Source organism: Arthrobacter sp. FW306-1B-G06A (assembly GCF_058781765.1).
In genome coordinates, this window is the sequence record NZ_JBYSXB010000004.1 from 1 (window position 1) to 57671 (window position 57671).

Below are 57671 nucleotides of genomic sequence, written 5' to 3' on the forward strand. Positions count from 1 at the left end.
ACCGCCTCCCTAACCTCGCTTCGCTCGGCCAGGGAACCCTGGCGGCGTGGGCCCACGTTCCGACAACGTCGCCACTTGTTCTCCACATAGCGCGGTTGGGGAGTGTTGGCAGCCGTCGAGGAGCCGGATGCTTGGGGCATGGGTACTGAGGGCCGTTGCCGGGTGCGTGACCCTGACCGCACTGTGGTCCCGAGTGACGACGCACGCCATCGGGGAGTCCATCCTGCACGATTGGCGAGGCTCGCGCAGGGCGTCGGTGAGGCCTTCGTCGAGCTGCTGGCTGTTCTGGCCCCTGTGGAATGTGTGTGCTGCGGTTTCGAAGATTCGGCGCTCTGCGGCACCTGTGCACGGCGACTGCGGCTGCTATGCGCCCGTCCGTTCCGCGCCGAAGGACAGGCACCGGCTTTGCTCACGGCGGAAGGGGCCGTGATCCTGCCCGTCGTCGCGGCCGGACACTACCGGGACGAACTGGCCCAAGCCCTGCTTTCTTTCAAGCATCTGGGCCAGGGACGGCTCGCCTCCGTACTCGCGCCTGCACTGGGCAAGGCCATCCGGTCTGCCGTTGGAGACGCGGCAGGCGTCTGCCTTATACCTGTTCCCAGCAGCAACGCGGCTTTCCGGCGCCGCGGATTCAGTCCGGTCCATCTCTTGCTTGGCCGCTTGGGACAACGTAGCGCTTTGCCGGGTCTGCATATGACGGATGCCTTGAAGAAGGCGCCCGGACCGGGAAGCGGGCAAAAGGGCTTGGGCCGCGGAGAGCGTGCGCGCCGTGTCCGTGGTTCCATGACCGTTCGCCTGTCCCGCAAAAGGTCATTGGAGGGCAGGGCATGCGTCATCGTCGACGACGTCCTCACTACGGGTGCGACCCTCGCCGAAGCCGCCCGGGCCGTGTCGTCGGCGGGAGGCGTGGTGTGCGGAGCGGTGGTCCTTGCCGCCACGCGGCCGCCGGCCGGAAGCGACCTACCTGCGGACGGGCTGGACACCCAGCCCGCGCCGACTCAAACAAAAAATAAGTGACGAAAGGATGAATTACCAGTGGCGATGAACTAACGTCGGTTATGGGTACCAAGAACAGATGTACCTGTCGATAGCGGCTCGGAAAGGGGCTCGACTGTCCGTCAGATCAGCCCCTAGAAGCGCCCTTATCGTGTCACCTGAGTTGTTTGGAGGGCACCATGGAGTTCATGATCAGCGGCCGTAATCTGACCGTTTCGGATCGCTTCCGCGAGTATGCCGGCGAGAAGATATCAAAGATTGAATCGCTTGGGGACAAGGTCCAGAGGGTCGACGCGAAGGTTTCAAAGGAAACCAACCCGCGCCAGACACCGGGCCAGCTCACGGTCGAAGTGACAGTTCTGGGCCGGGGCCCTGTGATCCGGGCCGAAGCGAGCGCCGCTGACAAGTTTGCCGCCTTTGATCTCGCCTATAGCAAGCTGCTGGAGAGGCTCCGCAGGGCCAAGGACCGCAAGAAGGTCCACCACGGCCGCCACACCCCCAAAGCCGTTCGTGAGGCTACTGCGACGCTCGAGCCGGCCAGCGCGAGCGAACCCATTTACGTAGAGGCAAGCAACCACCAGGAGCCAACGACGCCACCGGTGGAGACCTCGCCCTACGACGTCGACAACGACATTCCGGCCGGTGATTCCCCGGTCCTGATTCGTCGCAAGGTTTTCCCCGCCGCTTCGCTCACCCTTGATGACGCGGTGGACAACATGGAATTGGTGGGCCACAATTTCTACCTGTTCGTGGACAAGGAAACAAACACGCCGTCGGTCGTCTACCGCCGCCGTGGCTGGACATATGGAGTAATCACTCTGGACTCCACATGCGAACCAGGAGACGAACCCGTGGAGGAAAAGATCCACGCTTACCGTTCGAATGACCAAGCCGCCACAGCCTAGCTTGCATTCGTAATTCCCATGAAAGGACTGGCATGGCCGCTTCGCTGAGCCTGTTGCAGGCACGGCGGATTGCATTGGCAGCCCAAGGACTGGACAAGGAACGGCCCACCGGCCCCGTGACTTCGCGGGCGGTGGGCCGCACCTTTGCCCGCCTCCACGTGGTGCAGATCGACTCCGTCAATGTCCTCTCGCGCAGCCACTACCTTCCTTTCTTCTCAAGGCTTGGCAACTACGACCGGAGCATCCTTCATGCGATGGCCGGGCGAAGTCCACGGCGCATGATGGAATACTGGGCGCACGAGGCGAGCTTCATCCGCCCGGAACACTTCCAGGATCTGCTGCTCTGGCAAAACCGCGCATGGGTGGGCGCAGCCCACTTGGAACATGGACTCCGGGAGGACATGGCCAACCGGATCCTCGATACGCTCGCAACCGGGCGCCCCATGACTGCCGCACAATTGACGGCCCACCTAGGGCACCAGGAAGACCGGCAGCACGATAACTGGGGGTGGAACTGGAACCTGGTCAAGAGGGTTTTGGAGCACTTGTTTGAAGAGGGGCTCGTGACGGCCGCGTCGAGGACAGAGCAGTTCGAGCGCCGGTACACGCTGACATCGCGGGTCCTGCCATCGGGATTGCCTGCGGTCATCCCCAGAGCAGGAGCCCTCCCGGACGGCGGCTCCGAGCTGTCGACGGCGGCAATGGACCGACTGATCGACGCGGCAGCCCAGGCCCATGGAATCGGATCAATCCGCTGCTTCGCCGATTACTTCCGGACTCCGGTGAAGGCAGCTGCAGCATCGATCGACAGGCTCGTTGCCGCCGACCGCCTGGAGCCCGTCACGGTGCGTGGTTGGGACCGGGCCTTGTACCGGCACGCGGAGGCCCGTCTTCCCAGGGCCGCCACGGGCCGTGCCCTGCTCAGCCCGTTTGATTCACTGGTCTTTGAGCGTAGAAGGCTCGAGGAGTTGTTCGGCTTCCATTACCGGATCGAGATCTACACGCCTGCGGAGAAACGCAAGTTCGGGTATTACGTGCTGCCCTTCCTCCTCCGGGACGCAGTGGTCGCGCGCGTAGACCTCAAGGCCGACCGCGCAGCCAAGCAGCTTCTGGTGCGTGCCGCCCACGGCGAGCCGGACGCACCGGCGGACACCGCCGTCGAGCTTGCCGCCGAGCTGCGGCTTATGGCGCAGTGGTTGGGACTCGACGACGTCGTCGTGTCACCGATGGGCGATCTCTCGTCGCCGCTTGCCTCGGCAGTGGCCCGCGGCTGAGGTCATGGGTCTCCGGCGGTGGCCTGCGGGCGCCTTGCGCTCCGCTCTCAGGGAAACGGGGCCGCGTGGCGTTGGTCTCTCCCGTAGACTGAAACCGCCAGAATTCGGCAGCTTGAGACTGGGAGCAACTTTACGTGGCATCACTTATCGAAAAACTTCTCCGCACGGGTGACAAAAAAACCCTGAGGCAACTGCGGACCTACGCCGATTCCATCAACGCCCTCGAAGACTCCTTCAAGACCTTCTCCGATGCCGAATTGCGCGAGGAGACGGACAGGCTGCGCGCCCGCCACGAGGACGGCGAGAAGCTGGACGATCTCTTGCCGGAGGCTTTCGCAGCGGTGCGTGAAGCTTCCTCCCGCACCTTGGGGATGCGCCACTTCGATGTCCAGCTCATGGGTGGGGCCGCCCTCCACCTGGGCAATATCGCCGAAATGAAGACCGGTGAAGGAAAGACCCTTGTGGCCACCGCTCCGGCCTTCCTCAATGCCCTGACAGGCAAGGGCGTGCACGTCGTTACAGTCAACGACTACCTCGCCGAATACCAGTCCGAACTCATGGGCCGTGTCTATCGCTTCCTTGGCCTCAGCAGCGGTTGCATCCTGTCGAACCAGGATCCCGAAGTGCGCCGTCAGATGTACGCGGCAGACATCACCTACGGCACCAACAACGAATTCGGCTTCGACTACTTGCGCGACAACATGGCGTGGGACAAATCCGAGCTTGTGCAGCGCGGCCACAACTACGCGATTGTCGACGAAGTGGACTCCATCCTCATCGACGAAGCCCGTACTCCGCTCATTATTTCCGGTCCTGCCCAGGGTGACACCAACCGCTGGTACAGCGAATTCGCCAAGGTCGTGCAGCGCCTCCAGGCTGAAGTCGACTACGAGGTCGACGAAAAGAAACGGACGGTCGGTGTTCTCGAAGCCGGCATCGAGAAGGTCGAAGACTACCTCGGCATCCAGAACCTGTACGAATCCGCCAACACCCCGCTTATCGGCTTCCTGAACAACGCCATCAAAGCCAAAGAGCTCTTTAAGCGGGACAAGGACTACGTCATCCTCGACGGCGAAGTCCTCATTGTTGACGAACACACCGGCCGTATCCTCGCCGGACGGCGTTACAACGAAGGCATGCACCAGGCGATCGAGGCCAAGGAAAACGTCGAGATCAAGGCTGAGAACCAGACTCTCGCCACTGTGACCTTGCAGAACTACTTCCGCATGTACTCCAAGCTCTCGGGCATGACCGGCACGGCTGAAACCGAAGCCGCCGAGTTCATGAGCACCTACAAGCTTGGCGTGGTACCCATTCCCACCAACCGGGACATGCAGCGCATCGACCAGTCGGACCTCGTGTACAAGAACGAAATCGTGAAGTTCGAAGCCGTCGTGAAGGACATCGCGGAACGGCACGAGAAGGGCCAACCCGTGCTCGTCGGCACTACCAGCGTTGAGAAGAGCGAATACCTTGCCAAGCTGCTGGCCAAAGAGGGCATCCGGCACGAGGTCCTGAACGCAAAGAACCACGCACGCGAGGCCGCGATTGTCGCGCAAGCGGGACGCAAGGGCGCCGTCACGGTCGCCACCAACATGGCTGGCCGCGGTACTGACATCATGCTGGGCGGAAACGCCGAGTTCACGGCCATCGCCGAACTGGCAAAGCGGGGCCTGGACCCTGAGGAAAACTCCGAGGAGTACGAGGCCGCATGGCCCGAAGCGCTCGAAGCGGCCAAGCAGGCAGTCAAGGACGAGCATGAGGAAGTGCTTGAACTTGGCGGGTTGTATGTGCTGGGCACGGAACGCCACGAATCCCGTCGAATCGACAACCAGCTGCGTGGCCGCTCGGGCCGCCAGGGCGACCCGGGGGAGTCCCGCTTCTACCTCTCGCTGACCGATGACCTCATGAGGCTCTTCAACTCCGGCGCTGCCGAGCGCCTCATGAACAGCTCGGTACCGGACGATGTTGCACTCGAATCCAAGCTCGTGTCCCGCGCGATCGCTTCGGCCCAGGGCCAGGTTGAAGGGCGGAACGCCGAGCAGCGCAAGAACGTCCTCAAGTACGACGACGTCCTGAACCGCCAGCGTGAAGCCATCTATGGCGACCGCCGGAGGATCCTTGAAGGCGACGACCTGCACGAAAAGGTCCAGTTCTTCCTGGAAGACACCATCAATGCCTTGATCGATGCCGCGACGGCAGAGGGAACCGGCGATGACTGGGACTTCCACCAGCTGTGGACCAACCTCAAGACCCTGTACCCGGTAACTGTTACGGCCCAGGACGTCATCGACGAAGCCGGCGGGAAGGCGCGGGTGTCCGTTGAATTCCTTAAAAACGAGATCCTTTCGGACGCCCAGCTCGTTTACAAGGAGCGGGAAGAAGCCATTGGCGCCGAGAACATGCGCGAGCTTGAGCGCAGGGTTGTCCTCTCGGTCCTTGGCCGCAAGTGGCAGGAACACCTCTATGAGATGGACTACCTCAAAGAAGGCATTGGCCTGCGCGCGATGGCCCAAAGGGATCCCCTGGTCGAGTACCAGCGTGAAGGATTCACGATGTTCCAGAGCATGATGGAAGCCATCCGCGAAGAGAGCGTGGGCTTCCTCTACAACCTGGAAGTGGAAGTAACGCCCGCCGAAGACGTGGTGGTAGTGGATGGCAGCCCTGAAGGCGGTCACGTGGAACATCACGATCCGCAGATCCGCGCGGCCGGCCTCGAAGCCCCGGAAAAGCCTGTTCAGCTGCAGTACACGGCGCCTGGTGAAGACGGCGCGAGCCAGACCCGCGTCGAGGGGAGGGCCTCGGGCCGCTCAGGCAACCCCGCCAAGGCTGCCGCTGATGACAAGCAACGCGGATCCAACAGGAAGAAGCGCCGCTGACACTGCGACTGCCTGACGCATGTAGCTGACGCCCGCAGCCTCCGGACGTTTCCAATAAGCCGATGCCTGCAGCGAAAACGGAGAGGGACCAGAACGCGCGTTCTGGTCCCTCTCCGTTTTCGCGTGCTTTGAACCGGGCCGTCAGCCGATTTCGAGGGCGGTAACCCGCCATGCGCCGTTGATCCCTTCAAGCCTCATGGCTACGGCGCGGGAGCGGAGTTCTTCCGAGACAACCAAGCTGGCCTCGTACACTCCGTCGTTCACCGCGCAGACACGCACGGAACGGACCATTGGACTTCGGTGAAGGCGCGACTGCCCACCCGGGGCGTTGGCAGCATGGGCTCGCGTCAATGCGGCACGGTGTTGAAGGGCGCTGAGGCATCCGGGATCCAGGGTCCGTGAGAGCTGTTGCGCCGGCCGGGTGCCTGCAAGGACCTCGAGCGCGGCTTGGGCGATGCTGCGGGCCAGTGCGCGGATTTCGCCGTCGAGACTGCGGATCTGGGCCGCTTTGCGGGCAGGAGATGGCCCCCCGCCCGACGGCCCGTCCGTTCGGGCTTTCGCACGAGGGGAAGCCATGATCGAACGGGAGGCAATGGGTGGCGAAGCCGCCTGAAGGACTTCATTCGGCACGCTGCGGACGGCTGGTGATGCGCTCATGGACTTCCTCGGTTACGGATCGCTGGTTGGTGGTGGTTGGGCTGGGTCACTGGTTCGGCGGTGGTTGGAGGACCTGACCCGGTAGGAGGAGCCCAGGGTCGTCTCCAATGACATGCCGGTTGGTGGAGTACCACCTCGGCCAGTGGTGGGAAATGTCGACGTCGCTGGCCATGGGGCCCAGCTGCCGGGCGGCAATCGACCACAGTGAATCGCCCTGTTTCACCACCACTTCGCGTTGATTTGGCGAAGCAGGCTGTTCGGCGCCACGCTGGGGCCCGTTACCCAGGAGCCCGGGCGCAGTGGCAGGTGCGCGGGGTTGCCAATGCGGGTTGATCTCCAACGAGCCGGACTCAAACGAGGGAATGGCCGGGAGATGGGGAGAAGGACTAGGGGAGGGTTTCCATTGGGCAGAGATGCCGCTCGACGAGTTTGAGCCGTTCGCCGGGCTCCACGCTGCTTCAAACTGTGCCGGTGCCGCATTCGCCACGGGGATTCCCGCGAGGTTCAGGCCCAGAATTGCAACGGCCAGTCTGCGCATGAACGCAGGGCTGAGTTTGGCGGTGGCGCTCGCGCAGCGGTTCTTTCCCATTTGCTGGAGGAGCGCGGCGGCCATTGCCAGGATGAACGTGGCGATCCACCAGGCGCCGATCCCCAGACCGGAGGCAGTTGCGACAAATCCCAGGAGGTCTTCGAACATGGGTGTCTGGAGTCGTCCTGCCGCGGAGTTCCATCGGTCAACCAAGATCAGTCCAGTGACAGCGAGCAAAAGGGCGAGCACCAGGATGGTCACCGCCATTGCAACATCGTTCCGAACGGGCCTGTTCGTCTGTTCCATGGGTTCCCCTTACCCAGTTGATGCAAGTATGTGCAATTTGATGCTATTTAATGATGTTTGAATTATTTTGGTCACAACGAGTGGCATTTGTCTAGGAATGGATTGTCGATGAAGAAAGATTGACCGTCGAGGGATGCCCGCTTACGCTGACGCAATGCGTTGGGATGCTCTGTTTGAAGACATGGAGGCACAGTTGGCCTCTGAACGATTGCTGGGACTTGAATCGGAAATTTCAGAGCGGGCACGTGTGGAGATCGCCGGAATCGACGTCTCCGACAGGCTGCGTGGCGCGATCGGCCGGAAGATTGATGTGAAGCTCCGATCCGGAACGCAGGTGTCAGGGACGCTTAGTCATGTCGGGAGCGAATCGGTGGTTTTGGACGAAGGTCGCCACCAGTGGTTGGTGCCCGTCGCGGCGGCTTTGGCGTATCAGGGCCTGGGCCGGCAGGTCCGGGCTGGCCAATCGAAGGCATCACAGCGGCTTGGCCTGGCCAGCGCACTGCGAATGCTGGCCCGTGACAGGGCGGAACTGGCGGTTCATCTGCTTGAGTTGGCGCAGGAGGAGCGGACGATGCGGGGCGTCATTGATCGCGTCGGCAAGGACCACTTTGATCTCGCGGTGATGTTGCCGGGCGAGGTCCGCCGGTCCGGGAACGTCGTATCTGTGGCAACAATTCCGTTCCAGTCACTTGCCGCGCTGCGTTCATTGCGGGGCCAGGACTTCTAGCCCGGCCGGCTCCCCGCCGTCGTTGTCCTGGGGCGCTGGACGGAGATCAGGACGACTTGGATTTGGCCTCTTGGATGATCCTGCTGGCCTCGGCGTAGCGTTCCTCGATGTACTGCTCCAGCATCTTTTCTTCGACGCGCCACTGGCCCCTGCCGCCCACTTGGATGGCCTTGAGCTCACCGCTTCGCACCAGAGCGTATGCCTGCGGCGAGTTGATCTGAAGCTGTTCGGCGACATCAGCGAGGGTGAGGAATCGGGGCATGCATCCATTTTGCCACTGTTCGATCCACTTGCCGCGGTTATCCACAGGTTGATGTAATTTGAGGCATGTGGCTTTCGGAAGGGACCCAGATGCGGTCAGAATAAAGGCCACTGAAGGTCGACGCCGACTAACAAAACAAACGGGGGAGCAGGATGGGTGTAACTACCGGGGCCGCTGCAGCGCGGCTCAGGAAACCGTCATGGAGGGATCCGCGGCTTTTGGTGGGGATTCTCCTGGTCTTGGCATCGCTGGCCGGCGTCATCGCCCTCGTTGGAACCGCTGACCGCACCATTCAGGTCTATGCGGCGCGCGAGTCGATTGCCGTGGGCCAGAAAGTCAGCAAGGACGATCTTGCGGTTGTCAAGGTCCGGCTCGACGACGTTGAGTCCAGCTATGTCACTCTGGCTGGCGGTCTGCCGGAGGGAAGAGTTGCCATCCAGCGAATTGCCAAGAACCAACTCGTCCCGCAGGAAAGCCTGGGCGCCGCCGACTCCTTGGACCGCAAGCCGGTGGCGATCGCGATCCAGGAATCGCTGCCTTCCCAGGCTGTGGCAGGATCCCGCGTCGACGTCTGGGTGGCCCACCCCGATGTGCGCAACGGTTTCGGCACGCCGCAGTTGCTGTTGCCCGGCGCGGAGATCGCCCAGGTCACGGAGGGTGCCTCCACCCTTGGAGCGTCCAAGGAGAAGGTGGTTCTGGTCCTGGTGACCGATGAGCAGATGCCGAACCTTCTTGGTGCGCAGGCAAACAAAGCGAAGATTGCCGTGGTGTGGAATCCGGGCGGTGCCAGCAAGTGAGTATCCCGGTTGTCACAGTCGGGCAATCCCGGGAAGATTTGGTCGGCGGACTCGAACGGCTCCACGGGCCGGTGACGGTGGTGCGTCGGTGTGGTGAACTCGCCGAACTCCTGGCCGCATGCCAAAGCGGTCTCGCCCGCGCCGCCGTCATCGCCGAAGGCGCTGGGGAATTGACGGCGTCGCTGGTCGACCGGCTGGCGGCTGTCGGAGTCTCCATCGTCGCCCTGAGCGACGATCCGGGAGAGGAGGGCCGCCTGCGCAGCATCGGCGTCGTGACGGCGTCGCTCGATGTGGATTCGGCAACGCTGGCGTCGAGGATCTCCGATGCCGTAGGCCAGTTGCCCGGACAAGGAAGACGACGCGCGGAGCCTCGGGATTCCGGGTTTGCGGATACCGCGGCAGAACTCCGTCCCACCGATGCGCCGGAAGAACCGGAACACGTGCCGGCCGGGGCTGGCCGGATCATCGCGGTCTGGGGGCCTACCGGGGCGCCTGGCAGGACTCTTGTGGCGGTCAACATTGCTGCAGAGTTGGCGGCGGAAGGCAAGTCAGTGATTCTCCTCGATGCAGACAGCTACGGGGCCAGCGTCGCGGCTTCGCTGGGCTTGCTGGACGAATCCGCCGGACTGGCGCAGTCTTGTCGACTGGCGGACCAAGGATTGCTGGATACCGAATCGCTCAAGCGGATCGCCGCGCCGGTCTTCGCCAAAACCACCAGCTTCCGGGTTCTTACCGGCATTACGCGCGCGGACCGGTGGACGGAGCTCCGGGCCGCCGCGCTCTCTTCGGTGCTTGAGCTCTCCAAGGAGATCGCGGACGTCGTCGTAGTCGACGCAGGTTTCTGCCTTGAAGCGGACGAAGAACTCAGCTTCGACACGATGGCCCCTCGACGCAATGCCGCGACCCTCCGCAGTATCGAACTGGCGGACACCGTTTACGCCGTCGGCGCGGCCGATGCCGTTGGCGTTCCGCGACTCGTGCGTGGCCTCGCGGAGCTCGAACAGGCTGTCCCGCACGCGGCTCCCCGAGTGGTTTTGAACAAGGTCCGGGCCGCATCCGCTGGCCGCTCACCCGAACGTGAACTCCGTGAAGCATGGGAGCGGTACGGACCCAATCAAGGCATCGAAGCGTTCCTGCCATCCGATCCTGAAGCCTGCGACGTGGCCCTGTTGTCCGGCTCTGTCCTCTTCGAGGCTGCGCCCGAATCTCCATTGCGGCTCGCCATCGCAAATATGGTATGTGCACCTGTCCAGCAAAATCGCAAATCCTCTGTCATTTATTCCAGAGCAAGGCGTCGTCTAAAGCGTTAGGCTCGCCATGTGGGCTGCAAGGACGCAGCAATTGAGATGTGATGGAGGCGTTTGTCGATGTCGTCAGGATCCAGCGTGGAGGATCGTTCTAAACCTGCAGTAGTCCGGGAGGGATTCTTCGGGGACTACTACGAGCATCTCGCTGAGGAGGACGCCCGCGGGTACGCTGCCGAGCAGTTGACCTCCAGGGCGGCGGCACACCGGGAAGCGGGGCAGAGCCGCAAGCCGGGCACTGCCAACGTCAGGATCGCCAATGAGGGTGACCGCAGCATTCTGTACATCGTCACGGATGACATGCCGTTCCTCGTGGACTCGGTGAACGCCGAACTCGTTCGCCAGAACTGCGCTATCCGGCTCGTCATGCACCCGCTCTTCGTGGTTTCGCGTGACCACCTCACCGGCGACCTGTCCGACATTGCCCGGGTGCCGTCGAACATCGGCATCTCGAGCGGTGACACCGCGGCGATGCCGAACATCGCCCATCTGATCGCCCAAGGTGACAACGTCTCCCACATGGAGTCGTGGATCGCCGTCGAGGTTGACAGGGTGGCCGACGACTTCCAGAAGGAACTCGTGGACGGAATCCACCGCGTCCTGAACGACGTCCGGGCCGCCGTCGAAGACTGGCCCAAAATGCGCACGAAGGCGCTCGAGCTGGCATCGTCCCTGGACAAAGTGGCCCACCCGGAAGACATCGCGGAACTCAGGCAAGCGCAGGACCTGCTGCGTTGGTTGGACAACGGCAACTTCACGTTCCTTGGTTACCGGGAATACGACCTCATCACCGAGAACGGTGAAGACGTACTCGAGTTGCGTGAAGCAAGCGGTCTGGGACTCTTGAGGGCGGGGGACCACCCGCACCAAATCCAGCACCTCACCGATGCCGGACGCCGGAAGGCGCGCGAGAAGCGTGCCTTGGTCATCACCAAAGCCAACTCGCGGTCCACCGTTCACCGCCCTGCGTACCTGGACTACATCGGTGTCAAGAGCTTCGACGTTGCCGGCAACGTCAACGGTGAGCGCCGCTTCATCGGCCTCTTCGCAACGAGCGCGTACACCGGTTCCGTAAGGAACATCCCGATCGTTCGGGAAAAGGTCGACGCCGTGCTCCGCTCGGCCGGTTTCCCCCAGGACTCACACTCTGGCAAAGACCTCGTCGGTATCCTCGAGACCTACCCCCGTGACGAACTCTTCCAGATAGAGACCGAGGACCTGGCAGCAACGGCTTTGGGCATTCAGCGTCTGCAGGAGCGGCGTCGTACGAAGCTCTTCCTGCGCCCGGACATCTATGGGCGATTCATGTCGGCATTGGTCTACCTGCCCCGTGACCGCTACACCACCAACGTCCGGCAGCGAATTGAACAGGAACTCCGCGAGACCTTCGAAGCCGAGAGCATCGACTACGAGGCCCGGATCACGGAGTCCGCACTCTCAAGGGTGTTCTTCCGTATCCGGCTCCCGCGGGAGGCTGAGCTTCGCGACGTCGACGCCGGTGAACTCGAAAAGCGGCTTGTCCGGGCTTCGCGGTCCTGGGCCGAAGGAATTGCGGAGGTGCTCCGCGAGAACACCAGCGGTTTGGATGCCGAGCGGTTGTCCGCCCTGTGGGCAGATGCGTTCCCCGCCGGCTACCGGGTCGACTACGAAGTCGAAGACGCCCTCAAGGACATTGAGCGTTTCGAGAAGTATGCCGCCACAACCGACCGCGACGCCGTCGCTGTCCAGGCGGTCCCCGGCGTGCATGTCTACCTGCCCAACGGCGCCGGCGAACTGCTCGAAGAGGATGCCCGCGTCAAGCTCTACCTTTTGGAACCGAAGAGCCTGAGCCAGATCCTGCCCTACTTCCACAATCTTGGCCTTGAGGTTCTCGATGAGCGGCCTTTCGAGATTGAGACTGCCGACCACCGGGACTTCTTCCTCTACGACCTTGGCCTGAAGTACCCCGCCGGTGTCGATCCCGTGGCTACCGGCCAGCTCTTGGCGGACTCCTTCAGCGCCGCCGTGACCGGTGCGGTGGAGTCCGACAGTTTCGACCGGCTCGTCCTCCGGGAAGGTATCCACTGGCGGCAGGTTGTCATGCTCCGCGCCTATGCGAAGTACATGCGCCAGATGGGGAACACCAACTCCTTCGAGTTCATAGCGGATACCCTCCTCGCCAACCCGGAGGTTGCCCGCGGCCTTATTGACCTCTTTGGGGCGCGCTTCGATCCGTCGTCGCCTGACGCCGCGCGTCCGGCCCGCCAGGAGGGCGCCCGCGCCGCACTGGCCGAAGCAATTGACCAGGTGGCAACGCTCGACGCCGACCGGGTCCTGCGGACTTTCGTCAACCTCATCGAGTCGACGCTGCGCACGAACTACTTCCAGGGCAAGTCGTACGTCAGCTTCAAGCTGGATCCGACCACGATCGACGGACTGCCGTTCCCGCGGCCAAAGTACGAGATCTGGGTGTACTCGCCTCGCGTTGAAGGCGTGCACTTGCGCTTCGGCAAGGTGGCCCGTGGCGGTTTGCGGTGGTCGGACCGCCGTGAAGACTTCCGGACCGAGATCCTCGGGCTGGTCAAGGCACAGACCGTCAAGAACGCCGTGATTGTGCCGACCGGTGCCAAGGGCGGATTCTTCGCGAAGCAACTTCCGGATCCGGCACTTGACCGTGCCGCATGGATGGCCGAGGGCATCGAAAGCTACAAGACCTTCATCCGCGGCCTGCTCGACCTCACCGACAACCTCGTGACCACAGCCGACGGCGAGAAGATTGTGCCGCCGTCGGACGTTGTCCGTCAGGATGACGACGATTCGTACCTGGTGGTGGCAGCTGACAAGGGCACCGCTACCTTCTCGGACACCGCGAACGGCCTGGCCGCCGAGTATGGATTCTGGCTGGGGGACGCATTCGCTTCCGGTGGTTCCGTGGGGTACGACCACAAGGCCATGGCCATTACGGCCCGCGGCGCATGGGAGTCGGTCAAGCGCCACTTCAGCGAGCTGGACCTTGACACCCAGAGCGAGGAATTCACCGTGGTTGGCGTCGGCGACATGTCCGGCGACGTGTTCGGCAACGGAATGCTGCTTTCCAAGCACATCCGCCTGCTGGCCGCCTTCGACCACCGCCACATCTTCCTGGACCCGACGCCGGACGCGGCTTCGTCCTTCGGCGAGCGGCAGCGTCTCTTCGAGCTTCCCCGCTCCTCCTGGGACGACTACGACCGCTCGCTCATCAGCGCAGGCGGCGGGGTCTACCCCCGCCAGGCCAAGGTCATCCCGATCTCGCCGGAAGTCCGCCGTGCCCTTGGCCTGCCGGACGGAACGGTTCAGCTGAGTCCGCCTGAACTTCTGCGTGCAATCCTCCTCGCTCCGGCCGATCTCCTCTACAACGGCGGAATCGGAACGTACATCAAGGCCAGCACCGAGTCCCACGCCGAGGTGGGAGACAAGGCAAACGACGTCATCCGCGTGAACGGGCGCGAACTCCGCGTCAAAGTCGTGGGCGAAGGCGGCAACCTCGGAATGACGCAGCGCGGACGTATCGAGGCCGCTCTGCAGGGTGTCATCCTCAACACCGACGCAATCGACAACTCTGCCGGCGTCGATTGCTCCGACCATGAAGTCAACATCAAGATCTTCGTCGACCGGATGGTTGCCGCAGGAAAACTGGATGCTTCCGAGCGCACCTCGTTCCTCGCCGACATGACCGACGAGGTCGGGCGCCTTGTGCTCGAAGACAATATCGATCAGAACATCCTCTTGCTCAACGACCGCACTCGCGTCGCCGAATGGAGCCCGAGCTACGAGCGCCTGATGGACTGGCTCGAGAAGTCCGCCGACCTCAAACGGGACGTCGAAGCGCTGCCGACCACCGAGACGCTTCGCGAACGGTTGGAACAGGGCCAGGGCCTGACGTCCCCGGAACTGTCCGTGCTCGCCGCCTACGCCAAGATCGAATTGGGCTCGGCATTGCGGGACAGTGATCTGGCGGATGACCCCTGGTTCCGTAAGACGATCCGCTCCTACTTCCCGAAGCAGCTCCGAGAGCGGTTCGACGCGGAACTGGACACCCATCCCTTGCGCCGCGAAATCATCGCCACCGTGGTGGCCAACGATATGATCAACCTGGGCGGGATCACCTTCGCCTTCCGCACCATGGAGGAGACCTCGGCTACCGAGGTCGCCGTCGCCAAGGCGTTCGTAGCCCTCCGTGAGATCTACGAACTCGAGTCGATGGTGCGGGAGCTCAATGCCCTGCCTGCCTCGTTCCCCACGGAACACTGGAGCACCGTCCACCTCGACATCCGGAGGCTTCTGGACCGTGCCGTTCGCTGGTTGCTGAGCCAGGGCAACGCCTCGAAGCCGATCTCGGAGATCGTCGCGGAATTCAAGCCGATGATGGATCCGATGCGGGCCCGGGTGCTCGACTACTTGCGCGGCAGCGACAAAGAGCGCGTTACCGGCTGGCTCGAAAAGGCGCGCTCGTGGGGCCTTCCCGACACGCTCGCCCATCGCTGGGCCGAGCTGTTCGAGAGCTTCGTGCTCCTGGACATCGCCAAGATCACGCACAGCCGCGACGCCCGTGTGGAAGAGGTCAGCCACGTCTACTACACGGTATTCGACCGCTTCCACGTCGATTCATTGCTGGAGCGAATTACCGCGCTCCCGCGCGATGACCGCTGGCAGGCTCTTGCCCGTGCAGCCCTGCGCGACGACCTCTACTCGACCGTAGCGGACATGACGACATCGGTGCTCGAATCGACCGACGCCGACCTCGACGCCGAGGCCCGTTTGCGGGCCTGGGAAGGCATCAATGCCGAGCAATTGGGCCGCGCGAAGAGCATGTTCGACGAGGTCAACGCGCTGGAGGCCGACGACATGGCTTCTCTGTCGGTAGCATTGAGGCTCTTGAGGTCAATCGTTCGACGCTAGGGACAAGCCCGGGCGTTATATGGAGGTGCAGTGGCAATCTTTACAGACCCCATCAGGGAGCACGCTGATTTCGGGCCTGGAGATGCCGAATGGCTGCACCTCCTGGTCGGCGACTGGCAGATGGTCGCCGACCTGGCGTTCGCGGACTTGGCCCTATGGTTTCCGCATCCTGAATTCGGTTACATCGCGCTTGCTCACGTGAGGCCGTCGACGAGCCACACGGTGTTTCATGCGGACTTCGTCGGGGAAGGCATCCGCTCGGATCTGCGACCGATAGTCGACAAAGCGTGGTCCAGCCGTTCCATCGAACGCTCCAGCGAAACGAGCTGGAGCAGCGAGATGGCCCTGCGCGTCGAGGCGGTTCCCATGGTCAGGAACGGACGGACCCTTGCCGTCGTCACGTCGCATATGGACCTTTCCAGTTCGCGGATGCCTTCCCGCCTGGAGCTCACCTATCGGCAATGCGCCTACGATCTGCTCCGGATGGGAACGCTGGGACTCTGGCCGGATTTCGCTTCACCGACGGGTTCCCGCCGTGGCGCTCCCCGCGTGGGTGACGGCCTGATAAGGCTCGACGCCGACGGGATCGTCCAGTATGCGAGTCCAAACGGTGTCTCCGCCTTCCGTCGCCTCGGCGAGGTGGAAACCTTGGAAGGACGGTCCCTTGCGGAAGTAACCGCAGGACTCCTCAAGGACCGGCGGATGGTGGACGAGACATTGCCGCTGGTCGTCACGGGTCGGATGCCCTGGAGGAGCGAGATCGAGTCCCGCGGTGTCAGCTTGTCGTTGCGCGCGATTCCGTTGCGTGACGAGAAGCATCGCTTCGGAGCCTTGGTGCTGTGCCGCGACGTGTCCGAACTGCGACGCCGTGAGCTCGAGCTGGTGACCAAGGACGCGACAATTCGTGAAATCCACCACCGCGTCAAAAACAACCTGCAGACCGTGGCGGCTTTGCTGCGCATGCAGTCGCGACGGATGGTCAGCGATGAGGCGAAGCAAGGCCTGGAGCAGGCAATGCGGCGAGTGGCGACGATTGCCTTGGTTCACGAGACACTTTCGCAAGGCCTCACGCAGAGCGTTGATTTCGATGAACTTATTGGACGCCAGTTCCGGCTCTCCGCAGAAGTAGCGTCCCCTTCGCAGCACGTCCGGACCGAGCGCGCGGGCCTGTTCGGCGAGTTGCCGAGCGACTTTGCCACGCCCCTTGCTCTTGTCATCAATGAGCTCGTGACGAATGCGGTGGAGCACGGCCTTGAAGGACGGGCCGGAACGGTTTGGCTCATGGCCGATCGGTCCACGGGGGAGCGCGGCGATGAACTCCTCACGGTGACGATCGCCGATGATGGCGTCGGGCTGCCCGAGGGGTCATACACGGAAGGTCTAGGCCTTCAGATTGTGCGGACGCTCGTCACGAGCGAATTGGGTGGCAGCATCCAGTGGCGGCCGCGCGACGGCGGCGGCACCGCCGTCGAGATCGTCCTGAACCTCGTCCGGAGCTGACGCCGTCCGCTGGCGACGCGCTCTGTCTCTGACCGCGGTCAGAAATGCGAAGATGGCCCGGACTTATCAGTCCGGGCCATCTTCGTGTGTTCTCTTTGCCTCAGGCGGTGTGTTTTGCGGGCCGAGTCGCTTAGGAAGCGCGGCGGGCGCGGGCGGCGCGGCGCTTGAGTGCACGTCGCTCGTCCTCGCTCATTCCGCCCCAGACGCCAGCGTCCTGACCCGACTCAAGGGCCCACTGAAGGCATGTGTCCACGACGGGACAGCGGCGGCAGACACTCTTCGCTTCCTCGATCTGGAGAAGCGCAGGGCCGGTGTTGCCTACGGGGAAGAAAAGCTCCGGGTCCTTGTCAAGGCAGGCTGCGCGGTTACGCCAATCCATGCTGATCAGTCACTCCATTCGTGAGTACTAGTTAAGCCTTTTGTGAAAATATTCACGAGAGGCTTCATAGGAAAGGGGACCCATTGGGCCCCCTTGGTCGTCTGAGTCAAGCGTGTCATGTTAACGCCATGTAAACAAGGGGTTCAAGCGTTTGAAACCGTGAGCGATGCATCACATTGGATACCGGCCTACTCACAGGTATTCGACTATGTCCGGTAGTGTGCCAGTGTGTCAAGACCCCCTCTGAACCCCCACCATCACCCAGCAGCGCCCGGCGACGACGGCCAGGGGACCAGCCGCGATAACTTAGGCCGGGCAATCGGCGGAGGACCGCGTCCTGCAGGAATCGTTGTTATTTCGATTGTGGTTGTGCTGGAAGCCCTCGCACTATTGATCGCCGGGGCGCTGTATATATACGAGCTCGTGACAGGGGCTCCGGTGGCCTCATTCTGGGGAGCCGTATTTACTTTGGGCCTTCTGCTGGCCTTTTCTGCATTGTTGTTTGCCGTGGGACACTTCCTGTTCCGTGGCTACCGTTGGACCCGGGCACCGGCGTTGGTTGCCCAGCTGTTCGCCCTGACCATCGGGTTTCCCACCATGACCGGAGGCCTGGTTCTCGCCGGCCTGGCCATGGTGGTGCCGGCTTTGGCCGCGATCGTCTTTTTGTTCGACAAGCGGGTGGTTGCCTTTGCTTCCCGGGCGGGCGGATCCCGCGCCGCCCTCTAGCTGTTTTCCCTTTGGTACGGCTTCCTAACCCGGAGCGGCGATCTGGAGGGAGCGTGTTCGTCCATTCTCAATGAGGACAGCACGACCCGGTGGCGGCGCTTGTTCGGCGGCGATGCGCACGCCGAAGAAATCCGCAGCGGCAGGCGGCGCATTGCCAAGGAGAAGTCCGGTTCCGTGGTTTCCGGCCAGGGAAGCAAGCGGCGTCCGCTGCATGAGGGCTGGGCTTCCCGCAGTCGCCACGACTGAGAAGCCCATGCCGGGAAGTTCAGCCAGGAGGACGGCGGTTTCGCTGCTGAGGCGATCGACGTCGTCCACGAAGGGGATGACTTCTGCTCCCACGAGCCTGCGGCGCGCATCCCGGTGGAATGCAGCCCAACCGGCATCAGGATCGGTCCCTTCGGGTGGCGCCCACCAATGATGGCCTGGATTGAGCATGGCCAACGCGGTGAGCAACGAGGACTTGCCGGAACCGGGAGTGCCAAGGGCGAGGAGGATGCCTGGGCGCGGCAGTGTGATCCAAGCAGGTTCGTGTTCGTCCCCTCCAACCCCGAGGAGTACCGACCCCTGCGCGCGAGCGCGGGAAAGGGCAGCGGTTTCGGTTCGGCTAAGGGCAGCGAGATCCGAAGCCCGGATGAACTGCGGCAGGGGATCCACCCGGAATGGGCGCCGTGCGGGCTCCGGGGGCACGCCGTATGGCCAGGCCACGCCTGGAGGGGGCGCCACGAGCTGCGCGACTGCCGTGTCGACGTCAAGCAGGTTGCCACTCACGACCGCCCGGCCTGTCAGAGGCTTCATAGCCACGAAACGCGGCCACGCCAAGCGCCCTTCTTCCGTTGTCCCGGTGGGAAAGTAGGCGCGGTTGGGGATTGACGCGAACATGCGTGACGCTGTCAGTTCGCGATCGCCGGTGACAAGAACAGCCACTCCTGCCTTTGGTCCATCGCGGACGATCGCATGAACAACGTCTTCTGCCCAGGCCAGCGCTCCGGCGCGCAACTCGGAGACCCACGAACCCCAGTTCGAGATAACCAGCAGAAGCGGGACCTGCCCGGCGGTTCCCGGGGATTGCCGCGACGACATCTCAGCCGCGAGCCTCTCCAGGATGCGGACTCCCCTCCTGCTGTCGGTGGAGGAGGCGACGGCCGCCACTCGTCCCTGGGCTGCCACGTCGGTGTACGAACCGTCGCCGTCGAGGATATAGAGATGGAGTTCCTCGGCACTTCCAACAAGCTGCGCCGCTGCCGCCTTACAGGTATCGTCGACTCCACTCCCAGGAGGACCAACGAGTCCAAGATTCCCGTGGACGAGCGGAGTCCAGTACAAGCCGGCAACTCGTTGTTGCGCCGGCAAGTCTGCCAAGCCAAGGTAGGCTGTCGGCCCTGCCGGCGATCCGCTTGCCGCGCGCTTTCCCGTGATTGCCGCTATGCCGGGGGAATCGTGAAAGGGAACGGATTCTGGAAGCGGATGTGCAACGGGTCTCCGGGGTGCTGAACGCCCGCGGACGTCCCAAACCTGGTTGATCGCCTTAATAATGGAACGGGCGGCTTCTGCTGGCGTCGCGATCGCCCCCTGAGTCGCTGCGTCGGCTGTTTCAGACCAACCGCCGAAGCGGAGCGACCCCGTTGTCGGCAATGCAACGGCCTTTGTGAGCGCCGGGGCCTTTTCGCTGCCCGCAAGAGTTGCCGACTGAAAGGGCTCGGCATCCTCCCCTCCGCGAACCATATATGCCCGGCCAGGTCGAGACACCGGAATCGATGCCGCCGCCGGTGAGTTGATGATGTCCCGGGATTCCATTTCTGATTGGACGCGAAGGGCAATGCTGGTAGTCACGTTGGCCCGGATGTCCGCACTCAGGGCACCCTGTGGACGTTGTGTAGCCATGATCAAGTGAATGCCCAGAGACCGTCCTACCGTGGCGATCCGCATCAATTCGGCCAAGGCATCGGGGGCGTCTTCAATGAGCATCCTGAATTCGTCGATTACAAGTACAAGACGGGGCAGTATTGGAAACCGGCTCCTTCGTCCCGACTCGCCCCCGCCCCCGGTTCCGCCGGCTTTGGCCCAATATGCAGGCAAATCAGGGACCCCGGCCTTCGAAAGGGTCGCTTCCCGCATCCGAACCTCGGCCCGGAGGGAGGAGAGGGTACGTTCGAGCTCGTGTTCGCTGAGGTCCGTCAGCATTCCGACGCATTGCGGAAGGTCGAGCAACGGCCCGAGGCCCGAACCTCCCTTGAAATCAACAAACAGGAAGTTGACCCTGTCCGGGCTGTGGGTCAGCGAGATTGCGGACACTATCGTGCGCAGAAGCTCTGACTTTCCCGATCCCGTAGTTCCAGCAACGAGGAGATGCGGGCCGTCTGAAACCAGGTCCAACGACCGGGGTCCGTCGGTTCCTTGCCCGATGACCGCAGACAGCCCTCCGCGTACTGAAGAAGTGCTCCAGCGGTCCGCGATGCTTGAAGGCTCTGGCGGAAGCAATTCGGCAAGTTGGCAACTAGAGGGGACAAGCGGCGCCCCTTCTGCCGCCGAGCCGGGCAATCTCGCCAATGACCGACAGTAGCGGTCGAAGACAAGGTGCGGTACAAGGTCAGGGTCAAATTCCGTTTCCGATAGACACGAGCGGAGGATTGCGCCATTGCTCCGCAGTTCGACCGCGCAACTGCTTTCGTCCCCGCCTGCGGAACGTTGGAAGACTCTCCATCCGGACTCGATCGCCGCCGCCCGGAGTGGGCCGATGGTGGGATCACGTTCGGGCCCCACCAGAAACAGTGCTCCCGGTCTGTCCGTGGGCGCGGAAAGAACAGTTGCGGCTGAAGAGGAGTCCGTGGTCAAGGTGACGCGGGGGAGGAACCGGGCACTTGACGGCAAGTGGGTCATCGCTCCGTGTATGAGGACGGGGACGTTGCTTGCGCCCGGAAAGGCGGCCAGTTGCATGAGTAGGAATCTGAACACTCCTTGCACCGTGGCTTCGGGTCCCGAGAGGGAAACGGTTTGCAGGGAGGGATCCAGAACTACCGGAACCGGGCCTAAATGCGGTGGCTGAAAGCCCGGGTCCGCGGGATCGAGCGCAACGCGGGCATTCTGCGGACTGGTGCCGAGCCGGAGCCAGACATCGCGGCAGCCCGCCGTTCCTTGCGTTGCGCCCGAGGCTTGCTCCGTACGGGCTCCCTTAACCGTGCCGGTTCCTTGCGTTGTGCTGGTTCTTGGCGGTGTCAACTGCCTTCGTCCGTGTTCCGTGGGGAGGCAGGCTGCTGAGCTGACGGCAAAGGCGAGCTCAGCGGCGGATGGTGAACACCGCCGTCGTCTGGCCCGATCCTGTTCGACGGCCGCCGCGATCGCGGCAGCCAGAAGGCGGCGCTCGCGTTTTCCCGAAATTGCCGGGACAAGAATCGCGATGGCCGAAATTGCGGTGAATCCGAGGAACATCCACATGCCGGTGGCAAGTGCCATTCCGACTCCCAGCAGGACTGGGAGCCCGGCCGTGAGGAGAAGGTGCGTTCGGTTGCCGGCATCATGGCGCCGGGGAACCAGGATCGGCTCGGCGACGCCCAGGCCTGCGGTCCCCAGCGACTCCGCTCCATGCTCATCGTCGCCGAAGACTATTGACATGACCGAGCCACCACATCGAATCCTGGAAGCGGTTGAGAGGTGGGCGGAGCGGACTTTGCGTCCATCCGCCACTGTTCCGTTCGCGCTCCCCGTGTCGCTTATGGTGACGGCTGTTTCGGAGATCGTGAGGACGGCGTGAACCCGGGAAACATCGGGATCCGGGAGGCAGATATCAGCGTTGCTCCGGCCAATCGTGTAAGTGCCCCGTTCCAACGGTATGACCAGGCCCGCGGCTGGTCCGGCATGCACCAGCAAGGACAACGCTGCCGGACTCCGATTGCCGTCACGGGTGTCCCGCGCCTCCTGACCGGCCCCGTCCACCAACACAGCTCCCGAGATGAGCGGCGCCGAACCAACGGTGAGGCCGCCGAGGGGCAGTCCATCGACCGCGAGTTTTCCGGTTCCGAACTCAGCCGCGACTGCGGCCTCGACGACGGCGCCGGGTGTGCCGTTTCCCGCGGCCATGGTCAGTTCGATGGGCTCACTTTGCCGTAACGCCCCCGGGGCCCGGACAAGGGTGCAATGGAATGTCATTGTGTCCGCTCCTTCGGTTCGCGCGTCTGCTGTTCTCCCACGATATTTGTGCTGAGCACCGGGTGTTCTTGGGCAGTTGGCCTATGTGGAAAACGTGGCACTCGTTCGCCCGGGGAGGGGCCGGCTCGAAAACCGGGCGCGCCATCTCGGGTAGGCTTGACCTGCAGCCAATGCACACCATTGGGCTGCCCATATTCGAACCAGGAGATTTTGTGACCGCTGACCTCGTCATTGTCGGGTCGGGCTTTTTTGGCCTGACAATCGCAGAACAGGCAGCCACCGAGCTGGGCTTGAAGGTTGTTGTCATCGACCGCCGGCACCACGTCGGAGGCAACGCATACAGCGAAATGGAAGAGCAAACGGGCATCGAGGTGCACCGGTATGGTGCGCATCTGTTCCACACCTCGAATGAACGGGTTTGGGAATACGTCAACCGGTTCACTACCTTCACCAATTACGTGCACAAGGTGTACGGCGTCCACAAGGGCGAGGTCTACTCCCTGCCCATCAACCTGGCAACGATCAACCAGTTCTTCAGGGCCAACCTGAAGCCCGGCGAGGCGCGGGCACTCATTCAGGAGCAGGCTGGCGAACTTGCGGGAACCGATCCGCAGAACCTCAACGACAAGGGCATCCAGCTGATCGGCCGTCCACTCTACGAGGCCTTCATCAAGCACTACACCGGCAAGCAGTGGCAGACGGACCCCAAGGACCTGCCGGCAGGGATCATTTCCCGGCTTCCCGTCCGCTATAACTACGACAACCGCTACTTCAACGACAAGTACGAGGGCCTTCCGACCAACGGATACACCGCGTGGGTCGAGAAGATGGCCGAGCATCCGAACATCGAAGTGCGGCTGAACACGGACTTCTTCGACAACTCCCATGAGTATTCGAAGGACAAGGTTGTCGGCAAGATTCCCGTCGTCTACACGGGCCCGGTGGACCGCTACTTCGACTTCGTCGCCGGAGACCTGTCCTGGCGCACCATCGATTTCGAAGAGGAAGTCCTGGACATGGGCGACTTCCAGGGGACCTCCGTTGTGAACTACAACGACGACGACGTCCCGTTCACCAGGATCATCGAGCCGCGGCATTTCCACCCCGAGCGCGAATACCAGACGGAGAAGACCGTGATCATGCGTGAGTTCTCTCGATTCGCGGAAAAGGGCGACGAACCGTACTACCCGGTCAACACGGCACTCGACAGGGAGAAGCTGCTCAAGTACCGGGATTTGGCGGCGGCGGAAGAGAATGTACTCTTCGGCGGGCGTCTTGGCACCTACAAGTACCTCGATATGCACATGGCCATCGGTTCGGCGCTGTCGATGTTTGAAAACAGGATTCGTCCGCACTTCGAAAGCGGCGCGGCAATTGAAAGTGGAGGAGTAGACGCGTGAGCAGCGAAATCAAGATGCAAGTATTGCAGCGGGTTATCCTGCCCGCTGATGACCAGCTGGACACCACAGCGTTGTACGTCGACGCCGGACCAGCGAACGGTATCCGCCTCCGCGAGAACGACGAATTCGCCAGGAACCCCAAGTCGACCGAGGAGAAACTTCACTTCGTCAGTTCGGGCGGCGAAGAGGTCCATTTTGAAGACGTCCTCTCCAGGAGTTCCGTAAGGCTCCGCGCGGGAGAGCAGCTTTCCTTCGGAACGTACTTCAACGCGTTTCCCGCGAGCTACTGGCGCCGCTGGACGGACCTTCAAATGGTCCGCCTCGTTGTCCGTACAACGGGCCACGGTACAGTCACGGTCTACAAGTCGAACGCGCGGGGCACTCTCCAGCGTGTTGATGGTGCGAGGGTCGAGGGCGCCGCTGTCACCGAATTCGAACTCTCCCTCAAGCCCTTCGGCGACGGCGGGTGGTACTGGTTCGATCTGGCCTCCAGCCGTGAGGAACTGACCCTCGATTCAGCGGAATGGCAAGGCGCGGAGCGCAAGGGCAACCCCGGCAAGGTGACCCTCGAGATCACCACCATGAACAAGCCGGACTTCTGCCTGAACAACGCCAGGATCCTCTCGGAGCATCCCGAGGTGCTGGAACACGTCCAGGAAATCCTCATCGTGGACCAAGGAACCCAAAAGGTTGCCGAGCAGCCAGGCTTTGCCGAAGTGAAGTCCGCCCTCGGTGACAAGCTGCGGATCATCAACCAAGCCAATCTCGGCGGCTCGGGTGGCTTCTCCCGCGGCATGTATGAGGCCGTGGAGAACGGCAGCGACTACGCGCTCCTGTTGGACGACGACGTCGTGATCGAACCGGAGAGTATCGCGCGCCTGCTGACCTTCTCGGACCATTGCCGGAAGCCGACTATCGTCGGCGGCCACATGTTCGACCTCTACAGCCGCAGCGTTCTCCACACCTTTGGTGAAGTGGTGGACCCCTATCGATTCGTGCCGGCCATGCCCCATGCGGACATGGAGATGAGGCACGACTTCAGCGTTGCGAACCTTCGGCAGACGCCGTGGCTGCACCGGCGCGTCGACGTCGACTACAACGGCTGGTGGCTGTGCATGATCCCGACGGAAATCATCCGCGAGATCGGGCTGTCGCTTCCTGTCTTTATCAAGTGGGACGACGCCGAATACGGACTTCGCGCCCGTGAAGCCGGTTTTGCCACGGTTTCCTTGCCCGGCGCGGCCGTCTGGCATGTCTCCTGGATCGACAAGGACGACCTGGTCGGCTGGCAGGCCTATTTCCATGGCCGGAACCGCCTGATCACCACGCTCATCTACAGCCCCTATAAGAAGGGTGGCCGCGTTATCCGGGAGTCGTTCCAAGCCGATGTAAAGCACTTGGTTTCGATGCAGTACTTCACCGAACATTCACGCCTCGATGCCCTGAAGGATCTCTTCCTCGGGCCCGCGCATCTGCATGGCAATCTCGCCACGAAGCTCGGCGAGATCAATGCGTTGAAGTCCGACTATCCCGACGCGGAGATGCGCGAGAACGTCGATGATTTTCCAGCCCCGGCATTGGGCCGCGGACCCTCCGGTCTCAATCCCATTGGACTTCCCAACAAGAAGGACCTCGTTAAATGGGGTGTCACCACGGTTGCCCGCCAGTTGGTGAAGAAGCCGGCCGCGGAATCGGCAGAGCGGCCGCAGGGCTTCCTGGCACACCGGGACAACAGATGGTTCCGCTTGGCGCACTATGACAGCGTTGTGGTTTCGAACGCCGATGGCACCGCGGCTTCCTGGTACAAACGCGATCCTGACAAGCTCAAGTCCATGCTGGCGGAAGCAGGAAAGCTCCACGCCAATCTCTACCGCCAGTGGGAGGAACTCTCGGAGCAGTACCGCAAGGCCCTGCCGGAGATCACCTCCATGGAAGCTTGGAAGAAGACGTTTGGCTTGGCCGACGAGGAAGGCCACTAGATGGCACAGCCCGTGACCGACTTGGTCCAACCGGGCCGCGGCCGCGGCATCGTCGACGTCTACAAGCACAAGTTCCTGCTGCAATTACTGGTGCGCAAGGAGATCAAGATCCGCTATCGCGGCTCCGTCTTGGGACTCCTGTGGTCCTACGTGAAGCCGCTGATGCAGTTCTTGATCTATTTCGTCGCTCTCGGCGTCTTCCTCGACATGCAGCGCGGAACCCCCAACTACGCGATCTATCTGTTTGCGGGAATTGTGCTGGTCAATTTCTTCACGGAGTCGCTGGGCAACGCGACCCGTTCGATTGTGGACAACCGAGACCTTATCCGTAAGATCTACCTGCCCCGGGAGCTGTTCCCCGTCTCGACCGTGTGGGTTTCCGCAGCCCATTTGCTTCCCCAGGTAGTGGTCTTGCTCGGAGCCTGCCTCTTGACCGGTTGGAGTCCCTCGGTCTGGCAATTGCTGGCAGTCGTCGGGGCGTTTGTGCTGACAGCGATTCTTTCCACCGGCCTTGGCCTCCTTTTCGGTGCCGCCAACGTCTACTTCCGCGACTCCGAGAACATCGTGGATATGATCCTCATGATCGTCACGTGGGCCTCACCGGTCCTTTACGTGTGGCCGATGGTGCAGCGCGTCATGGGTCCCTGGTTCTTTTTGTACCAGCTGAATCCGGTCACAGTCGCCGTCGAAATCTTCCACTGGGCATTTTGGTCCCCGACGCTGAGCGCTGCGCAATCCGGGTCGATTTCCATGCCGCCGGACCTGCTCACCGTCTGGTTCCCCTCTGCCTTTGGCGTCGCTGCACTCGTCCTCGTGATCGGCCAGCTCGTCTTCATGAAGTTGTCTGTCCACTTTGCCCAGGAGCTCTGAAATGACTGTACCCGCGGAAGTTTCCGACAGGGTGGCGATCACCTGCCGGAATTTGCGGAAGAAGTTCGTGCTCCGGCACACCCGCAGCATGAAAGAAGCAATTGTCTGGTTGCTGACGGGGCGTAAAGGGGACCTTTCGAAGAAGTTCGATGCGCTGAAGGACGTTTCGCTGGATGTCGAACAAGGCGAAACCGTGGCGTTGCTCGGGCTTAACGGCTCAGGCAAGTCAACTCTCTTGAAGCTCATTTCGGGCGTGCTCCAGCCGGACGAAGGTACCGTGCATACAAGGGGAAGAGTCGCCGGACTGATCGAAGTCGGAGCCGGTTTCCACCACGACCTCAGCGGGCGCGACAACGTGTACCTCAACGGGGCCATCCTTGGGATGAGCCAAAACCAGATCGATGAAATGTTCGACTCGATTGTGGAGTTCTCCGAAATCGGAGAGTTCATCGACACCGAGGTCAAGTTCTATTCATCGGGCATGTACCTGAAGTTGGCTTTCTCGATCGCGGTTCACACGGACCCGGAGGTCTTCCTCATCGACGAGATCCTTGCCGTGGGCGACGAACCGTTCCAACGCAAATGCATCACCAAGATCAACGAATTGGCAGCGGCCGGCAAGACGCTGTTCGTAGTGAGCCACGACTTGGATCTGGTCGCCTCGGTGTGCAAGCGTGGTGTGCTCCTGGAGCACGGCGAGATCATCATGGACGGCGAAGTGCATGACGTCGTCCGGGAACTCCGGCGCCGCTCGGCGGACTAGCCCAGGTGCGCGGGACTAGCGAAGGGGCCGGCCAACCCGCCAAGGCCGGCCTGGATACCGCTTCCGACACCTGAGGACACCAACTGGACAGTGCGCCTTCTCAGCTGGCTCCGCAGGCGGTTATCTTGTAGAGCTTCGCATTTCCCTGGCTGTCTACGAGCTGAACTCCGGGGTTTTGGTCCAAGCGGGCCAAACCAGCCGGAGTGTGGTTGCCTCCATGGACTTCCAGCAATCCGAAGTCAAGGACGTAATAGGAATGCTCGCTCCGAACAGCCCTGCACACCGCGGGGTCCTTTGAGACTGCATCCAAGTGGTCGTAGATCTCTTGGAGATCAGGCGAAACATAGCTAAGGATATGGAGCTGAGCAGACTTGCGATCACCGAGGGCATACGAAAGAGACGCTCCGGTGTAGGGATTCCCGATCAAGATCGCGTCTTGCGGGACGTCATTGTGCAGTCTTTGGAAGATTGCCAGCTCGTCGCTCGAAACCAAAGGGGAGTCCGCCGACAAGGCGTACTTTGACGCCGCTTGCTCCACTTCCTTGTTCACTCCGCCCACTTGTCCGACGACGACGGCAACGGCGACGAGAACGGCAGCCAAGGCGTATTCAAGTGCAGTCCGGAGACCGGACCGGCGGATCCCTGGGCCGCCTCGACGGAAAACCCGCTTGAACAGTTGCGAAAGGTATGGGTTGTGGCAGATCCACTCGACGCCAACGGCAGCAAGCAAGACAGCGACAAGGGGCAACAGTGCTGCAATACGGTAGCTGTCGTTGTACCAGACGCCCGTCAAGATACTACGGACCCTGGAAATGGGGAAGCCGGACACAACCACAAACAGCACCGTGAAAATCAGGAAGACTCCTGCGAGCCATTTGTACCGAATCCGCCCCAGCGCCGCCCAAAGGCCCAGGAGCGCCACCGGTGCCACCAGCCAGGCGGCAGGCAAATCCAACGGAGAGAAAACAATGGCTTCGCCGAGAGCTTGCGGGACCGTATGGTACGGGCCCCAGAATGAAGCGTCCGACGGTGGCCTGAGGACGATCCAGAGGATGAGGAATAGAACGCAATAGCCGATCAAGGGGACCATGAACCTGGCCCTCCCAAGACGCAGCAAACCCCGTCTCCGGAGCTTGAAGGCCTTCCACGCAAGGACACCGACCATCGGGGCCGTCCATGTGAGCCAGGCCATGAAGGTGGTCGGATGCGCCACAAGGAGCCCCGCAAGGCTCAACAAGAGCGCGAGGACCGCCGACAGGTCCCGGGGCACCCAGGCCGGGGAAACCCTGGAAATTGCCGCAGCCAGGGCTATGGAACCCGGCAGGATGCTGATCGACAGCAGATTGGGGTACAGGACACCGAAGTCCATCATCAGGAGCGGGAATGCGCCAAGCGAGGCGGACGCTATGCCGGCCGCCAGTGCAACCGCGGAGGAACGGCCGATGGTCCACCTGGCCGCCAAGACGCAGCCTAGAGGCCAAAACACTGCCGCGAGGACTATGCTCGTGAGGTTCACGGCGACCGGAACGTCCAGCGCGAAGGTCGAGGCGACCAAGGTCGCCACCGCGTTCCAGCCTGCGGGATAGAAACCACCGCCGGTCATGTCGCCTATCGTCAGGGACGAGGCATTCCCGGTATCAAGGGCGTACTTGACGGAGTTGAGGTGAAACACCGCATCGTAGGTCTGCGAAAAATGCTCGGGGCCGCCGATAGCCTGCATAACCCTGGCGCCGACCACCGCGAGTGCGAGCGCACAGGCCACAAATGGTGCTGACCGCCGCCAAAGCCCCGGCCTCGGCATTTCCCCGGCGCGAGGACGGAACCGGGAAACGAACCACGCGATGACGCCGAGCGCGACCGCCACGATAGCGACCGGAAGCACGGTGAACCGGACATGCAAAAAGGGGCTCAGCGTCGAAGCCAGGACAATCACGCCTACCGAGAGGGCAGGGGACAGCCCTAGCGCATCAAATCCTCGATAGCGCAATCCGAGTGCCACAAGCAGTCCGGGAGCAACCAGCAATAAGGCAGCACCGACTAACTGCGGAAGGACAGACCACCACACGGGCGGGGACTAGTCTTCCAGCAGGCCGTGGAGGTACGCTCCGTAACCGCTCTTGACCAACGGCTCGGCACGTGCCCGCAACTCGTCGTCGGAAAGAAAACCCTGGCGCCAGGCGATTTCCTCGGGAGCTCCGATCTTGAGGCCTTGGCGGTTCTCTACCGTGCGAATGAAATTCGACGCGTCGTTGAGGTCGTTGAAGGTACCGGTGTCGAGCCAGGCCGTGCCCCGCGGAAGGATCTCGACATGAAGCTTTTCGTTCTGAAGATATGTCCTGTTGATGTCCGTGATTTCGAGCTCGCCACGGGGTGAAGGCTTGAGGTTCTTGGCGATCTCCACAACATCGTTGTCATAGAAATACAGGCCCGGAACGGCGTAGTGCGATTTGGGGTGTTCCGGCTTTTCCTCCAAGGAAATGGCTTTGCCATCTTCATTGAATTCGACCACGCCGTAGGCCTTGGGATCCTTCACCCAATAACCAAAGACCGCACCGCCGTCGATGTTTGCATGCTTCCGAAGCTGCGTTCCCATGCCCTGTCCGTAGAAGATATTGTCTCCCAGGACGAGGGCAACGGTTTCATTTCCGATATGTTCCTCGCCCAGGATAAATGCTTGGGCGAGACCGTCGGGCGACGGTTGCTGGACGTAGGAAATGTTCACGCCGAATTGGGAACCGTCGCCAAGGAGCCGTTGAAACTGCTCTGCGTCGTGGGGAGTGGTGATGACGAGAATGTCTCGAATGCCCGCCAGAATGAGCGTGGAGAGGGGGTAGTAGATCATCGGCTTGTCATAGACCGGGACCAGCTGCTTGCTGATGCCGTGAGTAATCGGATGGAGACGAGAGCCGGTGCCACCGGCAAGAATGATTCCACGCATGGTCCCCATCATCCCTTACCTTCGAGTCCGCGGCAAAACCAACGACTGGCCAATGGCCACCGACTCAACTCCTAGCCGAGGTGCGCTCTTCCGCTCCGGCCGCGGAGGCCGTCGATGGTTCCCCTCAATGCTGACTGGAGCCGGGCAGCGCGGCCGGGCGCCAACACTGACACGAAAACGAGGTGCCTCATGTCGAGAAACAAGCCAGAGGCAACCCATCCTGGATGTGCCTTCGCGTATCGCCGGCCAACCAGAATCCTGTTTCGGAAGATGTAGTAATAACGCCAGGAAGCAGCAATGCGGACTTTCAACGGACGATCTTGAAGTTTGATGTCCCTGCCCAGAATATTCGCATCTACCAAGGTTCCTAGCGAATGGTCGAATTCTGCGTCCGCAAGTACAGTCGGAAGCCCGGCATCGAGGGCGCGGAAGTAGTATTCCGTGTCCACGAGGTCGATGAAAAGGCCATCCCAGAAGTTACCGATAGCGTCCAGGGTGGAAACCGGAATCAGCAGTCCGGATTGAATCGGTTCCCGTCCCAGCTGGATCCCGGATTTCGAACCGGCCTTCTTCACGGGATTGCCATGGATGCGGGCCGGGGAAACAAGGCCCGGGGTTATGCCTGCGGCCTCGGCCGACTGGGCGGCCTCCACTAGCCGGTGGACATATTCGGCGGTCAGGAGCGAATCCTGGTCGACGGTGATGATGTAGTCGATCGGCGCTTTGCGCGCCAAGTCGATCCCCGCGTTCAACGCGGATGCGATTCCGGAGTTTTCTTCAAGCCGCAGCACCATAGCGCCGGCGTCCGCTGTTTCCTCGAAGATCCGATCGAAACCGGGCCCGCCGCCGTCGTCGACTACTACAACTGTGGTGAGTTGGCCCAGCAAGGACGAGACGTTACGGACCAGGTGCGACGTCGGACGATAGGCGGTGACCACCGCGGCTACGTTGTTTAGCCGCTTCGACGGATCAATTTCGGGTGGCAAGTCGAACCTCCTAGTTTCCAAGGGCATGCCTCAGGAGGGAACCGACAGCCGCGGGGCTGCCGTGCAAGGCGGCATTGGGCAGGAGCAAGAAAGCATGGGCCCGGGATGTCAGGCGCAATGCAGCCGCCCGTGATGCCTTTCTCCACCCCTTCTTCCTGCAGAGCTCTGCAGCAAGTTCGAAGTAGCCGCGTTCGCCGGCAAAACGGGAGCCGTCCAGCAATTTGCTTGAGGAAGCGCTGGCGGTGTGCCTGCGGTATGCGAAACATACCTCCGGCTCGATGAGTAACTCAGCTCCAGCCAAGACCATGTCGATGATCAAGCCAAGGTCCTGGATGACGTGGAGACCATCCCTGAAATCGAAGTTCCCGATTTTGTCCCGGCGGAAAATCAGGGACGGCCAGTAGAGCCAGTCACCATGGAGAAGGCTGACTGCCAGTTTCTCGCCGCTGACCACCCTGGGCCGGGACCCGTGTGGCTTGACGAGGTGCTGCTTCACAAGATCGGCAATCGGCCGGGCGTTCTCCCCGGCCTCGTTGATCACTTCCACGCCTGGCTGGATGATCCAGGCTTCCGGGAAATCCCGGTGCGCGCGAAGTGCGACATCAACGAAGTTAGGGAGCAGGATGTCGTCGCAACCCATGACCACAAGCGTGTCCTGCGTTGCCCGGGAGACACACGTGCGGAAGTTTGCCGTAATTCCTTCGTTGGTTTCCTTGCGGACATAGGTGATGCGTGGATCGTTGATTTCTTCCAAGTATCGGCGGACCTCATCGCCCGGATAGGCGTCGTCCACAACGGTCAGGAGCCAATCGTCCGAATTCTGTGCCAGTACGCTGTCGACTGCCTGCCGCATGTAGTCAGGATCCCCCCAGTAGGGGATGAAGATATCAAGGGCCATTCGGTTCCTTACTTTGGTCCGGAAGGAGCGGAGGTGTCGTCCTCCTGGGTCTCGGCGGCCTGGAGGCGCTCAAGGAGGGTGCGCATGATCGCAACTTCCTCAGCCAGCGTCCTGGTCTCATCTTCGACGACCGAGATCTCCCAGGAAAGGTGCAAACAGACGCCCAGCAGCAGCAGGATGCTGATGATGAACAGCAAGTTCGACGGAAGCTGCACGCCAACGAGTTCGGCAACGATTGTCAGCAAACTCGGGAACGCGGCAAGGACCAAAGTTCCAATGCCCACCACGAGCCATAGTGCCGCATATTTCTCGCGGAGCTTCTTGCGCCGGAGCATTTCGAAAACGATCCCCACGATCGCCAACGAGAGGAGGAAGGCCGCCAGATTTCCCATTAGGATGCCTCCTGGGCCCATGTTGTTGATGCGGATGGAATAGCGGATCTCTTACGGGTAAGCGCGAAAAGGAGTGCGAAAGTGGAACGGCCGAGATAAACCGCTGCCTTGGCAGGATTGTGGCTTGGAGTTCCGCCCTGGCGCGGGCGCATGGCCACGGGGATCTGGGTCACTTTGCACCCGGAACGTATTGCCACGACCAGGGAGTCAATCGTGTCGCCGAGGTACTCCGCGGGATAGTGGTCAAGATACTGGCTGATGGCGCGGTCGTTGGCGGCACGAAATCCTGACGTCACATCCGTGAGGCGCGTCTTTGCAAGGCCGGAGATGACTTTTGCGAGGAACTGCATTGCCCATTTCCGGGGGCCGCTCACCTTGTATTCACCTTTGTCCGCGAATCGGGCGCCGATTGAGATGTCGGCGTGCTCCAGTCCGGCGAGCACCTCGCCGATGTTCCGGGGATCATGCTGCCCGTCGGCGTCGACCTGGATCACGCGGCTGTAGCCGAGGCGCTTCGCGTATTTGAAGCCGGCGCGCATGGCACCACCGACGCCGAGGTTGAAGGGAAGGTTCAAGACTGTCGCTCCGGCTTCGGCGGCAACTTCCGCGGTGGCGTCGGAGGAGCCATCATTGACGACCAGTACGTCGTAAGGGCATCCGACGTCGAGGACTTCGCGCACGGTGTCGCCCACCGACTCGGCTTCATTCCACGCCGGCATGATGACCAAGACCCGCGTTGAGTCATGATTTTCCATCGTTCTCCTATATGTCATCGTGGCTGGATGCGGTTGAGGAGGTCCTGGCTGATGCGACCCTGCCGTCCGCGGCATGAATCGATGAGCCCCTCCCAAGCGGCGATCGCCAAGTACCGTCGATCCGGGCTGAATGCGAAGCGGAGAAGCTGTGCTTTCGCGTCTTCCAGCATGCGCCGAATCACCCAGGCCGGGTTGCGGCGCCAGTACCTGCGGGCGAGTGTGGTGCCGTTTCGCATGATGTAGTACATCCGGAAAGGCGAGTAGTAGTTGAAGGACAAATCGTTGCCACGGAGCCGTAAGGGCCGCCCAAGCACCTTCGCCGGGAGGCGCGCCCCGAGCCTGTGCCCGACTTCGCAACCTGCCCCGATGAGGATGCTGTAGCCGGCTGCCCGGACTCGCGCGGTGAACTCGGAATCCACGCAGTCGATGAAAAAGCCCGACTCGAAGTTGCCGACGTCGGCCAAGGTAGTCATCGGGATGAAGAAACCGGACTGCATGGGATCGAAGGCTTCCGGAAATCCGTGGGATGCTCCGAGGACCGGCACCTGGTGCCCGCTGAACGTCTCAGCGCTCACGAAGCCCACTTTTTGTCCTTCGGCCGTGGCCCTGTCATAGGTGGCGAGGGCGCTTGAGACGTAATCCGGGACCGGCAGCGAGTCTTGGTCGAAAGTCAGCACGAAATCCGGGCGGCTGGTCGATTCCAGCTCTTCGAGTCCGCGGTTCAGTGCGGCTGCGATTCCGGAGTTGTTGTCCAGGCGCAGTACCTTGGTTCCGTTACCGGCAAGGTGGTCAAAGATCTGCTCCGACGCCGGAGACATACTGCAGTCATCGACGACTATGAGTTCGTCTACTTGCGTCGCGATGGATTCAGCGTTGGTGAGCAGTTCGTCGTCTGGGTTGAAAGCGGCGATCACCGCTGCGGTTCGTCTTTGTGGACTTTCAATCACGGAGATGATCCTACCCGTCCACACTTACGGGGAGCGCCTTGGCGGGCAGCAGCCTTGACGCGGGGAGGAGGAGGCCGAAGAAGAGCAACGCTTCGCTGATGGCCATTCCCAGTGCCACACCCGGAACATTTGACGCCAAGCCGGCCACTACCATGAACGCGACTCCCGCAGCTGCCGACAGCCCGGTCCACAAGAGGACAGTCCTTTGGCGTCCGGCGGGAATGAGGAGGTTCCTGATGAGGGGCGTTGAAGCCGAGAGGAAGAAGAAGGAAATCCCATAGAAGACGGACGTCGCGGTATCGGCCTTATTCGCGTCGCTGAACAGGATGGCAGAAGCCCATGGACCCAGCAGGCCCAGGCCGAGCGCTCCGGCGGCTCCGAGCGCGAGGTGCGTCATCAGCGCAACTGTGTGGCGCCGTCGGGAGTCCTCGGGGTTTCCCTCAAGCGTCCAGCTTTGAAAAGTGTTCCCGACGGCCACCACGCTGAAAAGGCCAAAGCGGTAGATGCTGTCCGCGGAGGCGAATCCGGCAGTGGCCGTTGCCAACGGCACCGTCGCCGTGGCTATCGGGACGGGGGATGAGGCGTAAGCGCTTCCGGCAAAATTGATTGCCGCGGTCCCACTTTCGGGAACGATCTCGCGGATGGCATTCCCCGGGCGCCGGGGGAACCACGTCCCGCTTTCCCCGAATCGAAGCTGGAATGCTATCGACGCCACAATGGTGGCAAGGAGTGCAAGGACGCCATAGATCCAAATCTGGCCGGTCGCAAGAATGAATGGCACGCTGAGCAGTGCTGCGCAGAACCGGGGAAGGGTGTCATAGACGGCCAGAATCCGCGGTTGTCCTGTGCCGATACCGAACCAGGCCGGGGAGAAGCCGGTGAGGGCAGTGGCCCACGCCATGGTAATCGCGTCAAGGCGGTAACCGTCGTGCGCTACGAGGGCAACGATGATGCTCATGAGCGGAAAGACGACGAGCGCAATGATGATGCGCGTTCGGATGCTTCTTGAATAAAGTGATGCGCGAGCCTGCGGTGAGGGACTCCGGGCAATGGCCACGGGACCGGAAATGTTCCAGCTCCACAGAATGATCGTGGCGGCAAATACTCCGATGGCCTGGCCGGACGTGATGCTTGACCAGCCGGCCGGCCCTGCGACACGGGCAATGACGGGCAGCAGGAGGAAAGGCAGTACCAGTGCGAGAAGCGGAAGCAGCGTGAATCCAGCGAGTCGAAGCAACACGGGTTTCATTACTGGTAGGTCCTATTGCTCGACGGCGTGACCTTACGATGATACGCGATGATGCCTGCCCGCTAACGCCCTGGTAACTCGCCTAGAGTGGAGGTCATGAACGATTCGACGACGCCGGACGGCCAGGCGATCCGGGTGAGTGTCTGCCTTGCGGCCTACAAGGGATCCCGATTCATCGAGGAGCAGATCGCCTCGATTCTTCGCGATCTTGGTCCCGACGATGAACTGGTGGTCGTGGACGATGCGTCGCCCGATGACACCGCCGAGATCGTGAAGGGCATTCGGGACCCGCGGATCCGCCTTGTCGGTGCATCAGTAAACAAGGGCTATGTCAGGACGTTTGAACAGGCCGTGAAAATGAGCCGGGGCGAATTCATCATGCTTTCCGACCAGGATGACGTATGGATTCCCGGGCGAGTGGATATCATGCTGGATGCGCTGGCCGACCACAAGATTGTCGCAGGAAATTTCGACGTCCTCGGCGGCGGACCGAGACCTTGGATCCCAAGGCTTCGTGCTTCCGACTCGGGGAGGCACCTGGCCAATCTTTTCGCGATCCTGATCGGGTACCGGGCCTACTACGGGTGCGCCATGGGCATCCGCCGGGATGCGCTCAGTTACTTCGTGCCGATCCCGTCTTATGTGAACGAATCGCATGACCTCTGGCTCGCCATTTGCGGAAACGTGGCAAGGTCCATCCGCCACCTTGACGAATCGACTGTGCTCCGACGCCTGCACGACGACAACCAGACACCCGCCGGGTGGCGTTCGCTGGTCAAAATCATCAAAGCGCGGATGATGATCGCCCGTCTGATGTTCGAAGCGCTACGCCGGGTGCGCCTGGGTTCTTGACGGCCTTCACCTTGGGGTTCGGTAGGCTGTTCCCATGCAGAAACTTCTGGTTACCGGCGGTGCCGGCTTCATCGGTTCGAATTTTGTCCACTACGTCCTGGAGCACACTGAGGACAGTGTCACCGTTCTCGACAAACTGACCTACGCCGGCAACGTGGACTCCTTGAAGGGGCTGCCGGAGGAACGGTTCCAGTTCGTCCTGGGTGACATTTCGGACGCGGAGCTTGTGGACCGGCTCGTTGAAGACTGCGACGTAGTGGTTCACTATGCCGCCGAATCCCACAACGACAACTCGCTGCATGACCCGCGCCCGTTCCTGGATACAAACATTATCGGGACGTACACGCTCATCGAGGCTGCCCGGAGGCACGGCAAGCGATTCCACCACATCTCCACCGATGAGGTGTACGGCGACCTGGAATTGGACGACCCCGAGCGGTTCACCGAAGCAACGCCGTACAACCCGTCCAGCCCCTACTCTTCGACCAAAGCCGGATCCGACCTGCTGGTGCGCGCTTGGGTGCGATCGTTCGGGCTGCAGGCGACGATCAGCAACTGCTCCAACAACTACGGGCCGTACCAGCATGTCGAGAAGTTCATCCCCCGCCAAATCACCAACGTGATCGATGGCATCCGCCCCAAGCTTTACGGCAAGGGTGAAAACGTCCGCGACTGGATCCACGCGAACGACCACTCCTCCGCCGTGCTTGCCATCATCGAAAAAGGCCGGATCGGCGAAACCTACCTGATCGGTGCCGATGGCGAGAAGAACAACAAAGACGTTGTTGAGCTCATCCTCAAGCACATGGGCCAGTCGCCCGATGCGTACGACCACGTCGTTGACCGGCCTGGCCACGACCTCCGGTATGCGATCGATTCCAGCAAGCTCCGCGATGAGCTCGGCTGGCAGCCGCAATACTCCAACTTCGACGCCGGAATCGAAGCCACCATCGATTGGTACCGGGACAACGAGTCCTGGTGGCGTCCGCAGAAGGCAGCCACTGAAGCCAAATACAAGGAACAGGGCCAGTAGACCAATGACGATAGAGTTTTCGAAGCCGCTTGCGGCCCGCGAAACGCCGATTCCCGGCGTCGTTCTCTATGAGCTGCCGGTTCACGGCGACAACCGCGGCTGGTTCAAGGAGAACTGGCAGCGGGAGAAAATGGTCGCGCTTGGGCTGCCGGACTTCCGTCCTGCCCAGAACAACATCTCGTTCAACGAAAAGGCCGGCACAACGCGCGGCATTCACGCCGAGCCCTGGGATAAGTTCATTTCGGTAGCGACGGGCCGGATATTCGGTGCGTGGGTCGACCTGCGTGAAGGTCCTTCTTTCGGCGCGGTCTTCACCGCGGAGCTTGATCCGAGCCAGGCCATCTTCATTCCGCGTGGGGTGGGCAACGCATTCCAGACCCTCGAGGACAATACGGCCTACACGTACCTCGTCAACGATCACTGGTCTGCGGACGCACAGAGCCAGTACACATTCCTGAACCTCGCCGACGAGACCGCTGCCATCGACTGGCCCGTGCCGTTGGACCAGGCTGAGCTGTCCGACAAGGACAAAGCGCATCCGCGCCTCGCCGAGGTCGAGCCGATGCCGTCCCGGAAGATCCTTGTGGTGGGTGCAGACGGCCAGCTTGGCAAGGCATTGCGTGGACTGTACGACGGCGACCCTTCGGTTGAGTTCGCGGCACGAGCCGACTTCGACCTATCAAAGGAAGAGTCGTTCGACGGACGGAACTGGAAGAACTACTCTGCGATCATCAATGCGGCCGCCTACACCGCGGTTGACGCCGCCGAGAGTCCCGAAGGCAGGGAAGCCGCCTGGCAGGTCAACGTCTCGGCCGTCGCGCGCCTCGCCAGGACCGCGATCGAACACGATCTCACGCTCGTTCATGTCTCCTCGGACTATGTCTTCGACGGGTCGCGGGAATCGCACGACGAAAACGAGCCGTACACCCCGCTTGGCGTGTACGGTCAAACCAAAGCCGCCGGGGACGCCGTCGTCAGCGTGGTTCCGCGCCACTACATCGTGCGCACCAGTTGGGTGATCGGCGAAGGCAGCAACTTCGTCCGGACCATGGCCTCGCTCGCCGATCGCGGGATCAAGCCGAGTGTCGTCAACGACCAGATCGGGCGGCTCAGCTTCACGGAAGACATCGCTGCTGGAATCAGGCACCTGTTGGAGTCCCGCGCGCCGTACGGCGCGTACAACCTCAGCAACGACGGTGAACCGCAGTCGTGGGCGGACATCGCAGGAGACGTCTACGAGCTCCGCGGTGCCTCGGGAGACGACGTCACCGGCGTGAGCACCGAAGAATATTTTGCGGGCAAATCCGCAGCCCCGCGGCCGCTGAAGAGCATCCTCGACTTGAGCAAGATCAAGGGCGCAGGGTTTGTTCCAGCGAGCAGTGCCGAGAGACTGACGGCCTACCTTCGGGGCTAGCACTCGGAGGCGTAGCTACGCCAATGGAAAAGGTCTGGCCAGGCAATGCCTGGCCAGACCTTTTGCGTTGGGTTTCGCGATCTTTACTCGACGCGCTGGCGTTCCGCGGGTTCCTTGCTTGCTTGGTTCCCGACGGCGGCAGTCGCCGGACGGCGCGCCGCCCAACGCAGCGCCCGGATCACCGGGACCGGGAAGAACGGCAGGCCGGGGTAGAGGAAACGGTACAGCTGGGCTGCCGCAACGACCAATGCAACGGCGAAGAGCAGGGTGAGGACTTCCCAGGAAAGGGGCGGCTGCCAATCCGGCTTGGTGAACATCACCAGCCAGTTCGCGAAGTCCGGTATTCCCACTACGTACCGTCGCAGGATGTACACGAAGCCGTAGACATGGGCAGCGCAGGTTGCCCAGAGAAGAATCTTGGCGACCCTGCGGCTGATGAGATTTGCGTGGAACTTGCGGAACCGAAGCGCCAACCCGGCCGAGATGACCGCGATCGCGAACAACGGGAGGCTGTACCTTCCTTGCCAGATGAATCCGCTGCTCGTGACAAGCGCGGCCTGGACCAGGGCGGGAACTACCGCAAGCATTCCGATCGCGGCCCAGAAGCCCAGCTGCAATCTAGCCGGACGCATCAGGAAGACCAGCAGCAACAGGGCAATGAGCAGCATGTTCCAGAACATCAGGACGGCTTGCGGCACCGGAGCATCAAGCCAGCCTGCGACTCCGATGTACTGATTGACGAAGTCGAACGACCTGTCCAGCATGGTGGCGAAGGCGTTCGAGGGCCGAAGGCCTTCAACCGCATTGGAGATTCCGGCGGGCGCCTCGCCTGCCGACGGAGGCGCGGTCAACATGATGAAGTTCCAGATGACACCCAGTGCCACCCCGATGGCGGACAATCCGGCAACTATGAGCAATAGCCGATTGCGGAAGATTGCAACGATGTCGGCGCCCCGGAAGAAGAGGCAGGCCACAATCGCCCCGCAAAGGAGCCACAACAAGGACACGTTCCTGGTGTTGGCCAAGGTCGCTGCCGATACTCCGACTGCCAGGATTCCCGGGCGGGCCAGGTGAAGCTGCCTTGAGTTCTCAAGCACGGAGACCAAACCGCAGAAGGCTGCCATCGACGCCGCGACCTCCAAGGAGTTCGGATTGATTCCCGTGGCCAGGAAGAAAACCATGGGCGTTGTCGCAACCGCGGCCGCAACCATGGGCCACTTGGGATGCCGCAGCCTCGACAGCGCGGTGAACCCGGCCGCATAGAAGGCGGCCGACATGAGTCCACTGACAATCCGCATGGCAAAGATCGCGGGGGCTCCGGACATGAACAGGCTAGGGAGCCCGACGAACCAGTAGTAGAAGGGGTTGTACAAGCCGGCCGAGGTCACGCCGATGGTGGTGTAGGTGTCGCCAACGGGAATGGCAGGCGCACAGCCCGCGGGCATCTCCTTGAGGAAGGCAAAACACCGCTGGGAATCGACGTTGGCGATGTAGGAGGGGACCTGTACGTGGACCCCGTTGCCATAGGACTCGCCGGGACCCGGGAAGAACTGCCCCCTCGCCACGGCTGCTGCCTTGATGGTGTGGGCGGGTTCGTCGGGATACGCCATCAGCGGCGTGGCCAGGATCCAGAGCGTGATCAGGGCTGAGAGCAAGGCAAAAACGCGGATGAAGAAACCGAATCCGGCCTTGGTGGCGGGGGACACGTTGCGAGTCCGGGACCGCAATCCGCCTGCCCGGGAGAGCGACTCCTGTCGAACGTCGGGACGAGCGGGGCCTTGGGCAGCTGGTTGGTCGATCATTGGTCGCTCCCGATCTTCTCAATCAGGCGTGACGCATCCCGCAAGGACTCTTCACTCGGGGAGGCCACCCCGGCGAAATAGGTCGAAGCGACCTGACCATCGGGGCCGACCACGAAGTCTGCCCAGGATTTCACGAGGGACGCAACCTCCCCGTTCTTATAGCTGGTACAAAATGCCTGGTAGTTCACGTTCCCCAATGCGTAGCCGTGGTCGGTCTTGTCCGGAAGGCGAAACTCGACTCCCGTGGCCACCGTTCTGGTGGTGCCGTCCTGGACGGCCGCAGCCACCGAGTCCTTGGACATTCTGACGAAGCTGCCGCCAAACGAGAGCAACGCCGTGTCAAACCGGGACCCGATGGACGCCGAGTCCATGAAGGCTATTGCGCCGGCGGTGCCGTCGACTTTCTTGGCGATGTCGCTGAAGTTCTTGACCTCTTGGCCGCCGGGTATCTTGGCCCACTTGTTGCTTACCCCGGACGACCAACTGGGGGAGGCCGCCAGATAGCCCGTGCTGGCCGAGGTCAGCGCTGAAGCTGTGCTCGCGGTCACCGGGACGATCGGCGCGTCCGGGAGCGTGGTTCCCGGATTGATCGCTGCGATTGCCTTGTCATCCCAGCGATTGATATCTCCGGTGAAGATCCTGGCGAGCAGGTCAGGCGTGAGCTTGAGGCTCCGGATGCTTGGCATATTAAAGACGACGCCGATAGAGGTCACCGAGGTCGGAACGCTGAACGCCCCGTTCGGACCGCATTCCGCCTTGGTTGCGTCTTGTTGCTGAGCGGTCAAGGGGGCGTCGAGGGCTGCATAATAGGCCTGGCCCGTGGCCAAGGCTGTCAGCCCAACGTCAGAGCCGTCCGGAGAATAGCTCAATGACGTGGCCGTGAAGGTCTTTTTCCAAGCGCTGGACCATGCTCCGATCGGATCGCTCTGAATGGGACTTCCAATCGCAGTGAGCGCGCCGCGGATGTTTTGCTGTTTGGCTGGGGGACTGGCACAGGCGGCCAAGCTGATACCGACAAGCAGGAGGCATCCTGCCGCTCGGTGAATCGACCGATGATGCACCGGGGGTCCTTTCGATTACGGGTATAGCTGAGACTTGCGTCTTGATAACCCTAACCGTTCAACCTGAGCGTCGTAGCCCATTTCGGCTCGACGCCCGCTGGTTGAGGCGCGGTACACAGGTCCCGCTCCGTGCAGGAGACTTAGTAATTCAGGGATTGACAGCCTGCAAGCGCGTTGCCTGAGCTGTACTGCGCTATCCCGATCCCATAAGTACAAACCGTATATCTGCCCCGTTGAGTGACGGGGACCAGCGTCGAGTAGCCGTGATTTCCGGTAATGCCGAAAGCGTTGTTCACATCAGCCCTCGAAACGTTCGCCGCGAAGGCATACCCCTGACGGCTCCCGTCCGGATACGTAATGTAGACATGCACTGGATTGGACGAGCCCGGAACCGCCGGGTCGTATGTCCACCCCGTCGCCCTGATATTGGCTTGTCCCGACACCGATGCAACTCCGACGGAGTCGAGGTAGCCGGCCGGGACTGGCGTATTGCTTACCTGAATGGACATGCATCCAAGCGCCGTGTTCCCCGAAGCGAGCGGGGCAACCGGGATGGCATAGGCACAGGCGGTGTAGGTGCCGGTGCCCTTGGTTGGCAATGAGGCGCTGAAGCCGTGATTACCGGTAATGCCGAAGGCGTTGTTCAGATCGGGACGGGATTGATTTGCCGTGAATGCCGTGCCGACGTTGCTTCCATCCGGTGCCTGGACGTAGACATGGACAGGAATGCTGGCCGCGGTGTTGGTGGGGTCGAATGCCCAGCCCGTCGCAACGAGGTTGGCCGCGCCGGGCGCCTGCGAGATTCGAATGGAGTCGTAATATCCCTTCGGCGGCGGGTTGGATCCGACAGTGATGTCTTTGCAGCCAAGCGCGGTGTTGTAGTACTGCCCGATGGCATAGGTACACACGTGATATGTACCGGCTTTGCTCAGGCTGATCGACTTGTCGAAGCCATGGTTCGAACCGTAGCCGGTAGCGCTTCCCACATCCGGCCTGGAAGTGTTGGCCGTGATGCGGTAGCCCGTGGTCTGTCCGCTGGGGTCAGTGACGTAGGCGTCGGCGAACGAGGCCGTTTGCGGGTTGGCACGGTCAATGGCCCAGCCCGTCAGGCGAAGGGAAACGTCGTCGGGAGCACGAACCTGTCCGAGCGTGTCGAACGATCCGATGGGAGGTTCAACACCGTTTGCCTGAAAACTCTTGCAGCCAAGGTCTACAGTGCCGTTGACGCTGACGGCGGTGGCGCAAACCTTGTACGTGCCGGATGCGGTGATCTGGATGTTGTTGTCAAAGCCGTGTGCAGGGCCGTAACCGAAGGCTTGATCAACGTCCGGGCGATATGCGTTCGCCAGGAACGAGTACCCGGTGGTCACGTTGACCGGATCGGTAACTGAAATATTGACGGGAGTCGATACCCAAGGTCTGGAAAGGTCTACAGACCAGCCCGTGACCCTCAGGTATGCCGAGGTGGTGTCCCGGACGAGCGACAGTGAATCGAACGAACCCCTGGCTGGATTGCCGGCAAACCTTTGGAGGGAAGCGTAGTCCCCGTTCCAGACGTCCGAGTCGCCGCTGAAGGGACCCGTACTGCTGTACTGCCACATGCTGTAGTTGGCCCAACTGGAAGGAAGAATTCCAGCGTCGTTCGACGGCCCGCCTGGATACGAGGCGACCCAGAGGGGGTAGTCCCCGAATCCGGCAGGATCTCCGGTGCACTGTTTCCACCAACTCGTGTTGGTGTAGATCATCGGGAGCCGTCCCGTCAGCGAACGCATGGTGTTGCCGAAATTCTGTACCCACGACGTGAGCTGGGCGGGCGACATGTCGTAGCAGGTGTTGCCCATGTAGACGCCGTTGATGGTCTGCCCTGCATACGGATTGAACTCAATGTCCAGGACGGGCGGCAACGTTGCGCCGTCCGAGCTCCATCCGCCACCGTTTTGCACGAAGTAGTTGGCTTGATCGGCGCCTGAGGACCAGTTGGGAATCGCGAAGTGGTAGGCGCCGCGGATCATTCCGACTGCCCGCGAGCCTTGGTACTGCGAACTGTACGAGGGGCTGGTGTAGTAGTTTCCCTCACTGGCCTTGACGTAGGCGAATCGCGCCCCCATATTCCACTGCTGCTGCCAATCGACGCCGGCCTGGTAGTAGCTGACATCGAGACCCTGGATGCCGAAGGTGGGTGTCCAGCTGCCCTGAGCGGTTACCGCGCCCTGGACTCGTGGGGAGCGTTGGCCCATCTGCGCGCCCCCTGGTCCGGCAGCTGCGCGCATTGCGGCTTGGCGATCTGTGCTGCTTTGGGTCGTCGCGGTTGGTGACGGCGTTGCTGTCTGGCTTTTTGCTGCCGGCTGCGTCGGTGAAGGCGTTGAGCTTGCGCTCGGCAACTGGGTCGCCGTCGTTTGTGGGGAGTTAGCGGGAGACGACGTCGGGGAGCTCGCCGGGGAGGGCGTCGGTGAAGGAGCCGGTGCTGCAACGGCCGTCGTTGCAGAGAGAAGCAAGACCGCCGCGCCGCACATCGCTGTTAGCGCAAGGTCTTGAACGCGGCGCACCCGGGAAGTGGAGACAGGGGCTTTAAATTGAATGGTCTTCATCTCTTGGCTCCACACGAGATTGCCGGCTCCCGATGGGGCGGCACTTGATTCATTCCGCCGTTTCAAACCCGCGACGGTAAATGGCTGTTGGCACTTCTAATTCGAAGGCAACCATAACACTGATGTGCAAGGTGGTGCTAATGTGGCCAATGGGATTTGAGTGAGTGGTTCAATGCAGTTCGGATACTGTCTGCACGGCCGCCAACAGCCAAACACCGCCGCTCCGGCCTGCGCAGTGCAGGCCGGAGCGGCGGTGTTTTCTTTACTTGGGTTTTGTGTATTCAGTAGTTCATGGCAGGAAATACCCGGAGACGTCCGCGATGAGCTGCGCCGTACCCGAGGATTGGCTGTAGAGCGTGACCTTTCCGTCGGCACCCACGGGGACCGTGACCAAGTTGGGGACAATTTGGTTAGTGGCGTAGTTCAAATTGGAGGTGTTCGGCCGGGCGGTTCCGGACGCGTACGCCGTGACGAAGCCGAACGACGTCGGATTGGCCACCGTGAGGTTGAAAGTGACGGCCGAGACTGTTGCCGGGATGCCGCTGATCCCGCCGACCTGGAAGGACACCGTGCCGTTCGGTGCCACCGGAGTGCTGTTCCGCGTATCGAGGAACCTGTTTGGCGCGATGGGTTGGAAGGTTCCCGACGCCGTTGCGGTGCCGGCCAGGTAGTAACCGGAAACGTCCGCGATGAGTTGCGTGGTTCCCGAGGACTGGTTGTAGAGCGTGACTTTTCCGTCCGCGCCCACTGGAACGGTGACACTATTGGGGACGATCTGTCCCGTGGCGTAGTTCAGGTTGGAAGCGTTCGGCCGGGCGGTTCCGGACGCGTACGCCGTGACGAAGCCGAACGACGTCGGATTGGCCACCGTGAGGTTGAAAGTGACGGCCGAGACTGTTGCCGGGATGCCGCTGACCCCGCCGACTTGGAAGGACACCGTTCCGTTCGGTGCCACCGGGGTGCTGTTGCGGGTGTCCAGGAACCGGCTTGGCGCCAGCGCTTGGAACTCACCAGGAGCCGATGTGGCAGCCGGGACGTAGTACCCGGAGACGTCAGCGATTAGTTGCGCGGTTCCCGAGGACTGGTTGTACAGGGTGACCTTCCCGTCCGAACCCACCGGGACCGTGACCAAGTTGGGGACGATCTGTCCCGTGGCGTAGTTCAGGTTGGAGGCGTTCGGCCGTGCGGTTCCCGATGGGTAGGCCGTGACGAAGCCGAACGACGTCGGATTGGCCACCGTGAGGTTGAAGGTCACTGCCGAGACATTCGCCGGGATGCCATTGACGCCGCCGACTTGGAAGGACACCGTGCCCCCTGGCGCCACCGGGGTGCTGTTACGGGTGTCGAGCAGCCTGCTTGGTGTCATCGATTTGAACACGCTGGCCACGGCAACCGAGTCGTACAACGCGTAGTCATCAGTTATCAGGGTTCCATTGCTCAGCAGGTTCAAGCCCATGCTGATTGCGCTCGCACCTGCCGGAACCGGTGGGGAGGTCCAGGTGGCCTGGGTCCACGCTGTTGCCGCGGCAAAGTTCGGACTTGCGGTCCAGTAATTCCACGTGCCAAGGCCCGTTCGGTAGTAGAGCTCGAATTGCGTCGGAGCCGTCGCCGTGTACCAAGCGGACATTTGATAGATATGGCCGGGCGTAGCGCTCGGCGCACATTGGCCCAGGTCCAAAGTCGGCAGTAGCTTGGCATCGCCGTCAACGTAGCCGGAAATGACCATCTGTTCTGCAACGGACCCCGTGTGGCCCGGGGACACGCTGGTGAAGGTGTGGGTGTTGGTGCCATATGCTCCGATTGCCCAGCAATAGGGGAGTCCGGTGGCCACCGGGCCTGCTGTTTCCAAACTCGGGTTCTGGATCAGGTTTCCGACCGTGATGGGTGGCGGGGCGGCCGGCCCATTGACGAGTGGCTTATCCAGGTCGAGCGCCGGATTTGCGGGATCCGGGAATTGGGCGGCCATCACCTGGCGCACCGTCTTGACGACGATCCTGCCGGCCGTTTGCTCCGTCACCAGCCAATTCACGTACGTCTGGAAGTTGGTGGTCGTGACAGTTAGAGGGTCTGTAGCCGAGTCGAAGTGGTGGAAAGTCAATTGAACCCATCCGCCGCCGGCCTCCGCCTGGGTCACGACGGCCTGCATGTCGGCAACTGCCCACGTGTTGTCTACCTCATCGGGCGCCTTGGTGAAAAAGAGGTCCGCGGTAGGAACGGGCAGCGGTTCAGCAACTTCGGTCAGCGTTGGGGCGGCTTTGCTTTTCAGATCGCCCAGGCCACGTGCGCTGTTGTAGCCGCAGTTGGCGACTTGTTGCTCGACGGCCGGAGTGGCGGAGGCGAACGGGTAGGCGAAATTCGTGACCCGGAAGCCCATAGTGGTCAGGTTGACGCGGTCATTGCATATCTGGCGTGCCACCTCGTTCGCGTCCATCTGGGCAAGGTCGGGGTGCGTGACCGTGTGCCCGGCAATTTCGTTGCCTGCCGATTGAAGTGCGAGTGCCTGGGCGGTCGTCATGTAGGGAGGCGGGCCACCATTAGGATCGGTCGCGTTGAGGTAACCGGAGGGAAGGAAGAACGTCCCAAACATTCCTTTGGAATTCAAATAGTTCGCCGCAGCCACCTGATCAGCGTTGGCGTCGTCAAATGTCAACGTGACGACAAGAGGACCCGCGGCCTGGGCCGGCCGGGTCAAAAGCGCCGCATTGAAGAGCGTCGCCAAAAGAAGCGCGGCTGCGGCCATGGCAAACGCTTTTCGGTGGTTTTTTTGAGCTTCAAAGGAGGGCCTCCGCCCAATGCGGGAGGCCACCATGCACCCGTCTTGCATCTCAAGTCCGTTCGTCGCGCCTGCAACCTGACCGGTGCGACCTTCTGTGCAGTTTTGCCCTCAGCACAATTCGGGGTCGCCAGTACTCATTGTGGGCATTCATTTATTATTAACCCGGTTGCGCGTCGATGGCTTAACAGCAAAAGGCGCTTGGCCTTTTGGCCAATGGCGCGCGCCTGATTACTTGACGCTACGAGCGGCCAATCAGGGTGTCAACACTCGTATTTAGTCACCGTCAACACTCGAGTAGTGCCTCAAATCCATCCCGGTTTCGTGCATGCCGTGCCGCGGATAGTCCACGCAAAATCCAGCCGCGCCAGGTTCAGTTGAATCCGGGGACTTCCTTGTCAATCGCCGTGCTGTTCGTGGTTATCCACAACCGCCCAAATCTACTTGGCAGGGAGTCGCAACCTCCCCTAGCCTTAACTTGGTTGAAGGTTTCCGCAGCGCCTGGGCGCATGCTGCATTGGGGGGAACATGGAAGCATTGCGCATCGTCGAGGATGAAGTGCGGGAGCTGATTCGTCGGCGTGGACTGGATCCTTCGAGTCAAGCAGTCGAAATTCACCGGCTCGTCGAGGCCGCCGTGAATGATTACGATGAGCGGGCTCTTCTGGGCCCCTTGCCTCCCTTGGGACGCTTGGACACTGCGCGCAAGTACGTGTTCGACGCCGTTGCCGGCTTCGGGCCTATCCAGCCACTTCTGGATGATCCCACCATCGAAGAGGTCTGGCTGAACGCGCCCAACGAGGTTTACGTTGCCAGGAACGGCGAATCAGAACTTACCTCGATCAGCCTCACCGAGCAGCAGGTTCGCGACCTCGTCGAGCGGATGCTCAAGAGTTCCGGGCGGAGGCTCGACCTCTCCTCACCTTTTGTGGATGCGGCCCTGCCCGATGGCTCTCGGCTCCACGTCGTCATTCCCGACGTCACCCGCCGCCATTGGGCCGTGAATATCCGCAAATTTGTGGTCAAGGCAACCCGGCTCGAGCATCTCGTGGAGTTGGGGACGTTGACGCCCGAGTCAGCCCGGTTCCTGGGAGCCGCGGTCGCCAGTGGATTGAACATTCTCGTCTCAGGAGCCACCCAGGCCGGAAAGACCACAATGCTCAACTGCCTGGCAGCCAATATCGGCTCCCGCGAGCGGGTCATCACCGTCGAAGAGATCTTTGAACTTCACTTCCCGCTACGCGACGTCGTTGGCCTTCAGTGTCGCCAGCCAAACCTTGAGGGCCAAGGCGAAATTCCCCTCCGCCGGCTCGTCAAAGAGGCTCTTCGTATGCGGCCGGATCGTCTCGTGGTGGGCGAGGTCCGGGAAGCCGAAAGCCTGGACATGCTGATTGCGTTGAATTCGGGCTTGCCGGGCATGTGCACCGTCCACGCCAACTCGGCCCATGACGCCGTGACCAAGATTTGCACCTTGCCGCTGCTGGCCGGCGGGAACATCTCAAGTGCGTTCGTCGTTCCAACCGTGGCCTCATGCATCGATCTCGTGGTTCATTGCAGCCGCCACGCGGACGGTCGCCGGCAAGTCACCGAGATCCTTTCGCTGGGGCGACGCGTGGAGAACGGCATCATCGAGTCGTCCAAGGTATTCACGATGCAGGACGGCCGGCTCCAAGCCACGTCGAATTCCATGCCGGCCGCCGAGAAATTCGCCCGGGCCGGATTTGACGTCGCCGCGCTCCTGGGGCACTTCTAATGGCGCCGCTGCTAGGCGTTCTCTGCGGGCTGGGTGTCTTCCTCATCTGGTGGTCGGCATGGGAACAAGACCCGCTTGCCGTCAAGGAGCCAAAACCTAAACGCCTTGAGTCCTTGTTGCTCACTGCCGGGATCGAAAAAGTGAGCGGCGGGGGATTCATCGCATCGTGCCTCGGATTGGGCCTTTTCGCCGCACTGGTGATCTACATCATGACCGCGTCGTTCTCGATCGCAGCGTGCTTCGGCTTGTTCGGTATGTGGCTTCCCTTGGCCGTTGTCAGTTGGCGGGCGCGCAAGCGGACCGCCATGCTCCGGGAGCTCTGGCCCGATGTCGTCGACCATTTGCGCTCGGCGATCCGTGCGGGGCTTTCGCTGCCCGAGGCGCTTATCCAGCTCGGAGACAAAGGTCCCGAAGAGCTGCGGGCTCTCTTCCGCGAGTTTGCCGCGGACTACCGTTCCGGCGGCCATTTCGATGCGGCGTTGAGCAAACTAAAGGAGCGTTTGGCCGATCCCGTTGCCGACCGGATCATTGAGGCGCTCAGGCTGACCCGGGACGTGGGCGGATCCGATCTGGGCCGCCTTTTGGGAACTCTTGCCGAGTTCCTTCGTGAGAGCGCGAGGACTCGCAGCGAGCTTGAGGCGCGACAATCATGGACCATCAATGGTGCTCGCCTGGCCGTTGCCGCCCCATGGATCGTCCTGATGTTGCTGGCCAGCCGGCCGGAAGCCGTTGCCGCGTATAACTCGGCGGCCGGAGCCAGCGTTCTTGGAGGCGGATTGTTGGTCTCGGCCTTCTGCTATTGGGTCATGCTGCGCATCGCCGCCCTTCCTGAAGATGAAAGGGTCCTTCGATGACTGGGCTGACTGCCTTGGCTGCATTCTGCGGACTTCTTTTGGGAGCCGGATTGTGGCTCATCTTTGTTCGCATGCCATTCATGCGGACGATTCCGTTCGTGGAGCGCATCGAGCCGCAACTCAGGTCCCAGAACCTCGAATCGCGCCTGCTCTCCGCACCCTCGGACATCGCACCGTTCGGCCCCTTGGAGCGCATCCTGCGGCCAGTTTTTCGCGACGCCCTCGGCTACCTGGCGAAGTTCAACCTGGGGACCACATCCCTCAACAAAAAGCTGGCAAAGGCCGGTTCTGGAAAGTCCGCGCTGGACTTCCGGGCGGAGCAACTGCTGTGGGCCGCCGCGGGCTTCGCCACAGCGCTCGTCGTGGTGGTCGTGAATGCCACCGGGGGTCGGTTCAGTCCGGTGCCCGCGGTTGCTACGGTCCTGGTTTGTGCACTGGCAGGGTTTCTTTTCCGCGACTACATGCTCCGGGTGCAGATCAAACGAAGGGAAAGGCGGATGCTGGCGGAATTCCCGAGCCTTGCCGAGTTGATGGCTCTTGCGGTGGGTGCGGGGGAGAGCGCCAGCGGTGCCCTCGATCGAGTGTGTCGCACAGCCCGCGGCGAACTGGCGAAGGAGTTTGCCCTGGTGTTGGCCGCCACCCGGGCCGGCACGCCCCTGATCGAAGCCCTGCACGAGTTTTCGGGACGAACCGAGCTCGGCCCGCTTGTTCGGTTCGTGGATGGAATTGTCGTTGCCGTCGAACGCGGAACTCCCTTGGCCGATGTTTTGCGGGCCCAAGCTGCGGATGTCCGCGATTCAGCCAAGCGGGAACTGATGGAAGCGGCGGGCCGCAAGGAAATCGCCATGATGGTCCCGTTGGTTTTCGGCGTCCTGCCCCTCACGGTGATCTTCGCGGTCTATCCGGGCTTGGCCGCGTTGGATCTTGGCTTCTAATGACGAATCTCAGCCAAGCCTTTTCACATCCGTCACATGGGCGTCCGCCTGAATACCAAGACAGCACGGATCACAACGGATTCCTGCATAAGGAATTGGGAAAGATGAAATGGGGAAGATGAAATGGTGAAAATGAAAAAGCTCGGACGCGAAGGCCTATCCGCTTCAGGACTCTTGCTGTGGCAGCTGTGGACACTCCCGTCGTCCAGATCAGCGCTTGGAACCAACCTGCACAAGTGTCCGGTCCCCGACGACGATCATCCGGAGCGGGGCGATGTACCAGGTTGGGTCATGATTACCCTGATGTCCGCCGCACTTGTCGCGGGCCTGCTGGCGCTGGCCGGCCCGGCCCTGGAAGGACTCTTCAACCAGGCGATGAGCAAGGTCGGAAAGTAAGTCCATGCCGTTCCGCAGCCGGGTAGCGGAAGATGGCAGTGGCGTGAGGGTCGGCAGGGGCGATGAACGCGGCTCCGCCGTCGTGGATTTTGTGCTGGTCGGCGGTCTGTTGACGGTATTCTTCCTCGCTGTCATTCAACTGACCCTCATATTGCACGTGCGCAATACGCTCATTGATGCGGCCTCGTCCGGAGCCCGTTACGGCACTCTCGCCGACAGGACATCGTCCGATGCCCGTGAGCGCACAGCAGAGCTGATCGGAACGGCGCTGAACGCGGACTTTGCCCGGGACATCTCGACATCGGAGGCCAGCTTCCAGGGAATCCGCACCTTGGAGGTGACAGTCCGTGCACCATTGCCAGTTATCGGACTGATTGGTCCCGTAGCAGGGCTGGAGGTGAGGGGCCATGCTGCGACTTCGGGTTGATCCTGGCCGTGCAGCGCTCTCCCGCTTCAGGGAGGTGGTCTGCCTGCCGGCGGCGGAGGGGCCGGCGGCGGAGGGCCGCGAACCTGCCGGCCCTCCGTGTGCCCCTGAGAGGGGAAGCGCGGTGGTCGAGTTCATCCTCCTGTCCCTCCTGCTCATGGTTCCCGTGGTCTATTTCATCGTCACTATTGGACAGATCCAGGGCGGTTCCTTCGCCGTCGTGGGGGCAGCGGACCAGGCCGCCAAGGTCTATGTCATGCAGAAGGACACCTCCCAAGGGCGCGTCGCCGCTGAACAGGCTGCCCTTCTGGCCCTTGCCGACTATGGCCATTCCGCGGAGCGGGCAATTGTCGACGTCGCGTGCGACCGCGGCGATTGCCTGTCCGCCGGCGCTGCGGTGACGGTGACGGTCAAGCTCACGGTGCCGTTGCCCATGCTGCCCTTTGGAGACACCCTGAATCTGGACGCCGCGAATCTGAGTGCGTCGGCTACGCAAATCGTCGGGCGGTTCCGGTGAGAGGTCTTCCCGCGAAGACGGACATCCTGCTATCCCGAAAATCAGAGGCGGAAGGCGGCCATTTGATGGTCTTGACCATCGGCTATGTCGTGGTCGCGTTATTGCTTGCAACGGTCGTTGCTGCGGCCTCGGCCATCTACATCGAACATAAGAAGCTCCTCTCCGTGGCGGACGGAGCTTCTGTGGCGGCCGCGGACAGCTATGCCCTCGGCCAAGTGGACAGCGGCGCCGAAACGCCGTCGGCCGTCCTCAACAGCGCGCGGGTAAGAGGTATTACCGAGTCATACCTCAGCCAAAACGGCGCCCATTCACGGTTCGATCAACTTGCCGTCGGCCCGGGTACCGGGAGTCCGGACAACACCACGGCCGAAGTGGTGCTCAGCGCGGTTGCCCATCCGCCTGTGGTCAGCTTTCTGCTTCCCGACGGTGTTCCGATCGAAGCCCGTTCCACTGCGCGTTCCCGGCTGACCCGCTGATTTTCAAGCGTCACACGTCCAGGCTCCGTGCCAAGGCCGTCAACGGATGGCGTACTCTGGAACAACCATGGCTCAGATTGACTTTCCCGCAGAAATCCGCGCGCTTCGCTCCACTTACCGCTCCATCGAACAGGTTTCCGATGTCGAGAAGCTCAAGGAAGAGATCGCAGAACTGAGCGAGCGGGCTGGTGAACCGAACCTCTGGGACGATCCGGCTGCCGCCCAGGTAATTACGTCCAAGTTGTCCCACCGGCAGTCGGAGCTTGAACGCTTGAACAGGCTGACGGGCCGCATCGACGATCTTGAGGTCCTTGTCGAGCTCGGCCAGGACGAGGACGACGACGCCTCCATGGTGGAGGCGGCCACGGAACTCGAATCAATCCGTAAGGCCCTCAAGGAACTTGAAGTGGTTACCCTGCTCTCGGGCGAATACGACGAACGCGAGGCCGTCGTCACGATTCGTGCGGGCGCCGGCGGTGTTGATGCGGCGGACTTCGCCGAAATGCTCATGCGCATGTACCTGCGCTGGGCAGAACGCCATGGCTACCCGACTACCGTGATGGACACCTCGTACGCCGAAGAGGCCGGCCTCAAATCGGCTACTTTCGAGGTCAAAGCGCCGTACGCTTTCGGTACCCTCAGCGTCGAAGCCGGGACGCACCGGCTTGTCCGGATCAGCCCGTTCGACAACCAGGGACGGCGACAGACGTCCTTTGCCGCCGTCGAAGTCATCCCGCTCATTGAGCAGACCGACTCGATCGACATTCCGGACAACGAGATCCGCGTCGATGTCTTCCGCTCTTCCGGCCCTGGCGGGCAGTCCGTCAACACGACGGACTCCGCAGTACGTTTGACCCATATCCCCACAGGGATTGTCGTCTCCATGCAGAACGAGAAGTCCCAGTTGCAGAACCGCGCAGCCGCGATGCGCGTGCTCCAATCAAGGCTCCTCCTCCTGAAAAAGGAGCAGGAAGATGCCGAGAAGAAGGCATTCGCAGGTGACGTGAAGGCATCGTGGGGGGACCAGATGCGTTCGTATGTGCTCAATCCGTACCAGATGGTCAAAGACTTGCGGACTGAGCACGAAGTGGGCAACACGTCTGCGGTGTTCGACGGCGACATCGACGACTTCATTGACGCAGGGATTCGCTGGCGCACAGGTAACCGCAACGCCGAGGGATAAGGCGCCCGGGCTGATTACTTGATTGGGCGACACACCGCGCCAAGCCCGCGATTCCATCGCGGAGCGTGCGTATAGTCGAAGAGCCGGCGCTCAACTTCCCCCAATGAAAGCCCGTGCGCTGGCGGTTGGACTGGTCGAACGTGGCATGTCCGGCGGGGTTCTGAAGAGTCATGATCCGATTTGAGAATGTCACCAAGGTCTACGACCCCCATGCCCGTCCGGCGCTGGATGCTGTCAACCTTGAGATTGACCGTGGAGAATTCACCTTCCTCGTCGGGGCCTCGGGTTCCGGCAAGTCGACGTTTCTACGACTCATTCTGAAGGAAGACCGGGCAACATCCGGTTCCGTCTACGTCGCGGGCCAGAACGTGGCCAACATTTCAAGCTGGCGGGTCCCCAAACTTCGCCGCGGAATCGGTGTCGTTTTCCAAGACTTCCGCCTGTTGCCGCAGAAGAATGTCTTCGCCAACGTTGCCTTCGCCATGCAGGTGATCGGAAAAAGCCGCAGCATCATCCGCGAGACGGTTCCGGAAGTGCTGAAGACTGTTGGGCTTGAAGGCAAGGAACGTCGCATGCCGCATGAGCTGTCCGGTGGTGAGCAGCAGCGCGTGGCCATCGCCCGCGCCGTCGTCAACCGTCCCGGCATCCTGCTGGCGGACGAACCCACCGGAAACCTGGACCCCATTACCTCGATGGGCATTATGGGCGTTCTCGACAAGATCAACCAGAACGGCACCACTGTGGTCATGGCGACGCACGACGACGACATTGTGAACGAGATGCGCAAGCGCGTGGTGGAGCTCCGGAACGGAGTGGTGGTCCGCGATGAGGCAAGGGCCCTCTACACCTCGATGATTCCGGTAGTGGGAGAGTCCCGGCGGATGAAGGACGCGAGCGATGCGGAAATCGACCGCGCGCAGGGGGTCCAGCAGTGAGGCTCGCTTTTATCCTGGGCGAGATCGGCAGCGGTCTGCGCCGGAACCTGTCAATGGTGATTTCCGTCGTCCTGGTGACTTTTGTCTCGCTCACCTTTGTTGGTGCGGCCGGAATGCTGCAGATGCAGATCAACCAGATGAAGGGCTACTGGTATGACAAAGTCCAGGTCGCCATCTTCCTCTGCAACGACTCCTCGACGTCGACCGGATGTGCCTCGGGTGCGGTCACCAAGGAGCAGCAGGCCAATCTGGCCAAAATGCTCGATTCGCCGGCTGTCAAGCAGTACATCACCGACTACCAGTTCGAATCGCAAGCCGATGCGTTCAAGCACTTCAAGGAACAGTTCTCCAACTCTCCGATCGTTGATTCGGTAACCCAGGACCAGCTTCCTTCGTCTTTCCGAATCAACATGAAGGACCCCCAGAAGTACCAGATCATCAGCGAAACGTTCTCGTCCCAGGCCGGGGTGGAGACCGTGAGCGATCAGCGCCAGGTCCTTGAACGGATCTTTGAGTGGATGAACGGTGCCTCTGTGGCGGCAATGGTGGTGGCGGGAGTCATGATCTTCTGTGCAGTCCTGCTTATCACCACGACCATCAGGTTGTCCGCGTTCAGCCGGCGACGGGAGACAGGCATCATGCGCCTCGTTGGAGCATCGAAGACCGTCATCCAACTGCCGTTCATCCTCGAAGGCGTCATCGCCGCCGTCGTGGGTGCAGTCCTGGCCTCAGGCACACTGTGGCTGGTGGCCCAGTTCTGGCTCAACGGAGACTTGTCGCGGCAGTTCCTGAACACTCCGTTTATTTCCTCGACCCAGGTACTCGTGATTGCGCCGGTCCTGATAGCGTTGGGCGGTGGCTTGGCCGGGATATCGTCGCTCCTGACCCTCCGCCGATATCTCAAGGTCTAGCCATGAAGAGCAAAGATCCCGGGCGAACAGGACAGCCGATGACACGGAAGTACCAGGCTGCGCTGCAGCTGCGCAAAGTGAGCGGCCGGGCGAAGGTCGCCGGCTCCGTGCTGGCCATTGCGCTCGCCGCGAGCCTCGGCACCGCGCCCGGGGCGCACGCTGACAATCTCGATGACCAACAGGCTGCCCTCAACGCGGAATCGGCGCGTGTGCAGCAGTCGCTGGAATTCGTTGACGCCAACATCGCCAAGGCGGCTGGCGACCTCGTTGTCTACCAAGGACAGCTTCCGGGGGCGCAGCAGGCACTCCTCGAAGCCCAGGGCAAGGTTGCCACAGCAGTCAAGGAGGCTGATGCCTTGGCCGCCCGCGTGGATCTGGCGCAGCAGAGTAAAGCCCAGATCACCCAGCAACTGGAAAACGACAAGCAAAAGATCACCGATACCAAGAAGCTCATCGGCCAGATCGCGGCGCAGGCGTATAAATCCGGAGGGGTTCCAACGAACGTCGCTTTGCTGTTCGGATCGAACGACGGCGGCAACCTCACGGAAACCATGGACCTCGCCAACCAAGCGATGCGCAGCCAGAACGCCGCGATGACGAAATTGACGCAGCAGAGCGCGACGAACGTGAACTCCCAGGCCCGGCTCACCGCCGTCGAACAGGAAATCCGCGATCTCAAGGCAAAGGCGGACGCCGCACTTGAGCGTGAGAAGGCAGCCCGGGATGACGCCGCTGCCAAGAAGGCGGAGGTGGACAAACTCATCTCCGACACCACTCGTCTCAACGCCCAGCTTCAAGCAGCCAAACCCGGGATCCAAGCCCAACTCCAGCAAGTGAAGGCGAACCAGGACGCCGTCGCCGCGGAAATCTCGGAACGTGACCGTAAACTGCGCGAAGCTTGGTTGGCCGAACAGCAGCGCCTCGCCGCAGCCGCGGCGGCCGCGGCCCAGGCGCAAAACCAGGCAGCCCCGCAGCCTTTTGTCCCACCGGCGAGCAACCCGCGCTCGAACTTCGGCCTGATTCACCCGGTGCCTGCGAACATCCCGATCACGTCAGGCTTCGGTTGGCGTGCGACGCCGCCTGGAACCATCGATTTCTACGGCCAGGGCGGCTATATGCACACGGGCATCGACTTCGGTGCCCCCTGCGGAACGCCGGTATACGCAGCCGCTGCAGGCACGGTGTTTTCTGCAGGTTGGGGCAACGACGGCGGTGGCAACCGTGTCAAGATATCGCACGGAGTCATCAATGGTGATTCCCTGACCACGGTTTACTACCACAACACCAGCGTGGTGGTTTCCTCCGGACAGCAAGTGAGTCAAGGTCAGCTCATTGCCTATTCAGGTACCACGGGTAACTCCACCGGTTGCCACGTGCACTTTGAAACCTGGGTTAATGGGCAGGCTGTTGACCCGATGAACCTTTTGTAGCCCACACGACAGGGATCTGCTGGCGTAGACTAGTGTGATTCTTCGACAACCAAGGAGTTCTACCGTGCCCAAGGAAAGTGGCCGTAAGGTAGTGGCCACCAATCGCAAGGCTCGGCATGACTACCACATATTGGATACCTATGAGGCCGGCATTGCCCTCATGGGAACCGAAGTAAAGTCCCTGCGTGAAGGCCATGCATCGATGGTCGACGGTTTCTGCACCTTCTACAATGACGAGTTGTGGATGGAGGGCATCCATATCCCTGAGTACAACCAGGGGAGCTGGACCAACCACGCCGCGCGCCGCCGTCGGAAGCTGTTGCTTCACCGCGAGGAACTCAACAAGATCTCCGGCAAGATCCGCGAGACCGGGCTGACCGTAGTGCCGCTCCAGCTGTACTTCCTGGATGGACGCGCCAAAGTCGAGATCGCCTTGGCTCGAGGCAAGAAAGATTACGACAAGCGGCAGACCCTGCGTGAGCAGCAGGACAAGCGCGAATCGCTACGCGAACTGCGCGAGCGCAACCGCCGTTGATTTCCCCCAAAAGGCCGCCACGCGGGTAGGCAGCCAAGGCGTGTCCCGGAATGTTCGGGTGCCGCGATGCGTTATGATGATTAAACCAGGCAGGTTTTTAGGTGGTCGTTTTCGGGCGGTCGTTGTCCTGCGGGGATTGATAACAAAATACGGGGATGATCGGTTTCGACGATGTTAGTCGCGACAGGTGAAGCGGGCCGAGGATGCAGAATTATCTCGTAAACGCTGTCTGCAAACCAATAAGTGCCAATTCTAAGCGCACTGACTTCGCTCTTGCTGCCTAAGCAGTAAGACAGTCCGTCAGCCCGAGGTTGCTATTGCC

The 57671-nt window shown here is 61.7% G+C and carries 47 protein-coding genes and 1 other RNA gene (1 of these 48 running past the window's edge); 31 read left to right on the forward strand and 17 right to left on the reverse strand.

Annotated features, from left to right (window positions below; translation table 11 throughout):
• Positions 1-138: 138 nt before the first annotated feature.
• The 4 genes from AC3WJM_RS02820 (at position 139) to secA (ending at position 6054) form a co-directional block, all read left to right on the forward strand.
• Positions 139-1017, forward strand: coding sequence for a ComF family protein (locus AC3WJM_RS02820; RefSeq protein ID WP_492271165.1), 879 nt, complete (start codon positions 139-141; stop codon positions 1015-1017).
• A 158-nt stretch (positions 1018-1175) separates the two neighbouring features.
• Positions 1176-1901, forward strand: coding sequence for a ribosome hibernation-promoting factor, HPF/YfiA family (gene hpf / locus AC3WJM_RS02825; protein ID WP_234748144.1), 726 nt, complete (start codon positions 1176-1178; stop codon positions 1899-1901).
• Positions 1902-1933: 32 nt separating this feature from the next.
• Positions 1934-3175 (forward strand): winged helix-turn-helix domain-containing protein, encoded by a 1242-nt coding sequence (locus tag AC3WJM_RS02830; RefSeq protein WP_492271166.1) that lies wholly within the window; start codon positions 1934-1936, stop codon positions 3173-3175.
• Positions 3176-3309: 134 nt separating this feature from the next.
• Complete coding sequence (gene secA / locus AC3WJM_RS02835; RefSeq protein ID WP_441432485.1) at positions 3310-6054, forward strand: preprotein translocase subunit SecA; 2745 nt, start codon at positions 3310-3312, stop codon at positions 6052-6054.
• 141 nt (positions 6055-6195) lie between these two features.
• On the opposite strand, the gene AC3WJM_RS02840 is transcribed toward secA, so the two are convergent.
• Both AC3WJM_RS02840 and AC3WJM_RS02845 read right to left on the reverse strand, forming a co-directional pair.
• Positions 6196-6711: an Rv3235 family protein gene (locus AC3WJM_RS02840; RefSeq protein WP_307053561.1), complete on the reverse strand. Its 516-nt coding sequence runs from the start codon at positions 6709-6711 to the stop codon at positions 6196-6198.
• 46 nt (positions 6712-6757) lie between these two features.
• Entirely contained in the window at positions 6758-7546 is a 789-nt protein-coding gene (locus tag AC3WJM_RS02845; protein WP_492271167.1) for a LysM peptidoglycan-binding domain-containing protein, read from the reverse strand.
• Between the two features lie 193 nt (positions 7547-7739).
• On the opposite strand from AC3WJM_RS02845, the gene AC3WJM_RS02850 reads away from it, so the two are divergent.
• Entirely contained in the window at positions 7740-8273 is a 534-nt protein-coding gene (locus AC3WJM_RS02850; protein WP_492271168.1) for a hypothetical protein, read from the forward strand.
• Positions 8274-8319: 46 nt separating this feature from the next.
• Here AC3WJM_RS02850 and AC3WJM_RS02855 read toward each other — a convergent pair whose 3' ends face one another.
• Positions 8320-8535 (reverse strand): helix-turn-helix domain-containing protein, encoded by a 216-nt coding sequence (locus tag AC3WJM_RS02855; RefSeq protein ID WP_059387549.1) that lies wholly within the window; start codon positions 8533-8535, stop codon positions 8320-8322.
• Between the two features lie 152 nt (positions 8536-8687).
• On the opposite strand from AC3WJM_RS02855, the gene AC3WJM_RS02860 reads away from it, so the two are divergent.
• Genes AC3WJM_RS02860 through AC3WJM_RS02875 form a run of 4 tightly spaced genes read left to right on the forward strand, consistent with a single transcriptional unit; the run spans position 8688 to position 17053 of the window.
• Positions 8688-9332, forward strand: coding sequence for a hypothetical protein (locus tag AC3WJM_RS02860; RefSeq protein WP_492271169.1), 645 nt, complete (start codon positions 8688-8690; stop codon positions 9330-9332).
• A complete protein-coding gene (locus AC3WJM_RS02865; RefSeq protein ID WP_306961037.1) occupies positions 9329-10642 on the forward strand; it encodes a CpaE/TadZ family protein in 1314 nt (437 codons plus the stop codon). The genes AC3WJM_RS02860 and AC3WJM_RS02865 overlap by 4 nt, the downstream gene beginning before the upstream one ends.
• Positions 10643-10699: 57 nt before the next feature.
• Positions 10700-15553, forward strand: a complete 4854-nt coding sequence (locus AC3WJM_RS02870) for an NAD-glutamate dehydrogenase (RefSeq protein ID WP_492271170.1) — start codon at positions 10700-10702, stop codon at positions 15551-15553.
• A gap of 30 nt (positions 15554-15583) precedes the next feature.
• Positions 15584-17053 (forward strand): sensor histidine kinase, encoded by a 1470-nt coding sequence (locus tag AC3WJM_RS02875; RefSeq protein ID WP_236811889.1) that lies wholly within the window; start codon positions 15584-15586, stop codon positions 17051-17053.
• Positions 17054-17183: 130 nt separating this feature from the next.
• Here the strand turns inward: AC3WJM_RS02875 and AC3WJM_RS02880 are convergent, their stop codons facing one another.
• Positions 17184-17432 carry a WhiB family transcriptional regulator gene (locus AC3WJM_RS02880; protein ID WP_003804966.1) on the reverse strand — a complete coding sequence of 83 codons (249 nt, stop codon included), beginning with the start codon at positions 17430-17432 and terminating at the stop codon, positions 17184-17186.
• A 318-nt stretch (positions 17433-17750) separates the two neighbouring features.
• Here AC3WJM_RS02880 and AC3WJM_RS02885 point away from each other — a divergent pair, with 318 nt between their 5' ends.
• A complete protein-coding gene (locus AC3WJM_RS02885) occupies positions 17751-18158 on the forward strand; it encodes a hypothetical protein (protein WP_253257159.1) in 408 nt (135 codons plus the stop codon).
• Between the two features lie 24 nt (positions 18159-18182).
• Here AC3WJM_RS02885 and AC3WJM_RS02890 read toward each other — a convergent pair whose 3' ends face one another.
• Positions 18183-22301: a type VII secretion EssC family protein gene (locus AC3WJM_RS02890; RefSeq protein ID WP_492271171.1), complete on the reverse strand. Its 4119-nt coding sequence runs from the start codon at positions 22299-22301 to the stop codon at positions 18183-18185.
• A gap of 212 nt (positions 22302-22513) precedes the next feature.
• Between AC3WJM_RS02890 and glf the strand changes: the two genes are divergently transcribed.
• Genes glf through AC3WJM_RS02910 form a run of 4 tightly spaced genes read left to right on the forward strand, consistent with a single transcriptional unit; the run spans position 22514 to position 27313 of the window.
• Positions 22514-23701, forward strand: coding sequence for a UDP-galactopyranose mutase (glf, locus tag AC3WJM_RS02895; RefSeq protein WP_059387555.1), 1188 nt, complete (start codon positions 22514-22516; stop codon positions 23699-23701).
• Positions 23702-23715: 14 nt separating this feature from the next.
• Complete coding sequence (locus tag AC3WJM_RS02900; protein WP_307053603.1) at positions 23716-25680, forward strand: glycosyltransferase; 1965 nt, start codon at positions 23716-23718, stop codon at positions 25678-25680.
• The gene (locus AC3WJM_RS02905) at positions 25681-26550 is read left to right on the forward strand and encodes an ABC transporter permease (RefSeq protein ID WP_059387556.1); all 870 of its coding nucleotides are present in this window, start codon (positions 25681-25683) and stop codon (positions 26548-26550) included.
• A 1-nt stretch (position 26551) separates the two neighbouring features.
• Entirely contained in the window at positions 26552-27313 is a 762-nt protein-coding gene (locus AC3WJM_RS02910) for an ABC transporter ATP-binding protein (RefSeq protein WP_059387557.1), read from the forward strand.
• A gap of 100 nt (positions 27314-27413) precedes the next feature.
• Here the strand turns inward: AC3WJM_RS02910 and AC3WJM_RS02915 are convergent, their stop codons facing one another.
• From AC3WJM_RS02915 to AC3WJM_RS02950, 8 genes are all read right to left on the reverse strand, one after another.
• Positions 27414-29378: a DUF6541 family protein gene (locus tag AC3WJM_RS02915; RefSeq protein WP_307053568.1), complete on the reverse strand. Its 1965-nt coding sequence runs from the start codon at positions 29376-29378 to the stop codon at positions 27414-27416.
• A 9-nt stretch (positions 29379-29387) separates the two neighbouring features.
• Positions 29388-30251, reverse strand: coding sequence for a glucose-1-phosphate thymidylyltransferase RfbA (gene rfbA, locus AC3WJM_RS02920; protein WP_059387568.1), 864 nt, complete (start codon positions 30249-30251; stop codon positions 29388-29390).
• Between the two features lie 71 nt (positions 30252-30322).
• Entirely contained in the window at positions 30323-31237 is a 915-nt protein-coding gene (locus AC3WJM_RS02925; protein WP_492271172.1) for a glycosyltransferase, read from the reverse strand.
• 10 nt (positions 31238-31247) lie between these two features.
• Complete coding sequence (locus tag AC3WJM_RS02930; protein WP_284988466.1) at positions 31248-32135, reverse strand: glycosyltransferase; 888 nt, start codon at positions 32133-32135, stop codon at positions 31248-31250.
• 8 nt (positions 32136-32143) lie between these two features.
• On the reverse strand, positions 32144-32527 hold the full coding sequence (locus AC3WJM_RS02935) for a DUF2304 domain-containing protein (RefSeq protein WP_059387560.1): 384 nt from the start codon (positions 32525-32527) through the stop codon (positions 32144-32146).
• Positions 32527-33282 (reverse strand): glycosyltransferase family 2 protein, encoded by a 756-nt coding sequence (locus tag AC3WJM_RS02940; protein WP_284988465.1) that lies wholly within the window; start codon positions 33280-33282, stop codon positions 32527-32529. The genes AC3WJM_RS02935 and AC3WJM_RS02940 overlap by 1 nt, the downstream gene beginning before the upstream one ends.
• A gap of 14 nt (positions 33283-33296) precedes the next feature.
• Complete coding sequence (locus AC3WJM_RS02945; RefSeq protein ID WP_492271173.1) at positions 33297-34229, reverse strand: glycosyltransferase; 933 nt, start codon at positions 34227-34229, stop codon at positions 33297-33299.
• Between the two features lie 10 nt (positions 34230-34239).
• Complete coding sequence (locus AC3WJM_RS02950; protein WP_306961023.1) at positions 34240-35478, reverse strand: polysaccharide biosynthesis protein; 1239 nt, start codon at positions 35476-35478, stop codon at positions 34240-34242.
• Positions 35479-35574: 96 nt separating this feature from the next.
• Between AC3WJM_RS02950 and AC3WJM_RS02955 the strand changes: the two genes are divergently transcribed.
• Genes AC3WJM_RS02955 through AC3WJM_RS02965 form a run of 3 tightly spaced genes read left to right on the forward strand, consistent with a single transcriptional unit; the run spans position 35575 to position 38777 of the window.
• On the forward strand, positions 35575-36330 hold the full coding sequence (locus AC3WJM_RS02955; RefSeq protein WP_441432478.1) for a glycosyltransferase: 756 nt from the start codon (positions 35575-35577) through the stop codon (positions 36328-36330).
• A 34-nt stretch (positions 36331-36364) separates the two neighbouring features.
• A complete protein-coding gene (rfbB, locus tag AC3WJM_RS02960; RefSeq protein WP_492271174.1) occupies positions 36365-37363 on the forward strand; it encodes a dTDP-glucose 4,6-dehydratase in 999 nt (332 codons plus the stop codon).
• 4 nt (positions 37364-37367) lie between these two features.
• Positions 37368-38777 (forward strand): sugar nucleotide-binding protein, encoded by a 1410-nt coding sequence (locus AC3WJM_RS02965; RefSeq protein WP_492271175.1) that lies wholly within the window; start codon positions 37368-37370, stop codon positions 38775-38777.
• An 83-nt stretch (positions 38778-38860) separates the two neighbouring features.
• Here the strand turns inward: AC3WJM_RS02965 and AC3WJM_RS02970 are convergent, their stop codons facing one another.
• The 3 genes from AC3WJM_RS02970 to AC3WJM_RS02980 form a co-directional block, all read right to left on the reverse strand.
• A complete protein-coding gene (locus tag AC3WJM_RS02970) occupies positions 38861-40579 on the reverse strand; it encodes a DUF2142 domain-containing protein (protein ID WP_492271176.1) in 1719 nt (572 codons plus the stop codon).
• On the reverse strand, positions 40576-41640 hold the full coding sequence (locus AC3WJM_RS02975; RefSeq protein WP_084784325.1) for a substrate-binding domain-containing protein: 1065 nt from the start codon (positions 41638-41640) through the stop codon (positions 40576-40578). Before AC3WJM_RS02975 ends, AC3WJM_RS02970 begins: the two co-directional genes overlap by 4 nt.
• Positions 41641-41780: 140 nt before the next feature.
• The gene (locus AC3WJM_RS02980) at positions 41781-43877 is read right to left on the reverse strand and encodes a lysozyme (RefSeq protein ID WP_492271177.1); all 2097 of its coding nucleotides are present in this window, start codon (positions 43875-43877) and stop codon (positions 41781-41783) included.
• A gap of 49 nt (positions 43878-43926) precedes the next feature.
• On the opposite strand from AC3WJM_RS02980, the gene AC3WJM_RS02985 reads away from it, so the two are divergent.
• Positions 43927-44175, forward strand: coding sequence for a hypothetical protein (locus AC3WJM_RS02985; protein ID WP_284988458.1), 249 nt, complete (start codon positions 43927-43929; stop codon positions 44173-44175).
• A 342-nt stretch (positions 44176-44517) separates the two neighbouring features.
• Here AC3WJM_RS02985 and AC3WJM_RS02990 read toward each other — a convergent pair whose 3' ends face one another.
• Positions 44518-46968 (reverse strand): polysaccharide deacetylase family protein, encoded by a 2451-nt coding sequence (locus tag AC3WJM_RS02990; protein WP_492271178.1) that lies wholly within the window; start codon positions 46966-46968, stop codon positions 44518-44520.
• A gap of 561 nt (positions 46969-47529) precedes the next feature.
• On the opposite strand from AC3WJM_RS02990, the gene AC3WJM_RS02995 reads away from it, so the two are divergent.
• The 13 genes from AC3WJM_RS02995 to ssrA all read left to right on the forward strand — a co-directional run.
• Complete coding sequence (locus tag AC3WJM_RS02995) at positions 47530-48753, forward strand: TadA family conjugal transfer-associated ATPase (RefSeq protein ID WP_059387575.1); 1224 nt, start codon at positions 47530-47532, stop codon at positions 48751-48753.
• A complete protein-coding gene (locus AC3WJM_RS03000; RefSeq protein WP_059387576.1) occupies positions 48753-49607 on the forward strand; it encodes a type II secretion system F family protein in 855 nt (284 codons plus the stop codon). The genes AC3WJM_RS02995 and AC3WJM_RS03000 overlap by 1 nt, the downstream gene beginning before the upstream one ends.
• Complete coding sequence (locus AC3WJM_RS03005) at positions 49604-50542, forward strand: type II secretion system F family protein (protein ID WP_492271179.1); 939 nt, start codon at positions 49604-49606, stop codon at positions 50540-50542. The genes AC3WJM_RS03000 and AC3WJM_RS03005 overlap by 4 nt, the downstream gene beginning before the upstream one ends.
• A gap of 132 nt (positions 50543-50674) precedes the next feature.
• Complete coding sequence (locus AC3WJM_RS03010) at positions 50675-50938, forward strand: hypothetical protein (protein ID WP_307053579.1); 264 nt, start codon at positions 50675-50677, stop codon at positions 50936-50938.
• Between the two features lie 4 nt (positions 50939-50942).
• Entirely contained in the window at positions 50943-51365 is a 423-nt protein-coding gene (locus AC3WJM_RS03015; RefSeq protein WP_284988453.1) for a TadE family protein, read from the forward strand.
• Between the two features lie 121 nt (positions 51366-51486).
• Positions 51487-51879 (forward strand): hypothetical protein, encoded by a 393-nt coding sequence (locus tag AC3WJM_RS03020; protein ID WP_332601917.1) that lies wholly within the window; start codon positions 51487-51489, stop codon positions 51877-51879.
• 65 nt (positions 51880-51944) lie between these two features.
• The gene (locus tag AC3WJM_RS03025; protein ID WP_059387582.1) at positions 51945-52355 is read left to right on the forward strand and encodes a pilus assembly protein TadG-related protein; all 411 of its coding nucleotides are present in this window, start codon (positions 51945-51947) and stop codon (positions 52353-52355) included.
• A 67-nt stretch (positions 52356-52422) separates the two neighbouring features.
• Entirely contained in the window at positions 52423-53538 is a 1116-nt protein-coding gene (prfB, locus tag AC3WJM_RS03030) for a peptide chain release factor 2 (RefSeq protein WP_284988451.1), read from the forward strand.
• A 170-nt stretch (positions 53539-53708) separates the two neighbouring features.
• Positions 53709-54473, forward strand: a complete 765-nt coding sequence (gene ftsE, locus AC3WJM_RS03035) for a cell division ATP-binding protein FtsE (protein ID WP_306961001.1) — start codon at positions 53709-53711, stop codon at positions 54471-54473.
• Entirely contained in the window at positions 54470-55384 is a 915-nt protein-coding gene (gene ftsX / locus AC3WJM_RS03040) for a permease-like cell division protein FtsX (protein ID WP_059387584.1), read from the forward strand. The genes ftsE and ftsX overlap by 4 nt, the downstream gene beginning before the upstream one ends.
• 38 nt (positions 55385-55422) lie before the next feature.
• Complete coding sequence (locus tag AC3WJM_RS03045; protein WP_284988449.1) at positions 55423-56814, forward strand: M23 family metallopeptidase; 1392 nt, start codon at positions 55423-55425, stop codon at positions 56812-56814.
• Between the two features lie 64 nt (positions 56815-56878).
• Positions 56879-57349, forward strand: coding sequence for an SsrA-binding protein SmpB (gene smpB, locus AC3WJM_RS03050; protein ID WP_028264808.1), 471 nt, complete (start codon positions 56879-56881; stop codon positions 57347-57349).
• A 151-nt stretch (positions 57350-57500) separates the two neighbouring features.
• Positions 57501-57671: a transfer-messenger RNA gene (ssrA, locus tag AC3WJM_RS03055) on the forward strand (it continues 198 nt past the right edge of the window).

Excerpts from the sequence above, each read along its gene's own strand:
- rfbB (WP_492271174.1), top strand. The coding sequence starts at position 36,365 with ATGCAGAAACTTCTGGTTACCGGCGGTGCCGGCTTCATCGGTTCGAAT.
- AC3WJM_RS02820 (WP_492271165.1), top strand. The coding sequence starts at position 139 with ATGGGTACTGAGGGCCGTTGCCGGGTGCGTGACCCTGACCGCACTGTG.
- AC3WJM_RS02910 (WP_059387557.1), top strand. The coding sequence starts at position 26,552 with ATGACTGTACCCGCGGAAGTTTCCGACAGGGTGGCGATCACCTGCCGG.
- AC3WJM_RS03005 (WP_492271179.1), top strand. The coding sequence starts at position 49,604 with ATGACTGGGCTGACTGCCTTGGCTGCATTCTGCGGACTTCTTTTGGGA.
- AC3WJM_RS02940 (WP_284988465.1), bottom strand. The coding sequence starts at position 33,282 with ATGGAAAATCATGACTCAACGCGGGTCTTGGTCATCATGCCGGCGTGG.
- AC3WJM_RS02935 (WP_059387560.1), bottom strand. The coding sequence starts at position 32,527 with ATGGGAAATCTGGCGGCCTTCCTCCTCTCGTTGGCGATCGTGGGGATC.
- AC3WJM_RS02930 (WP_284988466.1), bottom strand. The coding sequence starts at position 32,135 with ATGGCCCTTGATATCTTCATCCCCTACTGGGGGGATCCTGACTACATG.
- AC3WJM_RS03045 (WP_284988449.1), top strand. The coding sequence starts at position 55,423 with ATGACACGGAAGTACCAGGCTGCGCTGCAGCTGCGCAAAGTGAGCGGC.
- AC3WJM_RS02890 (WP_492271171.1), bottom strand. The coding sequence starts at position 22,301 with ATGACATTCCATTGCACCCTTGTCCGGGCCCCGGGGGCGTTACGGCAA.
- hpf (WP_234748144.1), top strand. The coding sequence starts at position 1,176 with ATGGAGTTCATGATCAGCGGCCGTAATCTGACCGTTTCGGATCGCTTC.
- AC3WJM_RS03015 (WP_284988453.1), top strand. The coding sequence starts at position 50,943 with ATGCCGTTCCGCAGCCGGGTAGCGGAAGATGGCAGTGGCGTGAGGGTC.
- AC3WJM_RS02965 (WP_492271175.1), top strand. The coding sequence starts at position 37,368 with ATGACGATAGAGTTTTCGAAGCCGCTTGCGGCCCGCGAAACGCCGATT.
- AC3WJM_RS02980 (WP_492271177.1), bottom strand. The coding sequence starts at position 43,877 with ATGGGCCAACGCTCCCCACGAGTCCAGGGCGCGGTAACCGCTCAGGGC.
- AC3WJM_RS02905 (WP_059387556.1), top strand. The coding sequence starts at position 25,681 with ATGGCACAGCCCGTGACCGACTTGGTCCAACCGGGCCGCGGCCGCGGC.
- AC3WJM_RS03010 (WP_307053579.1), top strand. The coding sequence starts at position 50,675 with ATGAAAAAGCTCGGACGCGAAGGCCTATCCGCTTCAGGACTCTTGCTG.
- AC3WJM_RS02860 (WP_492271169.1), top strand. The coding sequence starts at position 8,688 with ATGGGTGTAACTACCGGGGCCGCTGCAGCGCGGCTCAGGAAACCGTCA.
- rfbA (WP_059387568.1), bottom strand. The coding sequence starts at position 30,251 with ATGCGTGGAATCATTCTTGCCGGTGGCACCGGCTCTCGTCTCCATCCG.
- AC3WJM_RS02845 (WP_492271167.1), bottom strand. The coding sequence starts at position 7,546 with ATGGAACAGACGAACAGGCCCGTTCGGAACGATGTTGCAATGGCGGTG.
- AC3WJM_RS02995 (WP_059387575.1), top strand. The coding sequence starts at position 47,530 with ATGGAAGCATTGCGCATCGTCGAGGATGAAGTGCGGGAGCTGATTCGT.
- AC3WJM_RS02900 (WP_307053603.1), top strand. The coding sequence starts at position 23,716 with ATGCAAGTATTGCAGCGGGTTATCCTGCCCGCTGATGACCAGCTGGAC.
- AC3WJM_RS02955 (WP_441432478.1), top strand. The coding sequence starts at position 35,575 with ATGAACGATTCGACGACGCCGGACGGCCAGGCGATCCGGGTGAGTGTC.
- AC3WJM_RS03000 (WP_059387576.1), top strand. The coding sequence starts at position 48,753 with ATGGCGCCGCTGCTAGGCGTTCTCTGCGGGCTGGGTGTCTTCCTCATC.
- AC3WJM_RS03025 (WP_059387582.1), top strand. The coding sequence starts at position 51,945 with ATGGTCTTGACCATCGGCTATGTCGTGGTCGCGTTATTGCTTGCAACG.
- prfB (WP_284988451.1), top strand. The coding sequence starts at position 52,423 with ATGGCTCAGATTGACTTTCCCGCAGAAATCCGCGCGCTTCGCTCCACT.
- AC3WJM_RS02990 (WP_492271178.1), bottom strand. The coding sequence starts at position 46,968 with ATGGCCGCAGCCGCGCTTCTTTTGGCGACGCTCTTCAATGCGGCGCTT.
- AC3WJM_RS02855 (WP_059387549.1), bottom strand. The coding sequence starts at position 8,535 with ATGCCCCGATTCCTCACCCTCGCTGATGTCGCCGAACAGCTTCAGATC.
- AC3WJM_RS02950 (WP_306961023.1), bottom strand. The coding sequence starts at position 35,478 with ATGAAACCCGTGTTGCTTCGACTCGCTGGATTCACGCTGCTTCCGCTT.
- AC3WJM_RS02970 (WP_492271176.1), bottom strand. The coding sequence starts at position 40,579 with ATGATCGACCAACCAGCTGCCCAAGGCCCCGCTCGTCCCGACGTTCGA.
- AC3WJM_RS02830 (WP_492271166.1), top strand. The coding sequence starts at position 1,934 with ATGGCCGCTTCGCTGAGCCTGTTGCAGGCACGGCGGATTGCATTGGCA.
- AC3WJM_RS02840 (WP_307053561.1), bottom strand. The coding sequence starts at position 6,711 with ATGAGCGCATCACCAGCCGTCCGCAGCGTGCCGAATGAAGTCCTTCAG.
- AC3WJM_RS02880 (WP_003804966.1), bottom strand. The coding sequence starts at position 17,432 with ATGGATTGGCGTAACCGCGCAGCCTGCCTTGACAAGGACCCGGAGCTT.
- AC3WJM_RS02870 (WP_492271170.1), top strand. The coding sequence starts at position 10,700 with ATGTCGTCAGGATCCAGCGTGGAGGATCGTTCTAAACCTGCAGTAGTC.
- ftsE (WP_306961001.1), top strand. The coding sequence starts at position 53,709 with ATGATCCGATTTGAGAATGTCACCAAGGTCTACGACCCCCATGCCCGT.